The 57,671-nt window shown below is 70.8% G+C and carries 46 protein-coding genes (1 of these 46 running past the window's edge); 23 read left to right on the forward strand and 23 right to left on the reverse strand.

Annotated features, from left to right (window positions below):
- Positions 1-271: 271 nt before the first annotated feature.
- Positions 272-622, reverse strand: coding sequence for a hypothetical protein (locus ACZ6R6_RS36965; protein ID WP_470101413.1), 351 nt, complete (start codon positions 620-622; stop codon positions 272-274).
- Between the two features lie 174 nt (positions 623-796).
- Entirely contained in the window at positions 797-1,825 is a 1,029-nt protein-coding gene (locus ACZ6R6_RS36970; RefSeq protein ID WP_306864559.1) for a GDP-mannose 4,6-dehydratase, read from the reverse strand.
- A 277-nt stretch (positions 1,826-2,102) separates the two neighbouring features.
- Here ACZ6R6_RS36970 and ACZ6R6_RS36975 point away from each other — a divergent pair, with 277 nt between their 5' ends.
- From ACZ6R6_RS36975 to ACZ6R6_RS37005, 7 genes are all read left to right on the forward strand, one after another.
- On the forward strand, positions 2,103-3,347 hold the full coding sequence (locus tag ACZ6R6_RS36975) for a glycosyltransferase family 4 protein (protein WP_306864557.1): 1,245 nt from the start codon (positions 2,103-2,105) through the stop codon (positions 3,345-3,347).
- A gap of 4 nt (positions 3,348-3,351) precedes the next feature.
- Entirely contained in the window at positions 3,352-4,107 is a 756-nt protein-coding gene (locus ACZ6R6_RS36980) for a class I SAM-dependent methyltransferase (RefSeq protein WP_306875536.1), read from the forward strand.
- A gap of 79 nt (positions 4,108-4,186) precedes the next feature.
- Complete coding sequence (locus ACZ6R6_RS36985) at positions 4,187-5,239, forward strand: prenyltransferase (RefSeq protein WP_470101415.1); 1,053 nt, start codon at positions 4,187-4,189, stop codon at positions 5,237-5,239.
- Positions 5,240-5,328: 89 nt separating this feature from the next.
- Positions 5,329-6,630, forward strand: coding sequence for a DUF1702 family protein (locus ACZ6R6_RS36990; RefSeq protein ID WP_470101417.1), 1,302 nt, complete (start codon positions 5,329-5,331; stop codon positions 6,628-6,630).
- A 17-nt stretch (positions 6,631-6,647) separates the two neighbouring features.
- Positions 6,648-8,792: an FG-GAP repeat domain-containing protein gene (locus ACZ6R6_RS36995; protein ID WP_470101419.1), complete on the forward strand. Its 2,145-nt coding sequence runs from the start codon at positions 6,648-6,650 to the stop codon at positions 8,790-8,792.
- A gap of 2 nt (positions 8,793-8,794) precedes the next feature.
- On the forward strand, positions 8,795-9,733 hold the full coding sequence (locus ACZ6R6_RS37000) for an enediyne biosynthesis protein UnbU (protein ID WP_470101421.1): 939 nt from the start codon (positions 8,795-8,797) through the stop codon (positions 9,731-9,733).
- A gap of 29 nt (positions 9,734-9,762) precedes the next feature.
- Positions 9,763-14,193, forward strand: coding sequence for an SDR family NAD(P)-dependent oxidoreductase (locus ACZ6R6_RS37005; protein ID WP_470101423.1), 4,431 nt, complete (start codon positions 9,763-9,765; stop codon positions 14,191-14,193).
- 32 nt (positions 14,194-14,225) lie between these two features.
- Here ACZ6R6_RS37005 and ACZ6R6_RS37010 read toward each other — a convergent pair whose 3' ends face one another.
- Positions 14,226-14,873, reverse strand: coding sequence for a class I SAM-dependent methyltransferase (locus ACZ6R6_RS37010; RefSeq protein ID WP_470101425.1), 648 nt, complete (start codon positions 14,871-14,873; stop codon positions 14,226-14,228).
- A 77-nt stretch (positions 14,874-14,950) separates the two neighbouring features.
- On the opposite strand from ACZ6R6_RS37010, the gene ACZ6R6_RS37015 reads away from it, so the two are divergent.
- From ACZ6R6_RS37015 to ACZ6R6_RS37025, 3 genes are read left to right on the forward strand one after another with little or no spacing between them, the layout of a single operon-like run.
- Positions 14,951-15,415: a pyridoxamine 5'-phosphate oxidase family protein gene (locus tag ACZ6R6_RS37015; protein ID WP_470101427.1), complete on the forward strand. Its 465-nt coding sequence runs from the start codon at positions 14,951-14,953 to the stop codon at positions 15,413-15,415.
- Between the two features lie 9 nt (positions 15,416-15,424).
- A complete protein-coding gene (locus tag ACZ6R6_RS37020; protein ID WP_203876987.1) occupies positions 15,425-15,619 on the forward strand; it encodes a ferredoxin in 195 nt (64 codons plus the stop codon).
- Positions 15,620-15,630: 11 nt separating this feature from the next.
- A complete protein-coding gene (locus ACZ6R6_RS37025; protein ID WP_470101429.1) occupies positions 15,631-16,716 on the forward strand; it encodes a Zn-dependent alcohol dehydrogenase in 1,086 nt (361 codons plus the stop codon).
- 135 nt (positions 16,717-16,851) lie between these two features.
- On the opposite strand, the gene ACZ6R6_RS37030 is transcribed toward ACZ6R6_RS37025, so the two are convergent.
- From ACZ6R6_RS37030 to ACZ6R6_RS37070, 9 genes are all read right to left on the reverse strand, one after another.
- Entirely contained in the window at positions 16,852-17,142 is a 291-nt protein-coding gene (locus ACZ6R6_RS37030) for a hypothetical protein (RefSeq protein ID WP_470101430.1), read from the reverse strand.
- 331 nt (positions 17,143-17,473) lie between these two features.
- On the reverse strand, positions 17,474-18,481 hold the full coding sequence (locus ACZ6R6_RS37035; RefSeq protein ID WP_470101432.1) for a sugar phosphate isomerase/epimerase family protein: 1,008 nt from the start codon (positions 18,479-18,481) through the stop codon (positions 17,474-17,476).
- Positions 18,478-19,665, reverse strand: a complete 1,188-nt coding sequence (locus ACZ6R6_RS37040; RefSeq protein ID WP_470101434.1) for a Gfo/Idh/MocA family protein — start codon at positions 19,663-19,665, stop codon at positions 18,478-18,480. Before ACZ6R6_RS37040 ends, ACZ6R6_RS37035 begins: the two co-directional genes overlap by 4 nt.
- Positions 19,665-20,726, reverse strand: a complete 1,062-nt coding sequence (locus ACZ6R6_RS37045) for a substrate-binding domain-containing protein (RefSeq protein ID WP_470101436.1) — start codon at positions 20,724-20,726, stop codon at positions 19,665-19,667. Before ACZ6R6_RS37045 ends, ACZ6R6_RS37040 begins: the two co-directional genes overlap by 1 nt.
- 119 nt (positions 20,727-20,845) lie before the next feature.
- Entirely contained in the window at positions 20,846-21,907 is a 1,062-nt protein-coding gene (locus ACZ6R6_RS37050) for an ABC transporter permease (RefSeq protein ID WP_470101438.1), read from the reverse strand.
- Entirely contained in the window at positions 21,904-23,418 is a 1,515-nt protein-coding gene (locus ACZ6R6_RS37055; RefSeq protein ID WP_470101439.1) for a sugar ABC transporter ATP-binding protein, read from the reverse strand. The genes ACZ6R6_RS37050 and ACZ6R6_RS37055 overlap by 4 nt, the downstream gene beginning before the upstream one ends.
- 17 nt (positions 23,419-23,435) lie before the next feature.
- A complete protein-coding gene (locus ACZ6R6_RS37060) occupies positions 23,436-24,617 on the reverse strand; it encodes an ROK family protein (protein WP_470101441.1) in 1,182 nt (393 codons plus the stop codon).
- 140 nt (positions 24,618-24,757) lie between these two features.
- Complete coding sequence (locus ACZ6R6_RS37065) at positions 24,758-28,261, reverse strand: ThuA domain-containing protein (protein WP_470101443.1); 3,504 nt, start codon at positions 28,259-28,261, stop codon at positions 24,758-24,760.
- A gap of 301 nt (positions 28,262-28,562) precedes the next feature.
- Positions 28,563-29,459 (reverse strand): SDR family oxidoreductase, encoded by an 897-nt coding sequence (locus ACZ6R6_RS37070; protein WP_306864498.1) that lies wholly within the window; start codon positions 29,457-29,459, stop codon positions 28,563-28,565.
- A 217-nt stretch (positions 29,460-29,676) separates the two neighbouring features.
- Here ACZ6R6_RS37070 and ACZ6R6_RS37075 point away from each other — a divergent pair, with 217 nt between their 5' ends.
- On the forward strand, positions 29,677-30,735 hold the full coding sequence (locus ACZ6R6_RS37075; RefSeq protein ID WP_470101445.1) for an NAD(P)H-dependent amine dehydrogenase family protein: 1,059 nt from the start codon (positions 29,677-29,679) through the stop codon (positions 30,733-30,735).
- Between the two features lie 34 nt (positions 30,736-30,769).
- On the opposite strand, the gene ACZ6R6_RS37080 is transcribed toward ACZ6R6_RS37075, so the two are convergent.
- From ACZ6R6_RS37080 to ACZ6R6_RS37105, 6 genes are all read right to left on the reverse strand, one after another.
- Positions 30,770-31,276, reverse strand: coding sequence for a flavin reductase family protein (locus ACZ6R6_RS37080; protein WP_470101447.1), 507 nt, complete (start codon positions 31,274-31,276; stop codon positions 30,770-30,772).
- 180 nt (positions 31,277-31,456) lie between these two features.
- Complete coding sequence (locus ACZ6R6_RS37085; protein WP_470101449.1) at positions 31,457-31,978, reverse strand: NADPH-dependent FMN reductase; 522 nt, start codon at positions 31,976-31,978, stop codon at positions 31,457-31,459.
- Positions 31,975-33,318 (reverse strand): LLM class flavin-dependent oxidoreductase, encoded by a 1,344-nt coding sequence (locus ACZ6R6_RS37090; protein ID WP_470101451.1) that lies wholly within the window; start codon positions 33,316-33,318, stop codon positions 31,975-31,977. The genes ACZ6R6_RS37085 and ACZ6R6_RS37090 overlap by 4 nt, the downstream gene beginning before the upstream one ends.
- A complete protein-coding gene (locus ACZ6R6_RS37095; protein ID WP_470101453.1) occupies positions 33,303-34,121 on the reverse strand; it encodes an ABC transporter permease in 819 nt (272 codons plus the stop codon). The genes ACZ6R6_RS37090 and ACZ6R6_RS37095 overlap by 16 nt, the downstream gene beginning before the upstream one ends.
- Positions 34,114-34,908: an ABC transporter ATP-binding protein gene (locus ACZ6R6_RS37100; protein ID WP_470101455.1), complete on the reverse strand. Its 795-nt coding sequence runs from the start codon at positions 34,906-34,908 to the stop codon at positions 34,114-34,116. The genes ACZ6R6_RS37095 and ACZ6R6_RS37100 overlap by 8 nt, the downstream gene beginning before the upstream one ends.
- On the reverse strand, positions 34,905-35,915 hold the full coding sequence (locus tag ACZ6R6_RS37105; protein WP_470101457.1) for an ABC transporter substrate-binding protein: 1,011 nt from the start codon (positions 35,913-35,915) through the stop codon (positions 34,905-34,907). The genes ACZ6R6_RS37100 and ACZ6R6_RS37105 overlap by 4 nt, the downstream gene beginning before the upstream one ends.
- 310 nt (positions 35,916-36,225) lie before the next feature.
- Between ACZ6R6_RS37105 and ACZ6R6_RS37110 the strand changes: the two genes are divergently transcribed.
- From ACZ6R6_RS37110 to ACZ6R6_RS37140, 7 genes are all read left to right on the forward strand, one after another.
- Positions 36,226-37,116 carry a glutathione S-transferase family protein gene (locus tag ACZ6R6_RS37110; protein WP_470101459.1) on the forward strand — a complete coding sequence of 297 codons (891 nt, stop codon included), beginning with the start codon at positions 36,226-36,228 and terminating at the stop codon, positions 37,114-37,116.
- A 90-nt stretch (positions 37,117-37,206) separates the two neighbouring features.
- Positions 37,207-37,674, forward strand: a complete 468-nt coding sequence (locus ACZ6R6_RS37115) for a carbohydrate binding domain-containing protein (RefSeq protein ID WP_470101547.1) — start codon at positions 37,207-37,209, stop codon at positions 37,672-37,674.
- 196 nt (positions 37,675-37,870) lie between these two features.
- Positions 37,871-38,536 (forward strand): B3/B4 domain-containing protein, encoded by a 666-nt coding sequence (locus ACZ6R6_RS37120; RefSeq protein WP_470101461.1) that lies wholly within the window; start codon positions 37,871-37,873, stop codon positions 38,534-38,536.
- 169 nt (positions 38,537-38,705) lie between these two features.
- The gene (locus tag ACZ6R6_RS37125) at positions 38,706-42,377 is read left to right on the forward strand and encodes a multifunctional oxoglutarate decarboxylase/oxoglutarate dehydrogenase thiamine pyrophosphate-binding subunit/dihydrolipoyllysine-residue succinyltransferase subunit (RefSeq protein WP_470101463.1); all 3,672 of its coding nucleotides are present in this window, start codon (positions 38,706-38,708) and stop codon (positions 42,375-42,377) included.
- Positions 42,378-42,488: 111 nt separating this feature from the next.
- Positions 42,489-42,665 carry a DUF6104 family protein gene (locus tag ACZ6R6_RS37130; protein ID WP_306864470.1) on the forward strand — a complete coding sequence of 59 codons (177 nt, stop codon included), beginning with the start codon at positions 42,489-42,491 and terminating at the stop codon, positions 42,663-42,665.
- 70 nt (positions 42,666-42,735) lie between these two features.
- Complete coding sequence (locus tag ACZ6R6_RS37135; RefSeq protein ID WP_470101465.1) at positions 42,736-43,533, forward strand: DUF4097 family beta strand repeat-containing protein; 798 nt, start codon at positions 42,736-42,738, stop codon at positions 43,531-43,533.
- A complete protein-coding gene (locus tag ACZ6R6_RS37140) occupies positions 43,530-44,261 on the forward strand; it encodes a PadR family transcriptional regulator (protein WP_470101467.1) in 732 nt (243 codons plus the stop codon). Before ACZ6R6_RS37135 ends, ACZ6R6_RS37140 begins: the two co-directional genes overlap by 4 nt.
- 80 nt (positions 44,262-44,341) lie before the next feature.
- On the opposite strand, the gene ACZ6R6_RS37145 is transcribed toward ACZ6R6_RS37140, so the two are convergent.
- From ACZ6R6_RS37145 to ACZ6R6_RS37155, 3 genes are all read right to left on the reverse strand, one after another.
- The gene (locus tag ACZ6R6_RS37145) at positions 44,342-45,220 is read right to left on the reverse strand and encodes an oxygenase MpaB family protein (protein WP_470101469.1); all 879 of its coding nucleotides are present in this window, start codon (positions 45,218-45,220) and stop codon (positions 44,342-44,344) included.
- Positions 45,221-45,402: 182 nt separating this feature from the next.
- Positions 45,403-46,365, reverse strand: a complete 963-nt coding sequence (locus ACZ6R6_RS37150) for a zinc-binding dehydrogenase (RefSeq protein WP_470101471.1) — start codon at positions 46,363-46,365, stop codon at positions 45,403-45,405.
- A 141-nt stretch (positions 46,366-46,506) separates the two neighbouring features.
- Entirely contained in the window at positions 46,507-47,967 is a 1,461-nt protein-coding gene (locus ACZ6R6_RS37155; RefSeq protein ID WP_470101473.1) for an acetyl-CoA acetyltransferase, read from the reverse strand.
- 317 nt (positions 47,968-48,284) lie between these two features.
- Between ACZ6R6_RS37155 and ACZ6R6_RS37160 the strand changes: the two genes are divergently transcribed.
- The gene (locus ACZ6R6_RS37160) at positions 48,285-49,400 is read left to right on the forward strand and encodes a trypsin-like serine peptidase (RefSeq protein ID WP_470101475.1); all 1,116 of its coding nucleotides are present in this window, start codon (positions 48,285-48,287) and stop codon (positions 49,398-49,400) included.
- Positions 49,401-49,512: 112 nt separating this feature from the next.
- Here the strand turns inward: ACZ6R6_RS37160 and ACZ6R6_RS37165 are convergent, their stop codons facing one another.
- Entirely contained in the window at positions 49,513-49,833 is a 321-nt protein-coding gene (locus tag ACZ6R6_RS37165; RefSeq protein WP_470101477.1) for an SSI family serine proteinase inhibitor, read from the reverse strand.
- A 724-nt stretch (positions 49,834-50,557) separates the two neighbouring features.
- Between ACZ6R6_RS37165 and ACZ6R6_RS37170 the strand changes: the two genes are divergently transcribed.
- From ACZ6R6_RS37170 to ACZ6R6_RS37185, 4 genes are all read left to right on the forward strand, one after another.
- Positions 50,558-52,114, forward strand: a complete 1,557-nt coding sequence (locus ACZ6R6_RS37170) for a trypsin-like serine peptidase (RefSeq protein ID WP_470101479.1) — start codon at positions 50,558-50,560, stop codon at positions 52,112-52,114.
- Between the two features lie 206 nt (positions 52,115-52,320).
- Positions 52,321-53,502 (forward strand): trypsin-like serine peptidase, encoded by a 1,182-nt coding sequence (locus ACZ6R6_RS37175; RefSeq protein ID WP_470101481.1) that lies wholly within the window; start codon positions 52,321-52,323, stop codon positions 53,500-53,502.
- Positions 53,503-53,638: 136 nt separating this feature from the next.
- Entirely contained in the window at positions 53,639-54,703 is a 1,065-nt protein-coding gene (locus tag ACZ6R6_RS37180; RefSeq protein WP_470101483.1) for a trypsin-like serine peptidase, read from the forward strand.
- 889 nt (positions 54,704-55,592) lie between these two features.
- The gene (locus tag ACZ6R6_RS37185; RefSeq protein WP_470101485.1) at positions 55,593-57,104 is read left to right on the forward strand and encodes a trypsin-like serine peptidase; all 1,512 of its coding nucleotides are present in this window, start codon (positions 55,593-55,595) and stop codon (positions 57,102-57,104) included.
- Positions 57,105-57,250: 146 nt separating this feature from the next.
- Here the strand turns inward: ACZ6R6_RS37185 and ACZ6R6_RS37190 are convergent, their stop codons facing one another.
- Positions 57,251-57,671, reverse strand: partial view of a hypothetical protein gene (locus tag ACZ6R6_RS37190; protein WP_470101487.1) — the 3' end only. Its footprint extends 938 nt past the window's final position; only the last 421 of its 1,359 coding nucleotides appear in the window; the start codon falls outside the window, past its right edge — the gene reads right to left on this strand; it ends in the stop codon at positions 57,251-57,253.

Consider the following 57,671-nt stretch of genomic DNA (forward strand, 5'->3'; position numbering starts at 1 on the left):
ACCCGGTGTCCCCGCGCCACCAGTTCCCTGATCACCTCGATGCCGGGGTTCACATGGCCCGGGGCGGGGATGCTGACCATGGCGATGTGCGCGCGGCGCGTCATGTCACTCCTCTGGTTGCGTCGTCATACGCGACGAAACGTATCGTCTCGTTAGAGACTAACACACAGGGGCCGCACGGCCCGTCGTACGGGCCGCGTGACCCCGGTGACCTCGCGGACCATCCCCGTCCGGCGGCGCGCGATCACGGCGCCGCCGGACGGGACGGCCGCTACTCCACGTAGCTGATCAGGAAGGGGAGCCGCTGGCCGCCGTCCTCCACGGTGCCGATCGCCCCGTTGGGGTGGAGCACGACGTTGTCGTCGCCGTAGTTGTCACCCTTCCAGGAGTAGATCCACGCCGGACCGTTGAGGTATTTGGCGGCGCTGGTACGCCACACGTCGGAGGGGAGGTCGGCCAACTGGTGCCCCTCCCCCCGGGAGGCGGCGTAATCGCGCGCCTCATTACGGGTCTTCTTCATGCCCGCCCCGAACCAGTACAGGTGGTACGTGCCCGAGGCGAGCGCGCCGTCCTCCTCGGCGCCGTCGGCGGAGATGGGGATCTGTGTCAGCTGTTCGGTCATCGCCGTCCTACCTCTCGCTCAGGTGTGGCGCACGGAGCACCACCCCCGTCAGTTACTCACAGCTACATTTCCGTAACAGAAGGTAGTGAAACGGGGAGAGGCAGGCGAGTCCCTGGAAGGAGGGCACCCGGGGCCGGGTCGAGCTCGGAGCGGCCGGAAGTTCAGGACCGGGGCTCAGGGCCAGGAGGAGTCCTGGTCGGGATCTCCGCCGTCGGACAGGAGCTTGACGTCGGACTCGACCATCATCGCGACGAGCTCCTCGAAGGAGACCGACGGCTCCCAGCCGAGCTGGACGCGGGCCTTCTTCGGGTCGGCGCAGAGCAGGTCCACCTCGGCGGGGCGGTGCAGGGACCGGTCACCGACCACGTACCGCTCCCAGTCGAGGCCGGCCGCGGCGAAGGCGGCCTCCACCAGCTCGCGGACGCTGTGGGTGCGGCCGGTGCCGATCACGTAGTCCTCCGGCTCGTCCGCCTGGAGCATCAGGTGCATCGCGCGGACGTAGTCGCCCGCGTAGCCCCAGTCGCGGCGCGCCTCCATGTTGCCCAGGCGCAGCTCGGAGGCGATGCCGAGCTTGATCCTGGCCACGCCGAGGCTCACCTTGCGGGTGACGAACTCCGCGCCCCGGCGCGGGGACTCGTGGTTGAACAGGATCCCCGACACCGCGTACATGCCGTACGACTCGCGGTAGTTCTGGGTCAGGAAGTGGCCGTACGCCTTGGCCACGCCGTACGGCGAGCGGGGGTGGAAGGGGGTGATCTCGGTCTGCGGGGTCTCGCGGACCTGCCCGAACATCTCCGAAGAGGACGCCTGGTAGAAGCGGATCTGCCCCGATCCGGCGGCCGTCCGCGAGGACGAGATGCCCGAGCAGACCCGGATGGCCTCCAGCATGCGCAGCACGCCCATGCCCGTCACCTCGGCGGTGAGCTCGGCCTGCTCCCACGACATCGGGACGAACGAGATGGCCCCCAGGTTGTAGACCTCGTCCGGCTGGACCTTCTCCACAGCGGAGATCAACGAGCCCTGGTCGAGCAGGTCGCCGCGGACGAGCTGGACGTCCTGCAGAAGCTTGCGCACCCGGGAGACCCGCGGGTTGGCCTGCCCGCGGGCCAGACCCCACACCTCGTATCCCTGATTCAGCAGGCACTCGGCCAGATAGGAACCGTCCTGCCCGGTGATACCGGTGATCAGTGCGCGCCTGGCCAACGCGTCCTCCTTGTTCGTCGAGCGGACCTCGTGCCACTGATTGGCGAATGTACCGCCATGACCATGGATGGGCACCATGTCGGTCACACCATGACTAGAACGCGTTTCACCGAATCATACTCGGTCAGCCTAACTCCGCAGTTCGGGCCCTGTGCGAATTGTTCTGGGAACAATTACACATCCGGTCCAAGAGAGCTCCCGAATGGTAGGGTCCGACTACTAAGGTCATCTTTCACGGTACCTGTCCCCTTCCGGACAGGGTGAGGAAGGGGTTGCCGTGCCAGGTGCGGACTCACTGCGGGTCGCACTGCTGTCCTACCGCAGCAAGCCGACCTGCGGCGGCCAGGGCGTCTACCTGCGTCACCTCAGCCGGGAACTGGTCGCCCTCGGGCACCACGTCGAGGTCTTCTCCGGCCAGCCGTACCCGGAGCTCGACGAGGGCGTCATCCTCAACAAGGTCCCCAGCCTGGACCTCTACCGCGACGAGGACCCCTTCCGCACCCCCAAGCTGGGCGAGTACCGCGACTGGATCGACTGCCTGGAGGTCGCGACCATGTGGACCGCCGGGTTCCCCGAGCCGCTGACCTTCACTCTCCGGGCGCGCCGCGAGCTGAGCAAGCGCGTCGGCGACTTCGACGTCGTGCAGGACAACCAGACGCTCGGCTACGGCCTGCTCGGCATCCAGAAGCTGTTCCCCGTGGTCGGCACCATCCACCACCCGATCAGCGTGGACCGCCGGATCGAGCTGAAGGCCGCGCCGCTGCGCAAGAAGCTCTCGCTCAGACGGTGGTACGGCTTCGTGCGGATGCAGGCCAAGGTCGCTCCCCGGCTGAACCCGATCCTGACCGTCAGCGAGTCCTCCCTCGCCGACATCCACCGCGACTTCAACGTGCCCCAGGCCAACATGCGGCTCATCCCGCTCGGCGTGGACACCCGCTACTTCCACCCGCGCCCCGAGATGCCCAAGCGGCCCGGCTCGATCGTCGCGGTGGCCAGCGCCGACTCCCCGATGAAGGGCGTGGCGACGCTGCTGCGCGCGGTGGCGAAGCTCGCCACCGAGCGCGACGTCAACCTGACCGTGGTCAGCAAGCCCACCCCCGGCGGCCCGACCGAGAAGCTGGTCGCCGAACTCTCCCTGCACGACCGGGTCCGGTTCGTGCACGGCATCTCCGACACCGAGCTGGGCGAGCTGATCGCCACCTCCGAGATCTCGGTCGTGCCCTCGCTCTACGAGGGCTTCTCGCTGCCGGCCGTCGAGCACATGGCCTGCGGCACCCCGCTGGTCGCCAGCCGTACCGGCGCGCTGCCCGAGGTGGTCGGCGACGCGGCCGTCCAGGTGGCCCCCGGCGACCCCGAGGAGCTGGCCGCCGTCCTGCGCCGGCTGCACGACTCCCCGGAGGAGCGGGCCGCGGTGGGCAGGAAGGGCTACGAGCGGGTCATGGAGCGCTACACCTGGAACGTCGTCGCCCAGCGGACCGTGGAGGCCTACCACGAGGCCATCCAGGCCCGCCGCGCGAAGTGACCCGATCTCAAACCGAACATCTCAAAAGGCTCAAGAGGAGCGGCGAGTGCTGACTGTCGACTTCGGCCGGTTGCCCGTGGGGCCCGGAACCCGAGTTCTGGACCTGGGCTGCGGCGGCGGACGGCATGCGTTCGAGGTGCTGCGCCGGGGCGCCGACGTCGTGGCCTTCGACATGGACGCCGAGGAGCTGGAGGGCGTGGCGAGCATGTTCGCCGCGATGGACAAGGCCGGCGAGGTGCCCGCGGGCGCGACGGCCGAGACCGTGACCGGCGACGCGCTCAAGATGCCGTTCGAGGACGCCAGCTTCGACCGGGTGATCGCGGCCGAGGTGCTGGAGCACATCCCCGACGACATGGCCGCGATGCGGGAGATCTTCCGGGTGCTCAAGCCGGGCGGCCGGGCGGCCATCACGGTGCCGAGCTTCCTGCCGGAGCGGATCTGCTGGGCGCTGGACGAGGCCTACCACACCGCCCCCGGCGGGCACGTCCGCATCTACACGCTGGCCGAGCTGAGCGCCAAGCTGAAGTCGATCGGCATGGAGATCGGCCCGCACCACCACGCCCACGGCCTGCACGCGCCGTACTGGTGGATCAAGTGCGCGGTCGGCGTCAACAACGACGACCACCCGCTGGCCAAGGCCTACCACGAGATCCTGGTCTGGGACATCATGAAGCGCCCGGCCGCGACCAGGATCGCCGAGGCGCTGCTCAACCCGCTCATCGGCAAGAGCGTGGTGCTCTACGTACGGAAACCCGCATGATCTACTGGGAGCGGATCCGACGCGGCGAGTGCAGCGGGCTGCGGAGGAACGGGGCGGACCGCGGAGCGAATGGGGAGCGGTGAGCGACCGGTTGGAGTGGGAGCAGGTCGTCCAGACCGCTCAGAGCATCGCGGACGTGCAGGAGGCCGACGGCGGCATCCCGTGGCCCGAGGGACACGTGGACGCCTGGAACCACGTCGAATGCCTGATGGCGATGAGCGTGGCGGGGCTCTCCGGACCGGCCCGCAAGGGCTACGACTGGCTGGTCCGCACGCAGCGGGCCGACGGCTCCTGGCCGATGAAACTGGTCGGCGGCAGGGCGGTCGAGCAGGGCGGGGAGTCCAACCACGCCGCCTACGTCGCGGTCGGCGTCTGGCATGAGCTGCTGGTCACCGGAGACGACGGATTCGCCCGCGAGATGTGGCCGGTCGTCCGGGCGGCGCTGGACTTCGTGGTCGAACTGCAGACCACCCGGGGTGAGATCGTCTGGGAGCGGGCGGTCGACGGCAGGCCCGCCCGCTACGCCCTGCTGACCGGCTGCTCCTCCGTCTACCAGGGGCTCCGCAGCGGCGTGCTGCTGGGTGAGCGGCTGGGCGATCCGCAGCCCGACTGGGAGCTCGCGGCCGACCAGCTCGGCCACGTGCTCGCCGCCCATCCCGAGGCGTTCGCCGACAAGAGCCGCTTCTCGATGGACTGGTACTACCCGATCCTCGGCGGCGCGCTCCGCGGCCCGGCCGCCCAGGCGCGGCTGGCCGAGGAGTGGGACACGTTCGTGGAGCCGGGCCTCGGCATCCGCTGCGTCTCCGACCAGCCGTGGGTGACCGGCGCCGAGTCATGCGAGCTGGTGCTCGCCCTGGACGCCCTGGGCGAGCGGGACCGGGCGCTGAGGCTCTTCGCCGACATGCAGCACCTCCGGCACGAGGACGGCTCCTACTGGACCGGCTGGCAGTTCGTGAACGGCAAGCACTTCCCGCACGAGCGCTCCGCCTACACCGCCGCCGCCGTGGTGCTGGCCTCCGACGCGCTGACCGGGCACACCCCCGCCGCGGGCATCTTCCGGGACGCGGGCAGTCACGTGACCGACCGCCCCACGGCGGCCTGCGGCTGCAGCCACGCCCCCTCGCGGACCTGACGGGACCACCCGGGATCTAACGCTTTCTTTGCCTGGAACCCGAAACGCGGTGCTTGAAGGCCCGAATGCGGCTTACTACGTTCGGGCGTGTGAGCAATGCGGAGGGCACCCGGACAACAGCTCAGAGTGACGGAGCCGAGGAGGTCTCCGCGGCGAAGGTCCCCGACGTGGCCCAGGTCCCCGGCGCCGGGGAGGCCCCCGAGGAGGAGTGGTTCTCCGGCGCGGCCCCCGCTCCGGAGGCGCCGTCCGGCGACGTGCCGGAGGCGGCCTCCCCGACCGCCTCGTCCCTGGACACACCGACCGCCCCGCTCCCGGTCACCCCGCCCCCGGTCACCCCGGCCACCTCAACTCTGGTCGCCTCAGCCCCGGGCACTCCGCTCCCGGCCACTCCGGTCACTGCGGCCCAGCCGGCTCCGGACGCCCCCACCCTCATGGACCCGGCGGAGCTGGAGCTGACCAGACCGCGGGGTCTGACGAGCCTGCTCTGGCAGGACCTCGCCCAGGCCGACTCCGGGCCGCGCCGGTTCCGGCTGGGACCGGCCCGCGAGCGGCTGGAGAACGCCGGCCGGTCGTTCCTGACGGGCTACAACGCGGTGCTCGCCGGTGAGGTCGAGCGGATCGACGACATCCACGACGAGCTGCGCGGATACGCCTACGGGGGCGCGGGAGCGGCCTGCGCGACCCTGGACGTGCTGACGGCCACCGGCGGCCGGCGGCTGAGGGGCCTGCTCAACGGGCCCGGCATGCGCCATCCGCACATGATCCACCTGGGCACCGGCTGGGCGTACGCCCGGCTGCGCATGCGGCCGATGTGGGGCATCCGCTCGGTCCACCCGCTGCTGCGCTGGCTGGCCTTCGACGGCTTCGGTTTCCACCAGGGCTTCTTCGCCACCGACCGGACGGTCGGGCGGCAGCGTACGGCCGGCCTGATGGACCGGACGCGGCGGGCGATCTTCGACCAGGGACTGGGCCGGATGCTCTGGTTCCACGAGTGCGCGGGCGTGGACGACGTCGTCCTCCGCATCGCCGAATTCCCTCCGGGCCGCCGCGCCGACCTGTGGAGCGGCGTGGGCATGGCCGCCACGTACACCGGCGGGGCGGCCGCCGCCGAGCTGGAACGGCTGGGCGCGGCGGCGGCCGAGGACGGCTTCCGCGCCCACCTCGTCCAGGGCAGCGCCTCCGCCTGCGCCGCCAGGCTGATCTCCGGGACCGTGCCCGAACACACGGCCGCCGCCGTGCCCGCGCTGTGCGGGGTGGACGTCGACGAGGCCGCCGGCTGGACCGACACCGCGCTCATCGCCCTGGGGCACAACGCGCACAGCGGCGACCACTACCAGGCCTGGCGGGCAGGGATCAGGAAGACCTGGGCGCGGCGCAACCGCGACTCATGACCACAGCTCGGGGAGTCGTGAAAGCGGTGCCGGGGATCCGCAGGTGCGCGGCGGGGGCGCTGGCCCTGGCGGCCTGCGCCGCCGGCTGGCTGCTGACCGGCCCCCCGCGCGCCTCCACGGTGGAGACCGCCGCGGGCTTCTCCTTCGCCGCCAGCCGCCTCGGCCCGGCCGACCGGCCGGGCGACCGGAGCCTCCGGCCGGTCGCGCCGGGCTACCGGAACCTCCGGGCCTGGGTCTCCTCGACGGGGGCGGGGGTCGCGCTGTTCGACGTCGACAACGCGGTCGTCTCCGACGACGTGTGCCTGGTCGACCCGCGTCATGACACGGTGACCGTGGGCCCCGCGCCGGGGACGCCTCGGCACTATCGGCCGTTCACGCTGTCGGCGCCGGGGCGGATGCCGTACGAGGCGCCGACGGGGTGCCTGCCGGCCGACCTCGACCAGGACGGCTGGCAGGACCTGGTCGTCTACTACTGGGGCCGCTCCCCCTCGCTGTTCCTGCGCGTGCCCGGGGCCCCGCCGTCCGGGACGGCCTTCCGCCACCGTGACCTGACCCCGCGGCCGGAGGTCTGGAACACCAGCGCCGCCACGGCCGGTGACTTCGACGGCGACGGCCGCCTCGACCTGGTCTTCGGCAACTACTTCCCGGACGGCGCCAGGGTGCTGGACGGCACCGGCGACCACGGCGACATCGTGCTGCCCGGCTCGCTGTCCGACGCCGGAAACGGGGGTGCCGACCGGCTCTACCGGGCGACGGGACCCGCCCGGTTCGCCGAGGCCGAGGGGGTGTTCGGCGAGACCGGGGGCAGGGGGTGGACGCTCGCGCTGGGCGCCCAGGACCTGGACGGCGACGGGCTGCCCGAGCTGTACGTGGCCAACGACTTCGGCCCGGACGAGCTGCTGGTCAACGAGTCCGCGCCCGGCAGGATCAGCTTCCGGGAGGCGCGCGGCACCCGGCACCTGACCACGCCCAAGTCCCGCGTGGTCGGCCAGGACTCCTTCAAGGGCATGGGGGTCGGCTTCACCGATCTCAACGCCGACGGCACACCGGACATCCTGGTCAGCAACCTCACCGAGGACTACGCGCTGCACGAGAGCAACTTCGCCTTCGTCTCCCGGCCGGGCGGGCTCCACGGGGGCCACGCGCCCTACGACGACCGCGGCGAGGAGCTGGGGCTGAGCCGTACCGGCTGGTCCTGGGACGTCAAGGCCGCCGACTTCGACAACGACGGCACCGACGAGATCATGCACGCGACCGGGGCGGTCCGGGGGGAGGTCAGCCGGTGGGCACAGCTGCAGGAGGCGGCGATGTCCAACGACCTGTTCCTGTCGGAGCCGGCGCTGTGGCCACGCCTCGGGGTCGGGGACGACCTGTCGGGCCGCGACACCAACAGCTTCTTCGCCCGGGGCGCCGACGGCCGCTACGTGGACGTGGCCCGGCGGGCCGGGGTCGGCGGGGACACGGTCAGCCGGTCCTTCGCCGTCGGTGACGTCGACGACGACGGGCGGCTGGACTTCGCGGTCGCCAACCAGTGGGCCGCCTCGGCGCTCTACCGCAACGACGGCGCCACCGCGCCGTTCGTGGGCCTGCGCCCGCGCCTTCCCGCCGGCCCCTGCGCCACGGCCCCCGCCCAGGCCCGCCCCCTCCCGGCGCCTCTCACCTCAGCCGGCCCCGCCACGGCGCTCTCCGCGCTCATCAGCCCCCTCCCGCCCCACTCCGCCCCCGGGCTCACCGGCCTCCTCTCACCCCACCCCGTCTCGGCTCTCTCCGCCCTCATCAGCCCCCTCCCGACCGGCCCGCCGCTGGAGCGGCCGCGGCTGACGCTCCCCGCGCTCGTCGGCCCGGCCGCGTCAGGCACCGTCCGGTCCCGCTCCGCCGCGCCCGGCCGGGTCCGGACGCGTCCGGCCATCGGAGCCACCGCCACGGTGCGCCTGCCCGGCGGGAGGACGCTGAGCCGGCAGCTCTACCCGGCCAACGGGCACAACGGCGTCTCCGCGCCGGAGCTGCTGTTCGGCCTGGGCGGCGGCGCGCCGGACGGCCCGTACCCGGTCGAGCTGTCCTGGCGCGACGCCTGCGGCGTCCTCCGCGCCGCGTCGGTGTCCGTACGGCCCGGCTGGCACCGGCTCCTGCTGGCCGACGGCCACGCCCGGGAGATGGGCTGATCATGACCACCGCCCGGGAACGCGACAGAGCACTGCGGTATTTCGCCGGGTCCATCACCTTGGTGACGGTGCTGGGGCACACCGTGCTCGGCTTCGAGCAGGCCTATCTCGCGCCGATCGTGGGTGCGATCACCGGGGTGACCGCCGAGTTCGCACTGGAGACCGTGGAGGCGTGGGCGTGGCGGCGCCGGGCGCGGTACCGCGGGGCGGGGCCCGGCCGGGTGGCCGGCTTCCTGCTGCCCTCCTACATCACCGGGCTGACGTGCGCGATGCTGCTGTCCGGCAGCGCGCACCCGGCGCCGGTCGCGCTGGCCGTCCTCATCGGCGTCGGCAGCACCTACGTCCTGCGGGTCAGGGTGCCCGGCACGGCGGCGGGCACGCCCGGCAGGCACTACCTGAACCCGTCGTGCTCCGGCGCCGCCGCCGTGCTGCTGCTGATGCCGTGGGTCGGCGCCGCGCCGCCGTACCAGTTCACCGAATGGGTGTCGGGGCCGTTCGACGCACTCGTGCCGCTGGCCCTGCTGGCGCTGGGCGCGGCGAACGCCGGGCTGGCCGGGAGGCTGCCGCTGGCCCTGGGCTGGGCGGCCGGGTCCGTCCTGCAGGGGCTCGTCCGGGGCGCGGCGGCCGGCGTCCCACCGCTCGGCGCCCTGCTGCCGATGACCGGCGCGGCGTTCGTCCTCTACACCACCTACCTGGTCACCGACCTGGACACGACTCCGGCGAGACCCCGCAACCAGGTCTGGTTCGGCCTGGCCACGGCGGCGGTCTACGGCCTGCTGGTCCAGCTCCACGTCGTGTTCGGGCTGCTGTCCGCCCTTGTGATCGTCGGCGCCGGCCGGGGGGCGGGCCTGGCCCTGCTCGCCCGCGTCCGCCCGCTCACCGTCCCCGTCCCCGCCGGCGCGCGGGACCTGCCCGAGGTCCCGGCGGGCGTCCAGCCATGATCCATGTGAACACCGGAGAGGTGTGCCGAATGTCCGTCGCGATCGTGGGGTTGGCCTGCACCTATCCGGACGCGCCCGATCCGCTGGCGCTGTGGGAGACGGTGCTGTGGCAGCGGCGGGCCTTCCGCCGCCTGCCCGTCGAGCGGCTGGACCTGACCGACTACCACTCCCCCGACCGGTCGGCCCCCGACCGCACCCACAGCACCCGCGCCGCCCTGATCGAGGGCTGGGAGTTCGACCGGGCCGCCTTCGGCGTCCCCGACGCGGTCCACCGGGTCACCGACCCGGCCCACTGGCTGGCCCTGGACACCGCCTCCCGCGCCCTGGCGGACGCGGGAGTCCCCGGCGGGGAGGGGCTCGACCGGGACCGGGTCACGGTGGTCGTCGGCAACACCCTGACCGGCGAGGTCTCCCGGGCCGCCGCCCTCCGGCTGCGCTGGCCGTACGTGCGGCGCGTGCTGGCCTCGGCCCTGGCCGAGCTCCCCCAGGAGACGGCCGCCCGGTTGCTGGCCCAGGCGGAGACCGGGTATCTGCGGCCCTTCCCCGAGATCTCCGACGAGAGCCTGGCCGGGAGCCTGCCCAGCACGATCGCCGCGCGCATCTGCAACCACTTCGGCCTGCGCGGCGGCGGATACGCGGTGGACGGCGCCTGCGCCTCGTCCCTGCTCGCGGTGGTCACCGCGTGCCGTTCGCTGCTGGACGGGAGCGCGGACTTCGCCCTGGCCGGCGGCGTGGACCTCAGCCTCGACCCGTTCGAGCTGGTCGGCCTGGCCAAGGCGGGCGCGCTGGCCGGTGAGCGGATGCGGGTCTACGACGTCCGGTCGGACGGTTTCTGGCCGGGCGAGGGCTGCGGCATCGTCGCCCTGGCGCGTACGGCCGACGCCCGTGCCGCCGGGTTCCGGATCTACGCGGAGATCGCCGGCTGGGGCGTGTCCTGCGACGGCGGGGACGACCTCTCCCGCTCGGAGGCCGACGGCCGGCTCCTGGCGCTGCGCCGCGCCTACGCGCGGGCGGGGGTCTCCCCCGCCGCGGTCGCCCTGTTCGAGGGCAGCGGCACCGGCACGGCCGCCGCCGACACCGCCGAGCTCACCGCGCTCACCCGCCTCCTGTCCGACGCCGCGCGGCGGGCGGTCCCCGGTCCTGCCCCCGTACGGCAGGCGGCGACCGGGACCGGTCCCGCGCCGGAGGCCGCGCCCGACGCCGTGCGGCGGGCGGCGATCGGGTCCGTCGGCGCCAACATCGGGCACACCAAGGCGGCGGCCGGGGTCGCGGGGCTGATCAAGGCCACCCTGAGCATCGCCTCCGGCGTGCTCCCCCCGACCACCGGCTGCCGGTCCCCGCACCCCCTCCTGACCGCCCCCGGCGCACCTCTGCGCGCCCTGGCCGCCCCCGAGCCGTGGCCCGCCGGACCCCGCCACGCGGGAGTGAGCGCCATGGGCTCCGGCGGCGTCAACGCCCACCTCGTCCTCACCGCCCCCGGCCCGGCCGGCGCGGACCCCCTCCCCGCCGGAGCGGGGGGCGTCCGGCCCCGGCGGGCGATCGACGGGCCCTCGGGGGAGGAGCCGGTGGTGTTCGCCTTCTCGGGCGAGGACGCCGGGGCCGTGCGGCCGGTGCTGGAGCGTGTCGCGGACCAGGCGGCGCGGTGGTCGGAGGCGGAGCTGTGCGACCTCGCCCACGCGCTGGGCACCGCCCCCGCCGGGCCGTCGCGGATCGCGATCGTGGCGGGGTCGGCCGAACAGCTCGCCGAGCGGGCCGGCACCGCCCTGGAGTGGCTGGACGCCTCGGAGTCCGGCCTGCCGGCCGCCCTGCCGGGGATCTATCCCGGGCCGGACCCGGAAGCCGGCACCGCCCCCTCCCTCCCCGCCGGGTCCCGCCCCGCCGCCGGGGTCCCCTCGGCCGAGACCGCCGCCGCTCTCTGGGCGGCCATGACGCTCCCGGACCTCACCGCCCTCTACGGTGACCTCCCGGCCCGCCCCGTCGACATCTGGCGCGACCGCGTCTTCGTCGCCGGCCCGTGCGCGTCCGCCCGGCACGGCGGCGCCGGTCAGGAGACCCGTGCGGAGGCGCCCCGGGAGCGGGCCGGCGCCGGGCCGGTGGCCGGGGTGGCGCGCTGGGTGAGGTGTTTCGCCGAGGATCCGGAGGCCGGCGGCCGGGCCGCCCCCGTGGCGACCGGGGCCGGTCCCGCGGTGGCCGGGCCCGCTGTCACGACCGGAAAGGGACGTCCCGGCACCCGGCCGCGGACGGAGGCCCGGAAGAGTCCGGGCAGGCGGGTCGTGATCGGCGACCCGCTCCGGCCCGGGGCGGTCGAGACGCTGGTCACGGCGGTCCATGAGGCGATCGCGGGCCGCGAGGGGCTGGCCGTGGTCTGCGAGGGCGATGCCCTGTCCGGGTTCCTGGCGTCGCTGCGGCTGGAGCATCCCGGCCTCGACCTGGGCACCGGGCACTCAGGCGGCAGGATGCCGCTCGCCCTCGACGGGCAGGGGCCGCTCCCGGTGGGCCCCGCGGACGTGGTGCTGGTCAGCGGGGATGACGAGGGGATCGGGTCCGCCTGTGCCATGGCGCTGGCCGAGGCGAGCGGGTGCGCGCTGGCCCTGCTCGGGCGGGAGCTGCCGGGCCCCGGAGCGGTGACGGCCGGGGGTCCGGAGAAGCTCGCCGCCAGCGGGATCCGGCACGGCCACGCGGCGGCGGACCTCGGTGACGCCGAGGAGGTGGAGCGCGCCGTACGGGAACTGGAGAGCACGCTGGGACCGGTCACCATGGTGATCCACTCGACGGGCCGCGGCCGGCCGGGCCGGTTCGCCGACCTCACGGCCGAGGACTTCACGCGGCACGTCGCCGCCGAGCTGACGGGCCTGGACAACCTGCTCGCCGCGGCCGCGCCCCGGCACGTCGTGACGTTCGGATCGGTGGCCGGCCGGTACGGCATGGCGGGCGAGAGCCGCCGGGCGCTGGCCTGCGGGCTGGTGCGGGACCGGGTCGGGAGGATCGGCGGGCTGCACGTCGACTGGCCGGCGTGGGCCGGCGGCGGCTCCGGACCGGGGCCGGCCGGGTCCCCGGACGGCGCGGACGCGACGGTTCTCACGCCACGGGAGGGGACGGAGCTGTTCCTCACGCTGCTCAGGAGCGGGGACCTGCCGTCCGGCGTGGCCGTCCACGGCAGGCTGGACGGGCCCGCGGCCCCCTGCCCGGGAGGGGGCCGCTTCCTCGACGAGGTGCGTGTGCACGTCCCCGGGGTGGAGCTGGTCGCCGACAGCCGCCTGTCGCTCAAGAGCGACGCCTACCTGGACGACCACCGGATCGACGGGCTGGCGGTGCTGCCCGCGGTGGTGGCGCTGGAGGCGATGGCGCAGGCCGCGGGGGTGCTGGCGGGACGGCCGCTGGACGAGGCCGGGCAGATGACGTTCGACCGGCCGGTGGTCGTGCCCGACGAGGGCGGCACCACGATCCGGGTGTGCGCGCTCCGGCACGGGCAGAGCGTCGAGGTGGTGGTCCGCAGCGAGGAGACGGGATTCCACGTCGACCACTTCAGGGCCGTGTTCCCGGTGGACCCGGCCGACGAGACGCTCGCCGTGCCGCAGCTGAACCGGGACGGCACCGAGCCGCTGGACGCCGGGGAGCTGTACGGCGCGCTGTGCTTCCACACCGGCCGGTTCCAGCGGGTCAGGGAGCTCACCCTCGTCGAGGCGCGGGGGTGCCGGGGCGAGCTGCAGGGCGACGGCCCGGACGGCTGGTTCGAGGGCAGGCCGGTGCTGGGCAGCCCAGGTCTGAGCGACGCCACGATCCACGCGCTGCAGGCGTGCGTGCCGCACCGGCGGCTGCTGCCGGTCGGCGGCGAGCGGCTGGTGGTCCGCCCGTCCCAGGGGGACGTCCGGTTGCACGCCACCGAGCGCCACCACGACGGGGGCGAGTACGTCTGGGACGTCACCGCCACCGACGTGCGCGGGCGGCTGGTGGCGGCGTGGACCGGGCTGCGGCTGAAGGACGTCGGCCCGATCCCCCGGCGTGACCCGTGGCCGCCGAACCTGCTGGCCGTCTACCTGCAACGGGCCGCGATCGCCCTCGGCCTCGACCCGGCGCTCCACGTGACCATGGACGGCGGGGCCTCCCGCAGCCGGCTGGACGATCTCGTGCTCGGCGTGGACGCCCCGGCCCACTGCGCCTGGGAGCGGGTGGGCGGGGCGAGGGGGACCCTGGGACCGGCGTTCGCCCCGCTGATCGACGAGCTACGGCCGTACTGCGACGAGCCCGAGGAGACCGTGACCGCCCGGATCCGGACGGCCGTCCAGTGCCTGTCCCGGGCGGACCGCCCGCCGTCGGCGCCGCTCACCGTCGTGGGAGGTCATGAGGACGGCTGGCTGCTGCTGCGGGCCGGCTCCGACCTGATCGCCTCGGCGGTGGTCCGGGTCAGGGGCGTGCAGGAGCCGGTCGCGGTCTCCATCGTGACCGGGGAGCGGCGATGAGGTCAGCCGACGCCGGGGCCGACCCGCTCAGGTCAGCCGATGCCGGGGCCGACCCGCTCCAGCACCCGCAGCGACCCCTCCTGCCTGACCTCCTTGAACGCGCCGGAGGCCAGAACCCGCTGGTAGACGCGGTAGGGCGCCTGACCGCCCGTCGCGGGGTCGGGGTAGATGTCGTGGAAGACCAGCGCGCCGCCCTGGACGACGTGCGGGGCCCATCCCTCGTAGTCCTTGGTCACCGGCTCCTCGGAGTGGCCGCCGTCGATGAAGAGCATCCCCAGCGGGGTCCTCCACAGCCCGGCGACCCGCTCCGACCGGCCGACGATCGCGACGACCTCCTCCTCCAGACCGGCGGCGGCGATCGTGGCGCGGAAGGTGGGCAGCGAGTCCATCTTGCCGAAGCGGGGGTCCACCAGCGTGGGATCGTGGTGCGCCCAGCCCGGCTGGATCTCCTCCGAGCCCCGGTGATGGTCGACGGTGAAGACGACGGAACCGGTCTGCCTGGCCGCCGCGCCGAGGTAGACGGCGGACTTGCCGCAGTAGGTGCCGATCTCGCAGATCGGCCCGCGCGGGCCGTACTCGACAGCGGTCTCGAACAGGGCGAGACCCTCGGCGTGAGGCATGAAACCCTTGGCACGCTGGGCCGCGTACAGCAGGTCGGCAGGCATGGTCGCGTCGCTCATCGGAGCAGACTACCTAGACCGAACAACATTCCGAACGACCCTTGCCCGACCTTATGGAACGTGTTCTACTTTGCACCGTGAACCAGCGCGCTCGCATCGTGATGACCGAGGACGAGATCACCGCCTTCATCGGTGAATCGCGGAAGCTCCAGCTCGGCACGGTCAACCCTGACGGGACACCGCACCTGGTGACCATGTTCTACGGGCTGTCCGGGGGCCGGATCTCGTTCTGGACCTACGGGAAGGCCCAGAAGGCGCTCAACATCCAGCGGGACGCCCGGGTGAGCTGCCTGATCGAGGCCGGCGACGAATACGCCGACCTGCGCGGTGTCCTGGTGTACGGGGTCGCCCGGCGGATCGACGATTCCGAGGGCATCCTTGAGGTCGGCATGAACGTCACCCGGCGGATGGCGGGAATGCCTGACGCCGAGGAGCTCCTCACGGAGTATGTCGCCCACACCGGCCGCAAGAGGGTCGCCTTCGTGGTGGAGCCCACTCGAGTGATCTCATGGGATCACCGTAAGCTCACCATCCCGGCCTAGGAGGCTCACATGAAAGTGAAGGTCGACTATCTGGTCTGCGAGGCCAACGCGGTCTGCACAGGACTCGCCCCGGAGGTCTTCGAGCTCGACGACGACGACCAGCTGCACCTGCTGCTGCCTGAGCCGCCGCCGGAGATGATGGACCGTGTCCGGCACGCCGTGCGGTCCTGCCCCAAAGCCGCCCTCTCCCTTGAGGAGAACTAGGAGGACCCCCAATGCGTGGTGCGCTTCTGCATGCCGTCGGCGACGACAAGCTCGACATCCGCGACGACTTCACCCTCACCCCGACGGGCCCGACGGACGTCCGCGTCAAGATCAAGGCGACCGGCGTCTGCCACTCCGACCTGTCGGTGATCAGCGGGGTGCTGCCCATGCCGCTCCCCGTCCTCCCCGGTCACGAGGGGGCGGGCGAGGTCGTCGAGGTCGGCGACCACGTGACCACGGTCCAGCCCGGCGACCACGTCATCATCAACTGGGCCCCCGCCTGCGGCACCTGCGCCAACTGCCTGGTGAACCAGCCGTTCCTGTGCATGACCTACATAATGGACAGCTTCGTCAACGCCCGTTTCCGCTACGGCGGCGACACTCCGGCGTTCGGCATGTCCGGGTGCGGCACCTGGTCCGAGGAGATCATCGTGCCCTGGCAGGGCGCGATCAAGATCGACCCCGAGGTGCCCTACGAGGCGGCGGCGCTGATCGGCTGCGGCGTCACCACCGGCGTCGGGGCGGCGCTCAACACCGCCCGGGTGAAGGCGGGCTCGACCGTGGCCGTGGTCGGCTGCGGCGGCATCGGCCTGTCGGTGATCCAGGGGGCCCGGATCTCCGGCGCGACCACGATCCTGGCGATCGACCCGCTGGAGTCCAAGCACGCGCTGGCCAAGAAGGTCGGAGCCACCCACGCCATCACCCCCGACCAGCTCATGGACGCGCTCGGGTCGCTGACCGGCGGCCGGGGATTCGACTACGGCTTCGAGGCCGTCGGCAAGTCCGCCGCCATCATGACCGCCTGGCAGGCCACCCGCCGCGGCGGCGACGTGATCGTGGTGGGCGCGGGCGCGATGGACGACACCGTCCCGCTGAGCGCCTTCAGCCTGCTGTTCGAGGGCAAGAACATCTTCAGCTCGATGTACGGCGGGTCGGACGTCCGCCGTGACTTCCCGTTCTTCGCCGAGCTCTACAAGGCGGGCAAGCTCGACCTGGAGAGCATGATCAGCGCCCGCATCAAGCTCGCCGACCTCAACGACGCCGTGGCCGCGCTGCGGGCCGGCGAGGTGCTGCGCCAGGTCGTCGTCATGGACTAGGTCATGTGACAGGCCGAAGGCGCCGGCGGCAGCGGCTGTGCCTCCTGCCCGCCGGACCGGCGCCTCGGTGACAGAGCGCCTGGCCGGCTCGGGCCCGAGCCGGCCAGGCGGACGGACGGGACGGCCCGCCTCCGGCTACTGGTCGTCTCTTCTGTGGCGGTCCCGCCATTCGTCATGGAGGTCCTCCAGCCCGTCCCGGCGCTCCCGCCAGCTCCGGTGGCACCTGACGCCCTTCCCGGACCTGCAGCAGATGAGTGGCCCCTTGCGCCGGCAGGGCCTGGTGGTGGAGATGTCAGCCTGGGAAGGGGCGGCCGCCACCGCCCTGGCGGGGCCCGAGGTCGAGGCCGCCGCAGAGATCCCGGTCGGCCAGAGCGCGACCGTGGCGATGATTGCCGCGCCGAACACCGACGACCGTCTGCCCTTCATGGGCCTCTCCTCCCGGTGGGACTCACGGCTCTCGTCCTGGAGTCACCCGAAACATAAACCGAACAGACTTCTGTTTTACCGGCATTTCCCCCATACATCCATAATTCCCCTGACGGATTGACCCGCTTCGGCGGCATCCGCCCGACGCGGGGCCACCGTCGGCGGAGCCCAGCGGGACGGGCGCGGCGACGCGGGTCCGGAGGAACCACGTCGCCACGCCGCCGGGACGCCACGGGCAGCTCCCACGCCCGTTCCGGTACGGCCCGCGCCGCCGTCGCGATCGGCGGGCGCGGACCGTGTCCCCTCCCTCATCCCGAGGGGGGAGCGGCGTTCACTCGGAGGAGAAGGCGGCGTCGAAGGCGGCCGCCGGCGGGGTGATGGCGTTGAGCCTGCGGATCACCTTCAGCGCCTCGGGGGCGCCGTCCAGGCGGTCCATCCCGGCGTCCTCCCACTCGATCGAGATCGGCCCGGTGTAGCCGATGCTGTTCAGCGCCCGGAAGCAGTCTTCCCACGGCACGTCCCCACGGCCGGTGGAGACGAAGTCCCAGCCGCGGCGCGGGTCGGCCCAGGGCAGGTGGGAGGCCAGCCGGCCACGGCGGCCGTCGCCGGTGCGGACCTTGGCGTCCTTGCAGTCGACGTGGTAGATCCGGTCGGCGAAGTCCAGGATGAAGCCGACCGGGTCGAGCTCCTGCCAGACCATGTGGGAGGGGTCCCAGTTCAGGCCGAAGGCCGGCCGGTGGCCGATGGCCGCCAGGGTGCGGACGGTGGTGTGGTAGTCGTAGGCGATCTCGCTGGGGTGCACCTCGTGCGCGAAGCGGACGCCGACCTCGTCGAAGACGTCCAGGATCGGGTTCCAGCGGTCGGCGAAGTCGGCGTAGCCGTCGTCGATCATGGAGGGCGGGACCGGGGGGAACATCGCGACGGTGTGCCAGACGGCCGAGCCGGTGAAGCCGACGACGGTGTCCACGCCGAGTTTCGCGGCGGCGCGGGCGGTGTCCTTGATCTCTTCGGCGGCGCGGCGGCGCACGCCCTCGGGCTCGCCGTCGCCCCAGACGCGGGCCGGCAGGATGGCGCGGTGGCGGCCGTCGATGGGGTGGTCGCAGACCGCCTGGCCGACCAGGTGGTTGGAGATGGTCCAGACCTTGAGGCCGTGGCGGGCCAGCATCTCCCGTTTGCGCTCGACGTAGGCGTCGTCGGCCAGGGCCTTGTCGACCTCGAAGTGGTCGCCCCAGCAGGCGATCTCCAGACCGTCGTAGCCCCATCCGGAGGCCAGCTTGCACACCTCCTCGAACGGCAGGTCGGCCCACTGTCCGGTGAACAGGGTGATGGGTCGGGTCACGGTCCCTCCACAGCGGTGAAGCGGCTCTCATCGGCCGCGCTGGCCTCGACCGCGGCCAGCACCCGCTGCACCCGCAGCCCGTCGGCGAACGCCGGGGCCGGGGCCGCGCCGGCCGCCACGGCCTCGACGAAGTCCTTGATCTCGTGGGTGAAGGTGTGCTCGTAGCCCAGGCCGTGGCCGGGTGGCCACCAGGCTCCGGCGTAGGGGTGCTCGGCCTCGGTGACGAGGATACGGCGGAAGCCGGCCTCGGCCGCGGGCAAGGTGTGGTCGTGGAACCACAGCTCGTTCATCGCCTCGAAGTCGAAGGCCAGGCTGCCGGCCGAGCCGTTGACCTCGATGCGCAGCGCGTTCTTGCGGCCGGTGGCGAAGCGGGTGGCCTCGAACGAGCCGACCGCCCCACCGGCGAAGCGGGCCAGGAACAGCGCGGCGTCGTCGACGTCGACCGTTCCGCTCCGCGCCGAGGCGCCGCCCGCGCTGAGGCCGGCGGACCCCTCGGCCAGGGGGCGCTGCCGGACGAAGGTCTCGGTCAGCGCCGACACGCCGGTGATCTGGTCGCCGGTGATGAACTGGGCGGTGTCGATGATGTGCGCGCCGATGTCACCCAGCGCCCCCGAGCCCGCCTTGTCCCGCTGCAGCCGCCACACCAGGGGGAAGGTGGGGTCGGCGATCCAGTCCTGCAGATACTGGGCGCGCACGTGGTGCAGGCGGCCGAGGCGGCCTTCGGCGACCCAGCGGCGGGCCAGGGCGACGGCCGGGACCCGCCGGTAGTTGAAGGCCACCATCGCGTGCACGCCGCGCTCGGCCGCGGCGCGGGCGGCCTCGGCCATCGCCTCGGCCTCGGCCACGCTGTTGGCCAGCGGCTTCTCACAGATGACGTGCTTGCCCGCCGCCAGCGCGGCGATCGCGATCTCGGCGTGCGAGTCGCCCGGCGTGCAGATGTCGACCACCTGCACGTCGTCGCGGGCGATCAGGTCGCGCCAGTCGGTCTCGACCGCCGCCCAGCCCAGCTGGCGGGCCGCGGCGGCGGTGGCCTCCTTCGAACGGCCGCCCAGTGCCGCCATCACCGGCCTGGCCGGCAGGTCGAAGAAGGCGTCGACGCTGCGCCAGGCCTGGGAGTGCACCCGCCCCATGAACGCGTAGCCGACCATGCCGATCCCCAGCATCGGCCTGTCGTCAACGGCCATCAGGACTCGAATCCGAGCGGGAGGTATGCCTCGACGTTGTCCTTGGTGACGGTCTCCGAGGCCAGCGTGATCGACTGCGGCACCTGCTTCTCCAGCAGGTCGCTCATCCCCTTGCCCTGCGCGATCAGGCGGGCCAGCTTGATCGCCGAGGAGGCCATGGTGGGACTGTAGGTGACGGTGGCCTTCAACACCCCGGTGCCCGCCTGGATCTCGCGCATCGCGTTGGCCGACCCGGCCCCGCCGACCATGAAGAACTCCGCACGCCCGGCCTCCTTGACCGCGGCCAGCACACCGATGCCCTGGTCGTCGTCGTGGTTCCAGATCGCGTCGATCTTCTTGTGCGCCTGCAGCAGGTTGCTGGTCACCTTGGTGCCCGACTCCACCGTGAACTGCGCGTCCTGCTTGGCCGTCACCCCGAAGCCGTAGGTCTTCAGCGCGTCGGCGAAGCCCTTGCTGCGGTCCTGGGTCAGCGGCAGCGTCGCGATGCCCTGGATCTCCAGGATCACCGGGTCGGCCACCCCCTTGTCCTTGAGCGTCTTGCCGATGTAGTGCCCGGCCGCCACCCCCATGCCGTAGTTGTCCCCGCCGATCCAGGTGCGATACGACAGCTTGTCGGGGAAGACCCGGTCCAGGTTGATCACCGGGATGCCCGCGTCGGCGGCCTGCCGGGCGATCTGGTTGAGCTGCCGGCCGTCGTTGGGCAGGATCACCAGCGCGGAGACCTTGGCCGCGATCAGCGACTCCACCGCCGAGATCTGCGCGTTGATGTCGTTGGTCGGCTCGACCGGTTTGAACTCCACATCGGCGTACTGCGCGGCCGCGGCCTCGGCGTTCTTGGCGATCGCGGCGATCCAGCCGTGGTCGGCGGCCGGCGCCGAGAAGCCGATGACGACCTTCTCGCCGGGGGCGTCGTTGCCGCCGGTGGCCGCCGGCGCCGGCGCCGCCGCCGCTGTGCTCGGCGCCGCGGCCGGGGTGTTGCTGGTGCAGGCACTGGCCAGGGCGCCGGCGCCGATCACGGCTCCGCCGACCAGGAAACCCCGGCGGGCGAGTCTGTCTGTCATGACCATGCTCCTTTGCGGAGGGAGAAGACGTGTTTCAGGAGAGGAAGGAAGGATGCGCCCGGCACCGGCCGGAACCCGCCTGCCGTGGACCCCTGACCGGCCCGTGGCAGGCGGGTCGTTCAGGTCGGCGACCTCAGCCCGCGCCGCTGCAGCAGCACGGCGACCACGATGATCAGCCCCTTGGCGATCAGCTGGTCGCTGGTGTTGAGCCCGTTGAGGATGAACAGGTTCGTGATCACCGTGAAGATCAGCAGGCCCAGGATCGACCCGATGATCGACCCCCGGCCGCCGGTCAGCAGCGTGCCGCCGATGATGACCGCGGCGATCGCGTCCAGCTCGTACAGGTCTCCGTGCGTGGAGGAGCCCGTCGTGGTCCGCGCCATGATCAGAACCGCCGCGATGCCGCAGCACAGCCCCGACAGCGCGTACAGCCACATCGTGTGCCGGCGCACGTCGATGCCCGCCAGCCGCGCCGCCTCGGCGTTGCCGCCCACCGCGTAGGTCCGGCGGCCGAAGGTCGTGCGGTTCAGCAGCACCCAGCCCAGCACGACCACCAGCGCGAAGACGTACACCAGGAGCGGCAGGCCCAGCAGCCGGGTGGTCGACAGCTCCACGATCAGCTCGTTGCCCTGGGCCACCAGCTGCGTCTTGCGGTCCGACATCCGCTGCGCCAGCCCCCGGGCGGCCACCAGCATCGCCAGCGTCGCGATGAACGGCACCAGCCGCCCGTAGGCGATCAGCAGACCGTTGACCAGCCCGGCGCCGGTGCCGACCAGCACCGCGCACACGATCATCACGAAGGGGCCGTAGGACTGGGTGGCCAGCGTGGTGGCCCACACCGACGCCAGCGCCATCACCGCGCCGACCGACAGATCGATTCCGCCACCGATGATCACGAACGTCGCGCCGACGGTGATCACCCCGATCGTCGCGGCCAGCGCCAGGATGCTCACCAGGTTGGAGGTGGTGGCGAAGGTGTCGGGCACCGTCACCAGGCCGACCACCGCCAGCAGCACCAGCGCCGCCACCAGGCCCAGATGCGGCACCTGGCCCAGCCGGGCCAGCGGTCCGGGAGCCGCGGCGGACCTGGACCCGGCCGTCCCGCCGCGCCCCGCCCCGGGCGCGGCGGCTTTCACGTCGTCCACCGGGCTCGCGGGAGCCTGGCCTTGCGGGTCGGTCACAGCGCACTCCCTTCCATGATCATGTCGATCACTCGATGTTCGTCCAGTTCGCGGGCGTCGGCCTGATGGATGACCGCGCCCTCACGGATCACCAGGACCCGGTCGGCCAGGCCCAGCACCTCGGGCACCTCGCTGGAGACCAGCAGCACCCCGATGCCCTTGTCGGCCAGGTCGCGGATGACGGCGTACAGCTCCGCCCGCGCGCCCACGTCCACCCCCCGGGTCGGCTCGTCCAGCAGCAGCAGCTTGCGGCCGTTGAGCAGCCAGCGCGCCAGCACCGCCTTCTGCTGGTTACCGCCCGACAACGTCTTGATCGGCCGCTCCGGGTCGGCGGGCCGGATGCCCAGCGTCTCGACCAGAGCGTGCGCGTCCTGCGCCTCGCGGCGCCGGTCGAGCCAGCCGAACCGGGAGTATCCGCCGAGGCTGGCCAGGGAGATGTTGCGGGTCACGCTCTGGTCCAGCAGCAGCGCCTGGGCCTTGCGCTCCTCCGGGGCCAGGCCCATGCCCAGCCGCACCGTCCCGGCCGTGCCGCCGCGCCGTACCGGCCGGCCCTCCAGGACCACCTGCCCCGAGAACCGGCGCGCGCCGTAGATCGCCTCGATGATCTCCGAGCGGCCCGAGCCGACCAGCCCGGCCAGCCCCACGATCTCCCCCGCCCGCACCGAGAAGGAGACGTCGGCGAAGACCCCCGCCACGCCGAGCCCCTCCACCCGCAGCACCTCCGGCCGGCCCGCATGGCTGCCGGGCGCCGGGCGCGGCGGGAAGACATGCTCGACGCTACGGCCGGTCATCAACGCCACCACCTGCGAGGTCGGCGTCTGCTGCGCCGGCAGGCCCACCGCCACCGTGCGCCCGTCCTTGAGCACGGTCACCCGGTCACCGATCTCCCGGATCTCCTCCAGCCGGTGCGAGATGTAGATCACCGCGACGCCCTGGGCGGTCAGCTCCCGGATGATCCGGAACAGGTTGCCCACCTCGTCGTGGGCCAGGGCCGCCGACGGCTCGTCCATGATGATCAGCCGAGTGTCGTGCGAGAGCGCCCGCGCCATGCTGACCACCTGCTTGGCCGCCGGGGACAGCCGGCCCACCTCCGCGCCGGGCCGGATCTCCGCGTGCCCCAGCCGCTCCAGCAGGCGCCGCGCGGCCCGGTTGGCCCCGCCCCGGCTGACGAAGCCCAGCCGGGCCGGCTCGTGACCGAGGAAGATGTTCTGCGCCACGCTCAGCCCGTCGACCAGGTCGAGCTCCTGGTAGATCGTCGAGATTCCGGACCGGATCGCCGCGATCGGGCTGCTCAGCCGTGCCCGCTCACCGCCCAGGGTGATGGTGCCCTCGTCGGGCTGGTGCGCCCCCGAGAGGATCTTGATGAGGGTGGACTTGCCCGCGCCGTTCTGGCCGAGCAGGCAGTGCACCTCCCCCGCGCGGACGTCGAGGTCGACGCCGTCCAGGGCGCGCACGCCGGGAAACTGCTTGACGATCCCCCTCATCACGAGCAGGGGGCTGTCTTCGGACATGGGGCCTCGCTGATTGTTCAAGGGGCCGAGAAAACGTGGTCGCTGCCGAGCCGGGCCGCGCCGATCACGCCGGCGCTGTCGCCGAGCTCCGACAGCACGATGGGTAGGTTGCCCGTCGCCAGTGGCAGCGACCGGCGGTAGACGACGCTTCTGATCTCCGCCAGCAGCACGTGGCCCAGCCGGGCCACGCCGCCCGCGACGATCACGAGGCCGGGGTTGAAGAAGCTGACCAGCCCGGCCAGCACCAGGCCGACCCGGCGACCGCCGTCCCTGATGAGCCGCACCGCCTCGGCGTCGCCCAGCTCGGCCGCCGCGGCGACGTCCTCGCCGGTCAGCGTGCCCGTCCGGCGGAGCCGTTCGCCGAGGTACGGCGAGCGGTCGGCGACGGCCATGGCCTCCCTGGCCAGGGCGGCACCGCCGAAGTAGGCCTCGAGGCAGCCGACGTTCCCGCAGGCGCAGGTGGGGCCGGCGTCGTCGACGCGGATGTGTCCGATGTCGCCGGCGCTGCCGGAGACCCCTCGGTAGATCTTGCCGTCCACCACGATCCCGCAGCCGATGCCGGTGCCGATCTTGACGAACAGGAAGTCGTCCACCTGCTTGGCCAGCCCCGCGTGAAGCTCGCCGAGGGCCATGATGTTGACGTCGTTGTCGACCACCACGGGACAGCCGAGCTCCTGCCCGAGCGTCTCCCTGACGGGGTAGCGGTCCCAGCCGGGCATGATCGGCGGTGCGACCGGCACTCCCTCGCGGAAGCTGACCGGCCCGGGGATGCCGATCCCCACCCCGTGGAGCTGGGTGAACAGTCCCTGACCGCGCAACTTGGCGAGCATCTCCGCGGCCCGGTCCAGCACGGTCACGGGTCCGTCGCGCACGTCGCACGGCTCGCTCGCGCGGCCGAGGATCCCCAGCTCGCCGTCGGTGACGGCCACGTCGACCGAGGTGGCGCCGATGTCGACACCGGCGAAGCGCATGTTCGCGGCCAGCCGTACCAGGCCCGACCTGCGCCCGCCGCGCGAGGCCGCCAGGCCCGCCTGCTCGGCCAGCCGCAGCTCGATCAGCCGGTCGAGTTCGAGGTTGAGCTTGGAGCGTGACAGCTCGACCACGTCGCCGAGCTCGGCGCGCGAGCGCGCTCTCTCACGGAGCAGCCGGAGCAGCACAGCCTGGTGCGGGCTCTCCGGACGAGCGGTAATGCGCTTCACAACACCTCCGCATTCGGAGTTGGTGTGCAGAAGCTAACCCTCTTCTGTTTACGTTGTGAAGACCTTTTAGCTAAATGCCCGCCGACTTTTGCAGATTCGCACAAAAGTCGGCGGGCTGGTCCGGTCGGCCCGGGGGCGGATCAGCTCACCCGCGTGAGCTTCCACTGCTGGTTGGTGCCGGTCCCGCAGGCCCCCTGGGTGAGCTGGGTGCCGTCGGCCGTGGCGGCGCCGGGGACCTCCAGGCAGTGGCCGCTGCCCACGGAGGTGATCTTCCAGTTGCCGTTCGCCGCCGGCGCGAACTTCCACTGCTGGTTGGCGGCGGTGTGACAGGTCCACTGGATGATCAGTGCGCCCGCGGCGGTGGACCCGGCGTTGACGTCCAGGCACTTACCGCTCCTGACCGAGGAGAGGGCGAAGTTGCCGTTCCCCCGGTCGACGGCCTTCCACTGCTGGTTGGTGCCGCCGTTACCGCCCCACTGCACCACCTTGGCGCCGTCGGCCGTGGACTGGCCCTCGACGTCGGCCACCTTGGAGCTGTGCGCGGCGGTCAGGGTGTAGACGGCCTCCGCCACGGGGCCGCCCGGAGCGCCGACGCCCGCCCCGTTCAGGGTGAAGGAGTCGAGGTCGAACTGGTTGGCCGTCGGGTGCTTGAACACCAGGAACAGCGGGTGGCTGCCGGCCAGGGCCGCCACGGGCGTGGCGGTCAGCGACTGGTAGGTGTCCCAGCCGCCGGTGTTCGGCACGGCGGTGGTGGACAGCAGCTGGCCGGTCGGCGAGTCGGCGCGCAGCTCGATGGTGCCGCCCCCGTAGGGGGAGGAGACCCGGTAGGCCACCGAGGTGATCCCCTGCACGCTCATCGGCGAGAAGGAGATCCAGTCGTTGTTGGAGATGTCGCCCACGCGCTTGCCGTTCTGCGCGCCGGCCTGCTCGACCACCCGGACGCCGGAGGAGCCGGTGAAGTACTCCGCCTGCTTCTGCCGCGGCTGCAGGATCAGGTTGGCGCTCGCGGCCAGCCCGCCCTTGTCGGTGTAGGTCGCGGTGAGGACGTAGTAGGTGTTGGCGTCGGCGTCGTGCCCGGAGGCGGTGGTCGAGACGGTGCCCGAACAGCCGGTGAACTGGCCCGTGTCGTGGCTGTGGGTGTCATGGCCGAGGGCCGTGACCACGACGACCTTGGAGCAGTCGATCGTGCCGTCCTCCGGGTCGGTGACCGTCACCGTGTAGCCGACCGAGTCCCCGAAGGAGATGACCCCGCCGTTGGGCGGCGAGCCGAACGTCACGACCGGCGCCGTGTTGCCGACGGTGATGGGCACCGTCGCCGAACCGCTCTTGCCGGAGGAGTCGGTGATCGTCAGCTTGGCGGTGAAGGTGCCGTCGGCGGTGTAGGTGAAGGAGGGGTCGGCCGCGGTGGAGTCGGTCGTGCCGTCGCCGGTGAAGTCCCACGCGTAGGTGAACGGGTCGCCGTCCGGGTCCGCCGACCCGGACGAGGAGAACTGCACCTGGAGGGGGGCCTTGCCGGAGGTGGGCGTCCCGCTCGCCTTGGCCACCGGGGACCGGGAGCCGCTGACGTAGTCGATCCGGTAGACGCCGTCGTCGGGGTTGGACCCGCCGTAGCCGGCGCCCCACTCGATCAGGTACATCGAGCCGTCCGGGCCGAACTTCATGTGCATCGGCGACCTGAACCCGAGGTTGGACAGGAACCGGTTGACCTTCAGGACGTTCCCGCCGCCGTCCAGCCGCATCTCGGCGAGGTAGTTGCGGCTCCACTCGTAGAAGAACGGGGTCTTGTCGAAGTAGGCGGGGAACTTGGTCGTCGAGGGGTTGGCCTCGTCGTAGTGGTAGAACGGACCGCCCATCGGGGCCGCGCCGCCGCTGTCGCCCATCTCGGGCCACTCGGGCGTGAGGTGGTAGGTGTACCAGACCGTGGCGGCCTTGGCCGCGGGCAGGCTGGTCAGGCCGGTGTTGTTGGGCGAGTTGTTGACCGGGGCCGCGCAGTTGAACTTCGCCCCCGAGGTCGAGGTGGCGAAGTCGTAGTCGTTGTAGGGGGTGTTGTCGCCGACGCAGTACGGCCAGCCGTAGAAGCCGGGCGACTTGATCAGGTTCCACTCGACGGTGCCCTCGGGCCCCCGGTTGGCGTTGGCCGCTCCGGCGTCGGGTCCGTAGTCGGCCATCGAGATCCAGCCGGTCTCGGGGTCCACCGCGAACCGGAACGGGTTACGGAAGCCCATCGCGTAGATCTCCGGCCGGGTCTGCGCGGTGCCCGCCGGGAACATGTTGCCCGAGGGGATCGTGTAGGTGCCGTTGCTCTCCGGGTGGATCCGCAGGATCTTGCCGCGCAGGTCGTTGGTGTTGGCCGAGCTGCGCTGGGCGTCGAAGTTCTGCCGCCCGGCGCGCTCGTCGATCGGCGCGTAGCCGTCGGAGGCGAAGGGGTTGATGTCGTCGCCGACCCCGATGTAGAGGTTCCCGCCGGGCCCGAAGGCGAGCTGCCCACCGGTGTGGCCGGGCTCGTCGGTCCTGGTCGCGGGGATGGCCAGCAGCTTCTTCTCGCTGCTCAGGTCGAGGGTGTGGTCGTTGAGGGTGAACCGGGAGACCTGGTTGACCGCCGCCGAGCCGGCCGGGGAGTAGTTCAGGTAGACCCAGTGGTTGGTCGCGAAGCCCGGGTCGAGGACCATGCCGATGAGGCCGTCCTCACCGCCGGTGTAGACGTTCAGCGTGCCGGTGACCACGATCTCGCCGTCCTCGTGGATGGCCACGAGCTTGCCGGTGCGGGTGATGTAGTACACGTGCCCGTCGGCCGCGATGTCGAGCTGCATCGGCTGGTCGGGGGCGCTGTCCAGGGTCACCTTCTGGAAGCGGTTCCACACGGTGCCGCCGCAGTCGCCCTGGACGTTCCCCGCGGCCCACCTGATGCCGCCGAGCACGTGCTGGCGGAACTGCGGCTCGCTGTAGGAGGCGATCTGGTGGCCCATCCCCGTCGCCCAGACGCGTCCGCCCTCCGCCGAGCGGCACCAGGAGATCGGGTGGTCGGCGCCCATCTTGCTGGGCCCGGCGTCGTAGGTGGTCTCGTCGGCGGTCACCAGGACGTGGACGTCGCCGCGCAGGTTCTTGTCGAAGTTGTACCACTCCTCGGTGCGCGTCCAGCGCTCGGGCAGCCCGGCGGTGGAGGGGTGCACCCGGTCGGCGACCTTGGCGGTGCCCTGCAGGATGCTGGAGTGCGCGGTCATGTGCGCGCCGCCCAGGATCAGCTGGTCCCACCAGGGGAACTGGGCCTCGACGTTCATGTCGGTGGTGTTGTGGATCGCCACGATCCCGCCGCCGCCGTTGACGTACTTCTGCACGGCCTGACGCTGGGCGTCGTTGTCCCAGACCATGCCGGAGTTCTGCAGCATGATCACCACGTCGTAGGTGGCGAGGGCCGCGTCGTTGAAGACGGCCGAGTCGGCGGACTGGACGACCTCGAAGTTGCCGGCCGAGGCGAGCTGCTGGACCATCGCGGTCCCGGCCGGGATCGAGTCGTGGACGTAGCCGGCGGTCTCGGTGAACAGCAGCGCGCGGAAGGCGGGCGCCGGTACGGCCCGCGCGTGCGCCGTACCGGCGGATAACAGGAGCAGGATCGGGACCAGCAGGGCGATGAACGGGCGACGCATGGAATCTCCTGGGGGTGAGAAGGGCATGCGGAGCGGGCCGGACGGCCCCCGACGGGCGGCCCGGTGTGGCACTGGATCTCTAGGAGCGAAGAGCAGGATTTGCCGATTTACGGCTTATTTCTGCCACATTTCTGGATGGTAAGGACCAGTTATGGCGGTGGTCAAGCAAAAGTTTGGTTGTTTCCATCAGAAGCAGAGTACGAGCGAGCGAAAGTGGCGGGAGGCGACCGGTCCGGCATGATCCCCGGAAACCACAAAGGGCGCCCTCACCTGTGAGGACGCCCTTTCTGCGGTCAGACGGTCAGAGCATGGCCTTCATGGAGGCGGTCGCCTGCTGGCCGAGAGTGGTGGGGGTCAGGTAGGGCTGCTCGGCCATGATGGCCGCCCAGTTGTCCCGGATGTCCTCGACGGTGTGGTCGTCCTGCCGCCAGCCGGGCCCCTCGGCCACGAAGACGCGGGCGATCCGGCCGCCGCCGACGCTGAAGACCTCGCCGCTGGTCTCGCAGGACTCGTGCGCCAGGAACGTCACCAGCGTGCTGACCCGCTCCGCGGTGAACTTGGCCTCGAACTCGGCCGGCAGCAGCGTCTCGGTCATCCGGGTCCAGGCGATCGGCGCGATCGCGTTGGCCTTGATCCCGGCCCGGGCGCCCTCGATGCCGAGCGTCTTGGTCAGGCCGACCAGACCCATCTTCGCCGTGGAGTAGTTGGCCTGGCCGAAGTTGCCGAACAGCCCGGCGGGCGAGGAGGTGTTGACGATCCGGCCGTAGCCCTGCTCCTTGAGGTGGGGGAAGGCCGCGTGGCTCACCAGGAAGGAGCCGCGCACGTGCACCGCGAGGACCTGGTCGAACTCCTCCACGGTCATCTTGCCGAAGGACTTGTCGCGCAGGATGCCGGCGTTGTTGACGACGATGTCCAGCCGCCCGAAGGCGTCGATCGCGCTCCGCACGATCGCCCTGGCACCCTCCGGCGTCGCGACGTTGTCGGTGCTGGCGACCGCCTCGCCGCCGTTCTTGTTGATCAGCTCGACCACCTCGGCCGCCGGGCCTGCGGAGGCGCCCGTGCCGTCCAGCGCCCCGCCGAGGTCGTTGACGACCACCTTGGCGCCGCGCTCGGCCAGCGACAGCGCGTGCGAGCGGCCGAGACCGTGCCCGGCGCCGGTGATGACCGCGACCTTGCCGTCAAACCGCAGCTCTGACATCCGCACACTCCCACGAGAACATAGTTCTGTTTTCTTGAACAATAGCCTGCCCGCCCTCGGAGGACCATGCGGGAGCGGCAACAGGTTGTTGAATCGTCGCGGATAGTGATCGAGCGTGTGAATTTCTGCTAAAGTTTCTGCCCCGAACAGGGCGAGGGTCAACGACGACACTCCTCCCAGCATGGCCCCGCCCAGAGACCCGGGCTGGAGGCAACGCATGCCCTCATCTCCGCCCCTCCGCGTGATCCAATGGGCCACGGGCGCCGTTGGACGATACTCACTGCGCGCTCTGATCGTCCGCCCCGAGTTCGAGCTCGTCGGGGTGCTCGTCTACGACCCGGACAAGGTCGGCCACGACGCCGGAACGCTCGTCGGACTGCCCGAGACCGGCGTCACCTGCACCGACGACGTCGACAAGATCCTCGCCACGGAGGCCGACTGCGTGCTGCACATGCCGCTGCCCGCCTCCTACTTCGGCCGCGACCACGCGGCCGACGTGGAGACGATCTGCGCCCTGCTCGCCTCGGGCAAGAACGTCGTCACCACGACCGGATTCGTCTATCCCCGGTGCTACGGGCCCGGCCTGGTGGAACGCCTGGAGGACGCCTGCCGCGCCGGAAACGCCTCGCTGCACGGCACCGGCGTCAACCCCGGCTTCATGAGCGACCTGCTCCCCCTCGCCCTGACCGGGCTGTCCAACCGGATCGACCACATCTACGTCCGCGAGTCCTCCGACTTCCGGGGGCACCCCTCACGCCAGATCGTGGTCGACCTGTTCGGCTTCACCCGCTCGGCCAAGGACTACGCCACCGCCGTCCGCCCGTTCCGCGCCTTCCAGCGCTCGCTGTTCGCCGAGAGTGTGCAGTTCGTGGCCGGGAACCTCGACGTGACCCTCGACGAGGTCGAGGAGAGCGACGAGTTCGAGCTCGCCTCCGAGGAGTTCGAGATCGCCGCGGGCCTGGTCAGGGTCGGCACCGTGTGCGCCTCCCGCTGGACGTTCACCGGCCTCGTCCGCGGCCGCCCCTTCATGACCGTGGAGTGCGTCTACAAGGCCGACGCCGCCAGGGTCCGCCGCTGGTCCGAGCCCGGCTTCACCATCCACATCGAGGGCGTCCCCCAGATGACGCTCGCGGTGGAGGAGATGTCCCACGGTCTCGCCGGCGCCGCCGCCCACGCCGTCAACACCGTGGCCGCCCTCTGCGCCGCCCCGCCCGGCATCCGCACCCTCCTCGACCTCCCCCTCGCCACCGGCCGCGGCACCGTCCGCCTCGCCTGAGGCGCGGCCGCGGGCCGGGATGCGGGGCGGCGGGTCAGGGATGCGGGATGAATCGGCCGAAGCGGCCCTGGTGGTAGAGGAGAGGGCGGCCGCCGGGGTCGAGGTTGGTCTCGGTGACGAGGCCGACGACGAGGATGTGGTCGCCTATGTCGACGGTGGAGTGAGGGGCGCAGATCAGCTGGGCGGACACTCCGCTCAGCAGGGGGACGCCCAGCGGGCCGGGCCGCCAGGAGGTGGGGGCGGCGAAGCGGTCGACGCCCTTTCGGGCGAACCGGGTGGCCAGCTCGGCCTGGTCGCTGGCCAGGACGTTCACCGCGAAGTGGTCGGCCTGCCGGAGCCAGGGCCAGGTGGTCGAGGATTGGTCGACGTAGAAGGAGACCAGCGGGGGCGCGAGGCTCACCGAGGAGAACGAGGTGGCGGTCAGGCCGACCGGGATCCCCTCGGACTGGGCGGTGACCACGACCACCCCGGCCGCGTGCACGGCCAGCGCCTGCCGGAACCGCTCGCCGTCGATCGCCCGGCCGGGCAGGGTCTCGGTCATGACTCCTCGCCCCGGTCCTCGGTGGAGCTCGGGAACTCTCGGGGCCTCGTGATCCCGTCGAACGTCACCAAGGTGCCACGCCTCCCGGCCGCCTCGCTCCACTCGATCACTTTTCCTCCTCCGCGGTATGAAACACGCTTATGGTCGGCAACCCATTCATAGCTCCGTCTCTTCCAAATATCACGCCGGAGCTCCTTCCCTGAGCGCCGCGGCGACCTGAGGGGCGACCCGGCCGGCCCAGCGGCCGACGACGGCGTCGAGGTCGTTGATCTCCGACTCCAGCAGCGCCAGGCCCGGGGTGGGGACCGTGGCGCCCAGCTCCACCAGGAGCGGCCGGAAGTGGACCTCCACCGCCAGGGCGTGCCGCGCGTCCCCCATCACCAGCAGCGGCAGCGCCACGCTGGAGGCCAGCGCGCCGCCCGGCAGCCGGTCCAGGAAGGTCTTGAGCAGGCCGGTGTAGGTGCCCTTGTAGGTCGGGGACGCCACCACCAGCACGCTCGCCTGGGCGACGATCTCCAGCGCGGCCTCCACCGCGGACGACGCCTCCGGGGCGAACAGCAGGGGCGCGAGACCGGACAGGTCGACGATCTCGGAGGGCCCCTCGCGGCCCGTGCTCCGGGCGAGGGTCCGGGTGGCCTGGACGGCCACCTCGTATGTGCGGGACCCGGCTCGCGGGTTGCCCACCACGGTCACGATGCTCATGAAGCCACCGGTGCCTTCCGCTCGAAACGGGATGCTGGACGCGCCAGGCCGTAGTTCTGGCGCAGTGTGCGGCCTCCGTACTCGGTGCGGAACAGGCCACGGGCCTGCAGCTCGGGCACGACGTGGTCGACGAAGTCCGCCAGGCCGCTCGGCAGGACCGGCGGCATGATGTTGAAGCCGTCGGCCGCGCCGCTGGTGAACCATTCCTGAATCTGGTCGGCGATCCGCTCCGGGGTGCCGGTGACCACGCGGTGCCCCCGGCCGCCGGCCAGGCGGCCGATCAGCTCCCGCAGGGTCAGCCGCTCACGCCGGGCGAGATCGGTGACGAGCTTGAACCGGCTCTGCTGGCCGTCGGCCGGTTGGGCGACCTCCGGCAGGGGGCTGTCCAGCGGGTGGTCCGACAGGTCCACGCCGAGGATGCCCGACAGCTGCTGCACGCCGTACGCGGGGATGATCAGCTCTTCGAGCTCCCTCTCCAGTTGGAGCGCCTCGCGCTCGGTGGAGCCGATGATCGGTGAGATGCCGGGGAGGACCAGCAGCTCGTCGTCGCGCCTGCCGTACCGGCCGAGCCGGGACTTGAGGTCGGAGTAGAACTCCTGGCCCTCCTGGAGGGTCTGCTGCGCGGTGAACACGGCCTCGGCGTAGCGGGCGGCGAACTCCTTGCCGTCCTCGGAGGAGCCGGCCTGGACCAGCAGGGGGTGGCCCTGTGGGGGACGGGAGGTGTTCAGCGGGCCCCGGACCCGGAAGTGGCGGCCGACGTGGTCGAGGGCGTGGATCCTGGCGGTGTCGGCGTAGTCCCCGCTGCGGCGGTCGCCCAGGATCGCCCCGTCCTCCCAGCTGTCCCAGAGCTCGGTGACGACCTGCAGGAACTCGGCGGCGCGGTCGTAGCGGTCCTTGTGGGCGGGGCGTTCGACGCCGAAGTTGCGCGCCTCCGCCTCGCTCGCGGAGGTGACGATGTTCCAGCCGGCCCGGCCGCCGCTGATGTGGTCCAGCGACGCGAACTTGCGGGCGACGTGGAACGGCTCGTTGTAGGTGGTGGAGACGGTCGCGATCAGGCCGATGTGCTCGGTCACCGTGGCCAGCGCCGCCAGCAGGGTGAGGGGCTCCAGCCCGCCGAGCGCGTTGTGCCTGACGTCGCCCCACAGGGCCAGGCCGTCGGCGAGGAAGACCGAGTCGAGCTTGCCCCGCTCGGCGATCTCCGCCAGCCGCTGGTAGTGCCGGACGTCGGTGATCCCGGCGGGCTCGGCGCGCGGGTGCCGCCAGGCGGCCTCGTGGTGCCCGACGCCCATCAGGAAGGCGTTCAGGTGCAGTTGCCGGGCGGCCATCAGGAGGTCCTCCATGTCGAGAAGCGGCGCTCCAGACGGACCAGGAGCTGGTTGAAGAGCAGTCCGAGCACGGAGATCGTGAGGATTCCGGCGTACATGTCGGGCACCCGGAAGTTGAACTGGGCGTAGTTGATCAAATAGCCGAGGCCGGCCTTGGCGCCGACCATCTCGGCGGCGACCAGCACGAGGATCGAGTAGGCCCCGGCGAGCCGGATGCCGGTGAAGATCAGGGGCACCGCGGCCGGGAGGATCACCTTCTGGAACAGCCGGACCGGGCGGAGCCCCATCGACCGGGCCGACTTGATCAGCAGGGGGTCCACGCTCTTCACCCCGGCGATCGTGTTGAGCAGGATCGGCCAGGCGCAGGCGTACAGGATGATCGAGATCTTGGAGGTCTCGCCGAGCCCGAGGATCAGCACGAACACCGGGAGCAGGGCGAGCGCCGCGGTGTTGCGGAACAGTTCGAGCACCGGGTTGAGCAGGTCGGCCAGCGGCCGGTACCAGCCGATCAGCAGGCCGAGGGGGATGGCCGCGACGATCGCCAGGGCGAACCCGGCCAGGGACCTGACCAGGCTGGCCTGGGCGTGGTCGAGCAGCTCACCGGAGAGGAGCAGCTCCCACCAGGCCACCAGGACCTGTGACAGCGGCGTCAGGAAGGTGGGATCCACCACCTCCAGCCGGGGCAGGACCTCCCAGAGCGCGGCGAGCGCGCCCAGGGCGGCGGCCCGCCGGCCCGCCGCCACCGCCAGGCGCCCCGGGCCGCGCAGCAGGCGCGCGCCCACCCCGGCGGCGGAGGCGCCGGTCGAGACGCTAGCCAACGGAGACCGCCTCCTCCGCCCTGGCCGCCGCGACCTCGTCACGCAGGAGCGTCCACACCTCGTGACGGTACTCGCCGAAGCGCGTGCCGGCCCGCAGGTCCCCCTCGCGGGAGTCGAGCTCGACCTCGACGACCCGCTTGATCCGGCCCGGCCGGGACGTCATGACCGCGACCCGCCGGCCGAGATACACGGCCTCGTCGATGCCGTGGGTGATGAACACGATCGTCTTGCCGGTCTTCTCCCAGATCCGCAGCAGCTCCTCCTGGAGGGACTCGCGGGTCTGGGCGTCCAGCGCGGCGAACGGCTCGTCCATCAGCAGCACCTCCGGGTCGAAGGCCAGACTCCGGGCGATGGCCACGCGCTGGCGCATGCCGCCGGAGAGCTCGTGCGGGTAGCGCTCCTCGAACCCGCGCAGTCCCACCAGCTCCAGATAGGCCCTGGCCCGCTCCGCGCGCTCTTTCCTCGGTACGGCTTTCGCCTCCAGCCCGAACTCGACGTTGGACAGCGCCGTGCGCCAGGGGAACAGCGCGTACTGCTGGAAGACGATCCCCCGGTCCAGACCGGGACCGTCGACGGGGACCCCGTCGAGCAGGATCCGGCCGCCGGTCGGCTCGGTCAGCCCGGCGAGCAGGTCGAGGAGGGTGGACTTGCCGCAGCCGCTCGGCCCGACCAGGGTGAGGAACTCCCCGGCCCGCACGTCGAGGTTGACGTCGTCGAGGGCGGTGAACGGGCGGCCGTCGCCGCGGACGCGGAACTCCTTGCCGATCCCCTGAATCTGGATCTTCATCGGGTGCCTCCGAAGGGGTTGTAGGCATTGGTGAAGAGGTCCTCGGCCCTGACCTGGCCCTTGTCGATCTCGCCCTCGCGCTCCAGCCAGTCGATCCAGGTCTGGAACTCCCGCGCGTCGATGACTCCGCCCTTGTTGGCCACTCCGCTGCTCTTCCAGAACTCGATGGCGGTGGTGTCCTCGTTCCGCCCGCGTTTGGCGATGATCTCCTTCGCCTTGGCGACGACCTCCTCGCGGGAGTGGGTCTGCGTCCACTCGACGGCCTTGGCGTACGCCTCGACGAACTTCTTCGTGGTCTCCGGGTTCCGCTCGATGAACCTCTCGGTGAGGACGACGCTGCCCGCGGTGAAGGGGCCGAACAGGTCGATGTCCTTGAAGAGCGGATGGATCCCGCCGCGCTGCAGTGCCTTGTCGCGGAGGATGCCGCTCAGCGCGGCCACGTCGATCTGGCCCTGGCGGAGCGCCTGCTCGGTGTTGACCGGCGGCACGACGACCAGTTCGACCTGCTTGATCTCGTCGGGGGTCAGCCCGCCGCGCTTGAGGTATTCCTTGAGCACCGCCTCCAGGTGGGCGCCCAGGGTGTTGACGCCGATCTTCTTGCCGATCAGGTCACGCGGGCCCTTGACCGGTGAGCCGTCCGGCACGAAGTAGCCGATGTAGCTGTCCTTGTCGCTGCCGTAGTAGCCGATCACGGCCTTGATCGGGGCCTTGGCCGCGGCCAGCTTGACGATGGCGCCGTTGAACGCGCCGCCGAAGTCTGTCTGACCGGTCGCCGCGGCCTGGATGTCCTGCGGGCCGGAGATCGTGTTGCCGATCCACTTGAGTTTGACGGGGCCGAGGTAGCCGAGCGCCTCGGCGAACTCGGGGAAGGTGACGGCGCCGACGCTGCCCTGGTAGCGCAGCTCCAGCGTCTCGGGCCCGCCGGATCCGGCGGAGGCCCGCGCGCCGCAGGCGGTGAGGAGCCCCACCAGCAGCACGGAGAGAGGGACATGTCTGGTCTTGATCACGAGAGGCGTCCTGAGTGATGGGGAGGGACTGCGGGGGTCGATTCGTGATCACGGACACTGGGCGCTGGACACTCGACAGAAGTCGACATGTGCACACCGGGTCAGATAGATGCCCATATGGGAGAAGCTACGCACGGCCTGGCACTAAGTCAATATTTCCTACTTGTTTTGCATGAAATACTCCGGAGAGGGCGGGCGTCGGGGGCGCCGTCAGGGATTACCCGGGAAACCGCGGGCCTGGCCCGCCCGTCATCCCGATCTCACCCCTGGACAGAATCATGTTCTCCTCGGGGTGGCGTACGGTCGAGCCATGGACCTGGGACGCGAAATCTCCGAGACCGGACGCTTCGTCCGGCAACCGAACCGGTTCACCGCGCGGATCGAACCGGACGGCCAGCATCCGCCGGAGCCGGGCCGCTACCAGCTCTACGCCTCCTACGCCTGCCCCTGGGCGCACCGCTCGCTCATCGTGCGCGAGCTGCTCGGCCTCCAGGACGTCGTCGGCGTGACGATCGTGGACCCGATCAGGGACGAGAAGGGCTGGCGGATCCCCGGCGGCGACCCGGTCACCGGCGTGGAGTATCTCTCCGAGCTCTATCTCAGCTCCGACCCCGGCTACCAGGGCCGCTACACCGTGCCCTGCGTATGGGACGTCACCGCCAAGCGCCTGGTCACCAACGACTACCCGCAGATCACCCTCACCCTGGAGACCGCCTTCGCGCCCTGGCACGCCGAGGGCGCGCCCGCCCTCTATCCGGCCGCGCTGCGCGGGGAGATCGACGCGCTGAACGAGGTGATCTTCAACGGGCTCAACGACGGCGTCTACCGGACCGGGTTCGCCACCTCCCAGGAGGCCTACGACGAGGCGGTCGTCAGGGTCTTCGGCACGCTGGACCTGCTGGAGGAGCGGCTGACCGGCCGGCCCTACCTGCACGGCGACGCGCTCACCGAGAGCGACGTCCGGCTCTACCCCACGCTCGCCAGGTTCGACGCGGTCTACCACTCCCACTTCAAGTGCTCGATCAGGCGGCTGGCCGACTACCCGGCCCTGTGGGCCTACGCCCGCCGCCTGTACGCGATCCCGGCCTTCCGCGACACCACCGACTTCGACCAGATCAAGCGCCACTACTTCGTGACGCAGACGAACATCAACCCGAGCCGGATCGTGCCGCGCGGCCCGGAGCTCGACTGGACGGCGTGACAGCCGCCCTCCGGACGGCCGGAGCGGCCGGCGGACGGCACGGCGGCACCGGGCCCCTCTCCCGCCGTCGCCGACGACGGCCCGGAACAGATCGTCAACGGCACCTTCGACACCGGCACGGCTCCCTGGTGGAGCACCGCCAACACCACACTGGAGACCGACGGCGGCCGGCTCTGCGCCGAGGTCCCCGGCGGCACGGCCAACCCGTGGGACGTCATCGTCGGCCAGAACGACATCCCGCGGGTCAAGGACGAGACGTACCGATACTCCTTCTTCGGCGCCGCGACCCCCGGCCGCGCCGCCAAGGCCCTCATCCAGCTCCCGGCCGCCCCCCACACCCAGTATCTGTCGGCGAACCCCGAGCTGAGCGTCTCCGGCGACACCTACGCCTACACCTTCACCTCCCCCGGTGGACCTGCCCGACGCCCAGGTGGCCTTCCAGCTCGGGGGCAGCGCCACACCCTGGCGGTTCTGCGTGGACGACGTCTCACTCAGGGGCGGCGCCGAGCCCGACGTCCACAGGCCCGACACCGGGCCGCGCGTCCGGGTGAACGCTGAAGTTCTACTACCCCCAGCGCAGCGGCGTCGAGGTCCTCGACGGCCTCCGCCCCGGGTACGGCAGGCCCGCCGGCCACGTGGGCGCCCCGAGGCCCTCCCGCCGGCCCACGCTCCGCCGGTCCGTCCGCGCCGGCCGGGCCGCCGGGGCCCGTCCGCCTCAACTGGGGCGATGTCCACACGGCCTAAACTGAGACATGTGATTGACGACATTTGGGTGGACCCCGCGGTCAGGGCGCTCCGGCCGGACTTCGCGGTCCTGGTGGTGGGCGCGTACGGCCTGCGCAACGGACCGACGGACGACAGGTCCCGGGCCTGGCTGGCCGGCGCGGCCGGCGAGGCGGTGGGCGTCGAGGATCCGAAGGTCGAGGCGTGGCGGGAGGCCTACCGGGCGTTCGGGGCCAAGCCGCAGCGGACCAGGCCGTCGGTCGACGCGCTGGTCAGGCGGATGCCGCTGCCGGAGATCAACCTGGTGGTCGACGCCTACAACACGGTCAGCGTCAGGCACGGGCTGCCGATCGGCGGGGAGGACCTGGCCCGCTACGAGGGGGCGGCCCGGCTGGTCCGCGCCGCCGGGGACGAGCCGTTCGAGGTCGTCGAGAAGGGCGAGCCCGCCGTCGACCATCCGGAGATCGGCGAGGTGGTCTGGCGCGACGACAGGGGCGTCACCTGCCGGCGGTGGAACTGGCGGCAGTGCGTGCGCACCCGGATCACCGAGGAGACCACGGACGCGCTGTTCCTGCTGGAGCGGCTGGCGCCCATGTCGCTGGAGGAGCTGGGCGCGGCGGGCGACGAGCTGACGGACCTCCTCAAGGTCATCACCCCCGGCGTCCGGGTCGAGTCGCGGCTCGTCGAGCAGGGGTGACCAGGACCACACCTCCCGGACAGGCCCCCGGAGGTGACTGTTTTGCACTCTACTGAGAGGATCAGGCGGCGAGCTGCGCTCAGACTGGCGCAGGTCCGGGTCCAGGCGAGTAGCCTTGGACAGGTTCTCTATCATCAACGCCGATCTGCGGAAGAGGGCGATTTCCGCCGTGTCGTCTGAGTCGTCGCGGACAAACCCGCTGGCAGCCTTTGGTCAAAACGAATGGCTTGTCGACGAGCTGTACCAGAAGTACCTCCAGGATCCCGAGTCTGTGGACCGTGCCTGGTGGAATTTCTTCGCTGATTACACCCCTGACTCCGGGTCGGGGCGAGCCGCACCCCCGGGGGCGGCCACAGCCGCGCCCTCCACTCCAACCCCCGCTGCGGCTCCGGTGACCCCGGCCGCCACACCGGTCACCCCAGCGCCGGAGGCCAAGGCCACCCCGGCGGACAAGCCCAAGCAGGAGACGCAGTTGCCCGCCGGTGCCGAGGAAGTCCGACTCCGTGGCGCGGCCGCCAGGACCGCGGCCAACATGGAGGCCAGCCTCGAGGTCCCGACGGCGACCAGCGTCCGCGCAGTCCCGGCGAAGCTTCTCATCGACAACCGCATCGTGATCAACAACCACCTGTCGCGCGGTCGCGGCGGCAAGGTGTCGTTCACGCACCTGATCGGTTACGCGGTCATCAAGGCCCTGGCCGTCCTGCCGGAGATGAACCACTCCTACACCGAGGTCGACGGCAAGCCGGTGCTGGTCAAGCCCGAGCACGTCAACCTGGGCCTGGCCATCGACGTCGCCAAGAGCGACGGCACCCGCCAGCTCCTGGTGCCGTCGATCAAGGCGACGGAGACCATGGACTTCCGCCAGTTCTGGGTGGCGTACGAAGACGTCGTGCGCAAGGCCAGGGCGGGCAAGCTCGGCGTCGACGACTTCTCCGGCACCACGATCTCGCTGACCAACCCGGGCACGATCGGCACCGTCCACTCGGTGCCGCGCCTGATGCCGGGGCAGGGCACCATCATCGGTGTCGGCGCGATGGAATACCCCGCGGAATACCAGGGCGCCTCCCCCGAGACGCTCTCCCGCCTCGCGGTGAGCAAGGTCATGACGCTCACCAGCACCTACGACCACCGGATCATCCAGGGCGCCCAGTCGGGCGACTTCCTGCGCCAGGTCCACCGGCTGCTGCTGGGCGAGAACGGCTTCTACGACGAGATCTTCGAGGCCCTCCGGATCCCCTACGAGCCGGTCCGCTGGGTCCAGGACATCTCGACCACGCACGACGACGACGTGGCCAAGTCGGCCAGGGTCATCGAGCTGATCCACGCCTTCCGGGTCCGCGGCCATCTGATGGCCGACACCGACCCGCTGGAGTACAAGCAGCGCAAGCACCCCGACCTCGACATCAAGTCGCACGGGCTGACCCTGTGGGACCTGGAGCGCGAGTTCGCCACCGGCGGCTTCGGCGGCCGTCCCCTGATGAAGCTGCGCGAGATCCTCGGCGTGCTGCGCGACTCCTACTGCCGCACCATCGGCGTCGAGTACATGCACATGCAGAACCCCGAGGAGCGGGCCTGGATCCAGGCGCGGGTGGAGCGTCCGCACGCCAAGCCCGACCGCACCGAGCAGCTGCGCGTCCTGGAGCGGCTCAACACCGCCGAGGCGTTCGAGACGTTCCTGCAGACCAAGTTCGTCGGCCAGAAGCGCTTCTCGCTGGAGGGCGGCGAGTCGCTGATCCCGCTGCTCGACTCGGTGCTGTCGGCCGCCGCGGAGGAGGACCTCGACGAGGCCGTCATCGGCATGGCCCACCGCGGCCGCCTGAACGTGCTGGCCAACATCGTGGGCAAGTCCTACGGCCAGATCTTCGGCGAGTTCGAGGGCAACATCGACCCGCGGACGGCGCACGGCTCCGGTGACGTGAAATACCACCTGGGCGCCACCGGCGACTTCGTCTCGCCCGACGGCAGCAAGCTCAAGACCTCGGTCGTGGCCAACCCCTCCCACCTGGAGACGGTCGACCCGGTCCTGGAGGGCGTGGTCCGCGCCAAGCAGGACCTGCTGGAGCGCGGCGAGGAGGGCTTCACGGTCCTGCCCGTGCTCGTCCACGGCGACGCGGCCTTCGCCGGCCAGGGCGTGGTGGCCGAGACGCTGAACCTGTCGCAGCTGCGGGGCTACCGCACCGGCGGCACGGTGCACATCGTGGTCAACAACCAGGTCGGCTTCACCACCAGCCCGGCGAGCTCCCGCTCCAGCGTCTACGCCACCGACGTGGCCCGGATGATCCAGGCCCCGATCCTCCACGTCAACGGCGACGACCCCGAGGCCGTGGTCCGGGTCGGCAAGCTGGCCTTCGAATACCGCCAGGCGTTCCGCAAGGACGTCGTCATCGACCTGATCTGCTACCGGCGCCGCGGCCACAACGAGTCGGACAACCCGAGCTTCACCCAGCCGCTGATGTACGACCTGATCGATGCCAAGCGCTCCACCCGCAAGCTCTACACCGAGGCGCTGATCGGCCGGGGCGACATCACGGTGGAGGAGGCCGAGGGCGCGCTCCGCGACTACCAGGCCAAGCTGGAGAACGCCTTCGCCGAGACCCGCGAGGCGGCCAAGGTGACGACCGGCGAGTTCGCCCGCCCGGTCGACGTCGACTCCACCATCCCCTGGTCGCACGACGAGACCCCGACGGGGATCTCCGAGGAGACCGTCAAGCGGATCGTCGACACCCAGCTCAACCTGCCGGAGGGCTTCACCGCCCACCCGCGCCTGCTGCCGGTCATCCAACGCCGCGGCCAGATGGTCGCCGAGGACCGCATCGACTGGGGCATGGGCGAGACCCTCGCCTTCGGGTCGCTGCTGATCGACGGTCACCCGGTCCGCCTGGTCGGCCAGGACTCCCGGCGCGGCACCTTCGTCCAGCGGCACGCCGTGCTGGTCGACCGCCTCACCGGCGAGGAGCACACCCCGCTCAAGACGTTCAACCAGGGCACCACGAAGTTCTACGTCTACGACTCGCTGCTCAGCGAGTACGCCGCGCTCGGCTTCGAGTACGGCTACAGCGTGGAGCGCCCCGAGGCCCTGGTCGCCTGGGAGGCCCAGTTCGGTGACTTCGTCAACGGCGCCCAGTCCGTGATCGACGAATACATCACCGCGGGCGAGCAGAAGTGGGGTCAGCGCTCCGGCGTCACCCTGCTGCTGCCACACGGCTACGAGGGTCAGGGCCCGGACCACTCCTCGGCCCGCATCGAGCGCTTCCTGCAGATGTGCGCCTACGACAACATGACCGTGGCCCAGCCCACGCTTCCGGCGAACTACTTCCACCTGCTGCGCTGGCAGACGAAGTCCAACCGGCACCGCCCGCTGGTGGTGTTCACGCCCAAGTCGCTGCTCCGGCACAAGGCGGCGGTCTCGCCGGTCGCCGAGTTCACCTCGGGCTCGTTCCGGCCGGTGCTCGGCGACACCACGGTGAGCCCGTCGGAGGTCCGCAAGGTCGTGCTCTGCTCCGGCAAGATCTACTACGACCTGGCGGCGGCGCGCAACGCGCAGGGCCGCAGGGACGTGGCGATCGTCCGTCTGGAGCGCCTCTACCCGTTCCCGGCCAACCCGCTCGCGGCCGAGCTGGGACGCTACGCCGACGGTGTCGAGCTGGTGTGGGCGCAGGACGAGCCGGTCAACATGGGCCCGTGGCCGTTCCTGACGCTGAAGCTGGCGGAGAACCCCGACGCGTTCGGCGGGCGTCCGATCAAGCGGGTCTCCCGCAAGGCGAACTCCTCCCCCGCGACGGGCTCGCACTCGGCGCACGAGGCGGAGCTGCAGCAGATCCTGGGAGAGATCTTCAACTAGGACCCGTCCCGCGGCAGGCAGGAGATCTGCGGGACAGGGCCTGGGCGTCACCTCCGGAAGTCCCCCACAGGAACCTCTGTGGGGGACTTCCCCGTTACTACGAGGAGAACGATGTACTTCACCGATCGGGGCATCGAGGAGCTCGTCGAGCGCCGCGGCGAGGAAGAGGTCAACATCGTCTGGCTGGCCGAGCGGCTGCGCGAGTTCGTCGACCTGAACCCCGAGTTCGAGACCCCGGTGGAACGGCTGGCCACCTGGCTGGCCCGGCTGGACGACGAGGACGAGTAAGAGAACGCGATATATCTTGACCTCCTCGCACAACGCGACATATCGTGTCTTGTACAAGGAGGTCACGAACATGCGGCAGTGGACCATCGAGAAACCCGAGCAGCTCACCTTCGACTCCGTGAGCAGGCTCAACGTCCGGATCGTGGCGGGCCGGCTGGCGGTGCTGGCCAGTGACGGCCCGGCCACCCTCGAGGTCGCCGACATCGGCGACCCTCCCCTGATCGTCACCCACGAGGACGACGGCACGCTCACCGTCGCCTACAAGGACCTGACCTGGGAGGGCCTGCTCGGCTGGCTCCGTCCCGGGCGCCGGGAGACCACGCTGACGCTGACCGTTCCGAAGGAGTGCCCGGTCAACGTGGGAGTGGTCTCCGCCTCGGCCGTCGTCGCCGGCTTCGAGAGCCGCACCTCGGTCAAGAGCGTCTCCGGTGAGATCGTGCTCGACGGGGTGAGCGGCGAGATCCACGCCGACACCGTCTCCGGCGACGTGGAGAGCCGCAGCCTGGTCGGCGACCTGTCCTTCAAGAGCGTCTCGGGCGAGCTGACCGTGGCCCAGGGCACGCCCCGCCGCCTGCGCGCCACCACCGTCTCCGGCCGGATCACCGCCGACCTGGAGCTCCCCCCGACCGGCCACGTGACGCTGAACAGCGTCTCGGGCGACATAATGCTCCGGCTGCCGCACGCGGTCGAGACCGACGTCACGCTCCGCTCCACCACCGGCCGGCTCGCCGCCGCCTTCCCCGGACTCGACCACTCCAGCCAGCCCGGCGCGAAGACGCTGACCGGCCGGCTCGGCGGCGGCATGGCGTCCCTGTCGGCGACCACCGTCTCGGCGGACGTCACTCTGTTGAAGGGAGAGCAGGTATGAGCCCGGTCTTCGGCCATGGGCGGCTCCGTCTTTACCTCCTGAAGTTGCTCCAGGAGAGCCCGCGCCACGGCTACGAGGTGATCCGGCTGCTGCAGGACCGGTTCCTGGGCGTCTACTCGCCCTCGCCCGGCACGATCTACCCGCGCCTGGCCCGGCTGGAGGAGGAGGGCCTGGTCACCCACGAGGTCGTGGACGGCAAGAAGGTCTTCACCCTCACCGACCAGGGCCGCGACGAGCTGAACGCCCGGCTCGACGAGCTCGCCGACCTTGAGCAGGAGATCTCCGACTCCGTCCGCGACATCGCCCGCGAGGTCAAGGAGGACGTGCGCGACACCGTCAAGTCGCTGCGCGAGGAGCTCACCCAGATGGCGCGCGACGTGCGCCAGGGCGCCAAGCAGGAGCAGCGGCAGGCCAAGCATGAGCAGCGCGAGGCCTGGCGGGAGCAGAAGGCCGAGTGGCAGCGGCAGAAGCGCGAATGGCAGCGCCAGAAGCAGGAATGGCAGCGCCAGACCAAGGAGTGGCAGCACGACTGGAAGCGCATCTGGGCCGAGGGCTTCACCGGGCAGGGGTCACCCGGCGGCGACGCCCGGCTCGGGCAGATGCTGGCCGAGTTCGTCGAGGAGATCCGTGAGGACGCCAGGCGGGCGCAGGTGACGGAGGAGACCCTGGCCAGCGCGCAGGACGCGCTCTACGACGCCGCCCGTCGCATCCGCGACGCGCTCCGGTGATCCTGCTGTACGGCCCGCGCCCGCCCCTCCTGCTGTCGGGGTTCCCGCCCCGGATGCCCGGGCCGGCCGTACCCCGGCAGTCAGGCGACGCGCATGACGCGGACGAGACGCTCCCGGGCCCGTGCGGCCTGCCTGGCCCGGTAGGCGATCGGCATGTATCTGGCCCGTTCGGGCAGGCGCGGCACGGTCGCCGCGACCGCCCGGCCGAGCCGGCGCAGCCGCATCTCGTCGCGTGCGGTCCACGCCAGTCCCAGCTTCTGGCGTACGGCGGGCGGCAGGGTGCCGACCGTGACGAAGTGGTTGACCCGGCCTGAGGTGAGTCCGAGCGGGCCCCACAGCCCGCGCAGCGCCGCGGGCATGATCGGCGGCGGGCCCACGGTCAGCGCGGTGCGCAGCACGTCGTGGGCCGTCGGGTGGTTCTCCAGGGTGGTGTCGACCATGTCGTGGAAGTAGCGCCAGTAGTCGTCGACGGTGGCGGGAAACATCCGCTCGGGGACCCGCAGGATCCGGCCGAGATGGATGACCTCCTCATACAGCCGCCGTTCCTCCTGCGGGGTGTACGGCCGGCCGAAGTACTCCGCCATGGTGACGGCCCGCTCGAAGGCGGTCAGGTGCACCCAGGCGTACGGCTCGGCGCTCAGCGCGTGATACTTCCGGCCCTGGGCGTCGATCCCCTGGATGTCCTTGTGCATCTCCCGCAGGCGCCTGCCCTCGTCGATCGCCTCCGCCCCGCCGTACACCCAGGTCTGCAGTGAGGTCAGCGAGCGGGTGAGCCGCCCCCAGGGGTCGGCCCGGTAGACCGATTGGTCGCCGATCGCGGCGCCGACGGCCGGGTGCATGACCTGTATGACGAGGGCGCCGCCCAGCAGGAGCATCAGCCGGTGGTCCCCCATGCCCTCCCACAGCAGGCTCCCGGGGCCGAAGGGTTCGGGGTCGGGGTGTGCGGTCGCGTCGGTCATGCCGGGCCTCCGGGAAATACGTCGCCTATCCGTGTCTATCACCCGGAAAGTCAAAAAGTAACCCGTTACTTACAGGTCATGACCTGAGACACCCTGCTCCGGGCCGGCCCGCCGCCACCCGGCGGGCCGGCGGCGGGCCGACGGCGGATTGGGGGCCGCCCGGGGTGGCTCAGGGGGCGGGCTCAGCCTGCCGCGGTGAAGACGATCTTCCCGAACACGTCCCCCTCGTGCATGGCCGCGAACCCCTCACGGGCTCCGGTCAGCGGGAGCGTCCGGTCGATCGCCGGCCGCAGGCCCGTCTGCTCCAGGAAGCGGGCCAGCCGGGCGAGCTGGTCGCGGGTGCCCATCGTCGAGCCGACCACCGACAGCTGCAGGAAGAAGACCCGGTTCAGGTCGGCCGGGGGGACGGCGCCGCTGGTCGCTCCGGAGACCACGATCCGGCCACCGGGGCGCAGCGCCTTCAGCGAGTGGTCCCAGGTGGCCTGGCCGACGGTCTCCATCACCGCGTCGACCCGCTCGGGCAGCCGGGCTCCGCTCTCGAAGACCCGGTCGGCGCCCAGGTCGAGTGCCCGGGCCCGCTTCTCCTCCGAGCGGCTGGTGGCCCAGACCCGGTAGCCGCCGGCCCGGCCCAGCGCGATCAGCGCGGTGGCCACCCCGCCTCCGGCCCCCTGGACCAGCACGGTCGAGCCCGGCTCCAGCCCCGCCTTGTCGAACAGCATCCGGTAGGCGGTCAGCCACGCGGTGGGCAGACAGGCCGCCTCCTCGAAGCTGAGCGCGGCGGGCTTGGGCACCAGATTGCGCCGGGGGACGGCGACCCGCTCGGCGAAGGTGCCGTCGTACACCTCCGACAGCAGGGACCGCTTGGGATCGAGCGTCTCGTCGGCACCGCTGCCGATCACCGAGTGCACGATGACCTCGTTGCCGTCCTCGTCGACTCCGGCGGCGTCGCCGCCCAGCACGATGGGCAGCCGCTCCTGGCGGATGCCCACGCCCTTGAGCGTCCACAGGTCGTGGTGGTTGAGCGCGGCGGCCCGCACCGTGACGGTGGTCCAGCCGTCGGGGACCTTGGGTTCGGGGTGCTCGCCGAGCGTGAGCCCGGCGAGCGGGTTGTCGGGATCGGTCTGTGTGGCGGTTACGGCAAACATGGCCGCACCCTACGCCCCCGGCTCGACCACGGCGCCGGCGAACTCCCCTCCGGCGCGCCGCACCCCTCCGTCCGGCGGGCCCCGGCCCCCGCCCCGGACCCGTCACGGCCGGGGACCACCGCCGGCAGCGGGTCGCGGCCTTCACCAGGTCGCGACGTTCACCGGACCGTCGGCGGCCAGGCGGACCTTCCTGCCGACGAGCTCCCGGGACTCGGCCTCGGCGATCAGGTCGGGGTGGCGGAGCTGGGCGTGCGCGCGGCCCCCGCCGGGCAGGTCGGCGATGAGGACGCCCCGGTCGGCCGCACCGTCCCTGCCGTGCGCGACGGTGTATCCGGCGACGGTCGCGGGCCCCTCGTACCCCGTCACGATCGGCACCGGCTCGGCGGTGTGGACCGGCTCGCCGTCGCCGAGCGAGCCGCCCGGCTCGGTCGACCAGATCGCGTAGGTGTGCTTGGTCAGATGCATGCCGACCCCGGTGACCAGGCCGTGCCCCGGCGCGGCGCGCAGGCGTCCGGCCATCGCCGCGGTGGAGTGCAGGACGTAGTCGCTGCCCGGCCCGCCGGCGTACGGCAGGCCGCCGGTGACCGTCAGCCCCCGCGGGTCGAGCGGGTCGAGCCCCGTCGCGGCGCAGGCCGAGCGGAGCGCGATCGCGAAACAGCTGTAGAGGTCCAGCGCGCCGACGTCGTCGAGGCCGACGCCCGCCCGCGCGAAGGCCCGCCGGGCCGCGGCCTCCATCGCCGGGGAGGAGCCGGGCTCCGGCCGGGCCGCGACCTCCCAGGTGTCCTCGGCGTAGGCCCACCCCCGCAGGTGGACACGTCTGTCCCGGGGGACGCCGAGCCGGTCGGCGAGCCCGGTGCTGACCATGATCACAGCAGCGGCCTGGTCCACCTCCATGACCGCGACGGTCCGCTTGGTGTACGGCCAGCCGACGATCCGGTTGTCCCGTGACACGGCGACCAGCTCCTGCGGCGTCCAGACCTCCTGGTGCCAGGCGTGCGGATTGGCCGCGGCGACCTCCGTCATCGGGGCCATCATCCGGCCCCGGCCCGACCGTTCCTCCTCCAGGGACTCCCGGCACGCCGCCCGCCGGGCGGTCTCCATGATCGCGTAGGTGTGGACCGGCAGGAACAGCTCATGGGCCAGCTCGTCCGGGTGCGGGGGACGCTCCCAGCCGTAGGGCGGTTTGGGGACGGCCGGGTGGCTCCACCTGACACGCTCCCCCGCCAGGCGCAGGGCCCTGCGCGTGGCCAGCGCCTCCGCCCCGGCGACCAGCGCGGCGTCCATCTCTCCCGCGGCGATCCGGCCGGCCGCCTCGCCCAGGAGCAGCTGCGGAGCCGTACCGCTCACCGTGGAGTAGGCCCGGTGCCGGGGGGCGGCGCCCAGGCGCTCGGCGAGCCTGGCCACCGGGTCGTCGTACTGCCAGGACTCGGTGTAGACGACCTGGATCGAGTCGAGGCCCTCCAGCACGCCGGACGCCCCGGCGTCGGCGGCGGCCTCGCGGGCGGCCAGCTCCCACAGATCCAGCGGTTCCGGCCCCGGCTGCTCGCGGACCGTGTGCTGGGCGACGCCGATGAGGCAGGGAGTCCGAGGATCTACGCTCATGCGGACATCCAACCAGAACATCATTCGGGTTAATAGTCCGGAGTTGTTTGAGTTACCCGGGAAACCGACGGTAAGGACTGCTACCAGTGATACCCAGGGTGCCGCCTCGCCGGCCGAAAACCCGGACCCACCTGGGAGGATACCCATTGGTTAAATTATAACTAATGGCTATTTAAATAACGGCTCCGCATCAAGGGGAACCATTTCCGGCCTTTTCTCGTCAATTCCCATCCGGCTTCTTGATCCATTCAGTAACGTTCCGAACGTTTTCCTGGCAAGGGATGTCCCGTCCCTGGCCGAGAACGAGAGGAGCTCCATTGAACCCCCGAGCACGGCGCCTCACGATCCCCCTCACCGGCCTTCTCCTGATCGCCGGAGTGATCGGCGCCACCACCGGCGCCGACGCCGGTACGGCCCCCAGCGACGTGGTCAGTTCGGCCGCCTCGGAGACGCCCACGGAGGCCACCGCCTTCTGGTCTCCGGAGCGGATGCGCAAGGCCACCGACGCGACCGGCGACCTCGACATCAGTGTCAAGGGCGGCAGGGCCTCCAGCGCGGCCGGCCCCGACGGGCGGCCCGGATCGGTCCCGCCGATCGGCCAGGAGGGCACCAGGTCGGCCAAGAGCAAGCAGGTCAACCTGCCCAACACCGTCGGCCGGATCTTCTTCACCCTGCCTGGCGCCAACCCGCTGGACCCGGGCAGCTGGAAGTACTGCTCCGGCAGCTCCGTCCAGGGCAGGTACCGCAACCTGGTCGCCACCTCGGCGCACTGCGTCTACGACGTGAAGACCAACCGGTTCTACGACAACTGGATCTTCATCCCGTCCTACTGGGACGGCGACCAGGCGTGGAACGGCAAGAACCCCTACGGCATCTACGCGGCCAAGTGGTTCAACGCGCACGACGACTTCGTGGTGAAGGAGGACTACGACTTCGACTACGCCTTCGTCAACGTCCACTCCGGGTTCAAGGTGAACTGGGAGAAGGACTCCGCCGGCACGTGGAAGCCGGTCATCAAGAACGTCGGCAGGCTCGGCGACAACGTCGGCGGCCAGGGCTTCGCCTGGAACCAGAAGGTCAAGGGCAAGGTCTTCTCCTTCGGCTACCCGACCGGCCTCCACCCCGACGGGGACAGGCCCTTCACCGGCCGCACCATGAAGTGGTGCTACGGCACGACCGCCGCCATGCCCGCCGCGCCGAAGTACAACCTCCAGGAGCACGTCGGCTTCAAGTGCGCCTTCACCGCGGGCGCCAGCGGCGGCCCCTGGCTGCTGAAGTACAAGAACTCCACCCGGACCGGCTACCTCAACGGCGTCAACAGCGTCGCGTGGGACACCGACAAGAACGACCGGTACGACAAGATCTCCTCGCCGTACTTCAACGGGGACACCTACCAGGTCTACAAGGTCGCGGCCAACCGCTGGACCAGCTGACCGCACCGCACCGGACGGCCGTACGGCCATTCGGCCGCCCGGCGCGACGAGGGGCCCGGTCTCCCCGACCGGGCCCCTCCGCGTTCCGGCGGCCGCCGAGGCCGCCGGGGCTCTACAAGAAGATCGGGCCAGTGGTGCCGCGCAGCGAGCAGGGGTTGACGAAGGTCTGCTCGTACCAGATGGACCGGCCCTCCCAGACACCGGTCGCGGTCACCGTGATCGGGTCGTACGTCGTCGCGCACACCAGGTTCGGCGGGGGCCTGAGCCTGCCGGGGTCGCCTCCCACCCGGGCCAACGTCTCACATGCCGCCACCGGGGAGGGGTGCGTGCCGGACGGCGGGTCGCACACGAGCAGGATGTGGCGGGTGGCGCCTGTGCCGTTCTCCCCCCGCGTGACGCTCAGCGCGAACGCCTTCGTGCTGCCGGGCGGCAAGACCTGCGTCGGCAGGCCCGGGCCGGGCCAGTACGGGCCGGGCCAGTACGGGCCGGGCCACTGCGGAGCAGGCCAGTGTGGGATCGGCCGTGGTGGGATCGGTCGCGGCGGGATCGGCCGTGGCGGGATGGGCCAGTTCGGACCAGGCCAGCCAGGACCGGGCCAGCCAGGACCGGGCCAGCCAGGACCGGGCCAGCCGGGACCGGGCCAGCCGGGACCGGGCCAGTTCGGAGCAGGTCTGCCAGGACCGGGCCTGTCAGGAGGGCCACCCGGACCGGGTCCCCCGGGACCGGGCCAGTTCTGACCGGGCCCGCTCGGTGGCGGTGGCGGCGGCGGTGGCGCGGCGGCGGCCGTGGTGGAGAACACGAAGAGCCCGGCGGTGGCCAGGTACAAGAGACGTCGCATGAAATCCCCCGATTTCACATGCTGTGCAGTGCCCGCTCAGCGTCCCTCACCCATCCCGTCCCGACAACGACCGACTCTCCCGTTTTCGCAGGTCATGGCCTTGCAGTGGACACACCATCACATTCAGTCAAGCAAGGGTAGATCAGACGCGGATCTTGAAAATTCGGTTCCACGATTTTGGTAACGAACTCATATCGGTCCGGGCTTCTGCCCGATTTGTCGTCCTTTAACCGTTCTTTGCCTAGTACGGTCTCGTCTTGTCTCTTTACGCATGCGTGGGCTGTCGTCCCGAGTGGCCCATGACAAAGAAGGAGCTAGATTGAACTCCCGAGCCAAGCGCCTGGTCCTCCCCCTCGGTGGTGCCCTCGTGGCCACCACCATGATCGGCGTTCCCCTCGCAGGCGCCGCCCAGGCGGCGCCCAAGCCCGACATCAAGTCGTCGGCGCTCACCTCGTCCGGTAACGCGAAGGCCATCGCGGGCTACTGGACCTCCTCCAAGCTCAAGTCGGCCAAGAGCTACGTCGCCGACTCCACCGTCTCGGCCAAGCTGACGAAGACCGGCGCCGCCAAGGCCGCCGCCGACGGCAAGCCGGGCACCATCGCCCCCACCGGTGAGGGCGGCAAGTCCGCGGGCAGGTCGAAGAACCTGAACCTGCCCATCACCGTCGGCAAGGTCTTCTTCGTCGACGACAAGGGCCAGGAGCGCTGGTGCTCCGGCTCCTCGATCCAGTCGAAGTACCGCAACCTGGTCGCCACCGCGGCCCACTGCGTCTACGACACCGACACGAACAAGCCGTACGACAACTTCGTGTTCATCCCCGGCTACTACCAGGGCAAGGCGCCCTGGGGCATCTACGTCGGCGCCAAGGTCAACACCCACGACGACTTCACCGTCTTCGAGGACTACGACTACGACTACGCCTTCGTCAACGTCTACGACGGCATCAAGCAGCAGCCCGAGAGGGAAGTCGACTACAAGACCTACAAGGCGCACGTCGACAAGGGCGGCGTGGGTCGCGAGGACGCCAAGACCGTCGACTACGAGACCTACGACAGGTGGACCCAGAAGGGTGGCCTCGGCAAGGTCGAGAACGTCTCCACCGAGGACGAGGTGGGCCCGCAGTACAAGGGCGCCCTTGCCGTCGCCTCCGAGGTCGAGAAGTGGGACTGGGAGAAGGTCACCGGTGAGGTCTACGGCCTGAAGGACGACAAGGTCACCCTCGACGGCAAGCAGCTGGACCAGGATGCATGGCCCAAGAGCGGTTCCAAGCTGGAGAGCCGCGTCGAGGCTGTCACCAAGTCCGAGTACGACGCCTACAAGGGTCTGGGTTACCGGAAGATCGACGCCCAGGGCAACTACACCATCACCCACTACTACGTGGTGAAGTACATCAAGAAGACCGCGTCCGTGAAGTACGTGATCTTCCGTCACTACATCACGACCGTGGCCTCCGCCGGCCGCCTCGGCGACAACGTCGGCGGCCAGGGCTTCACCTGGAACCAGAAGCTGGGCAAGAAGGTCTTCACCTTCGGCTACCCGACCTCCGCCCACCCCGACGGCAACAAGCCCTACTCCGGGCACACCATGAAGTGGTGCTACGGCACGACCGGCGCCGCGCCCGTCGTCTCGGCCTTCAAGGCCGAGGAGCAGCAGGCGATCAAGTGCGCCTTCACCCCGGGCGCCAGCGGCGGCCCGTTCCTGCTGCAGTACAAGAGCAGCAAGCGGACCGGTTACCTCAACGGCGTCGTGAGCCTGACGGTCGACAGCGACAAGAACAACCGCTACGACCGGGTCACCACCCCGTACTTCAACGGTGAGACCTACGGCATCTACAAGCACGCCGCCAACCTCTGGACCGGCAAGCTCCCGAGCTGAGCGCCGACGTCATAAGGGTGGGAGGGCCGCTGCCGCAGGGCTCTCCCACCCTTTGACGGGGTGCTTATGCCTATCAGGTAAGACTTAACTGGATAACGGTGTAAAGCGGATCAAGCAACTGAGCTGCCCAAAACTTAGTTGATCTGGAAAAATCACCTCTTACAGCCCTCCATTCCACCCCTGATCCCCCGAAGGAAACGGCCTTCATGTTCCCCCGCGCACGGCGGTTCGCGACCACACTCGGCGCCCTCGTCGCCAGTGGTGTGCTCGTGATGTCCGCGTCCGCCGGGGCCGCGAACGCCGACGGCGCCTTCTACACGCCCAGCAGCATCACCTCCATCACGCTGACCAAGAACAGCGCGGACATGAAGCGGATCGCGGAGTACTGGAGCCCGGCCAGGCTCAAGGAGGCGCAGGACAACACCCCCGCCGCGCCCGAGATCAGGCCCAGCGGCGGCACCACCTCCTCGGCGCCCGCCTCCCCCACGCCCACCGGCACCGCCACCACCACGGCCACCGCCACCACGGCCGCCGCCGCGGCGGCGAGCAGCAAGGCGACGGCCACCACGGCCTACAGCAGCCTCACGACGGCCACCACCGTCAGGCCCACGCTGCCGAAGGACACTCCCCCGGTCATCGGAAACTCCCCGATGTCCGTCGGCAAGGTGTTCTTCCGGATCGGGGACAAGGACTACTGGTGCTCCGCCTCGGCGGTGGCCTCCAAGAGCCGCAGCCTGGTCGCCACGGCCGGGCACTGCGCCTACGACGCCAAGCAGGCCAAGAACGCCGACTACTGGATCTTCATCCCGGGCTACGACAGGGGCGCCACCCCTTACGGGATCTACGTCGGTCACTCCCTCAACCTGCACGAGAGCTTCGTCGGCGAGGGCGACTACGACTACGACTACGCCTTCGTCAACGTGCACGACGGGTTCAAGTGGAAGCCGGGCAAGACCGCGAACACCTATGAGATGGAGTCCGTGGGCAGCCTGGAGGACAACGTCGGCGGCCAGGGCCTGGTGGTCAAGCGCGGCATCAACCAGTCCACTCTCGCCTTCGGCTACCCCGCCGCCCCCCAGGCCGACGGCAGCAGGCCCTACGACGGCCAGAAGCTGCGCTGGTGCAGCGGGCGCACCAGCCGGAGGACGGCCCCCGCCCGCCTGGTCGAGCTGGGCGTCGCGCTCAAGTGCGGGTTCACCGGCGGGGCGAGCGGCGGCCCCTGGCTGGTCAACTACGATCCCGAGACCGGCCTCGGATACCTCAACGGCGTCAACAGCTTCGCCTGGGACACCGACACCGACCGCAAGTACGACCTGATCTCCTCGCCCTACTTCATCGCGTCGACCTACGTCGTCTACCGGTGGGCGGACAGCCAGCGGGCCAGATGACCTTATAGGCGTCTTAAATACGCCTTAAGGGAGCCTTAGGTGGCACTCCCCCCTCCAGGGCCCTACATAGGTTTGTTGCTTGTCGTCCCGCAGTTTCCAGATTTCTGGAGACGTTGCAGCGCAAGGAGCACCTCTTTTGAAGCACTCTCTTCTCCCCCTCGGTGGCGCCGCACTCGCCACCGGTCTGCTGGCCGCCGGCCTGGCCGGCACCGCCCAGGCCGCGCCGGACTGGGCCACCGACAGGATGGCCGGCACCGAGGCGTCGGCGCTGTCCGTCGCCAGGTTCTGGGCCGCCTCCAACTACGTGGCCCTGAGGAAGGCGACCGCCTACTCGCCCGACGCCGCGACCCCCAGGCTGACCGCCGGCGGCGGCTACTCCCCCGACGGGCGGCCCGGCACCATCGCCCCCATCGGCTCGGAGAAGCCCGCCCCGTCGCTCGTCAAGAACGTCAACCTGCCCAGGACCATCGGCAAGGTGTTCTTCGTCGCCAACGGCGAGTTCCGGTGGTGCTCGGCCACTTCGATCCAGTCGAAGTACCGCAACCTGGTCGCCACGGCCGCCCACTGCGTCTATGACACCGCCAACAACGGCCACACCATGGACAAGTGGGTCTTCGTCCCGGGTTACTACCAGGGCAAGGTCCCGTGGGGCATGTACATCGGCAAGCAGGCCTGGACGCACTACGACTTCGACGTCTATGAGGACTACGACAAGGACTACGCCTTCGTCACGGTCTACAACGGCATCGGCTTCGACCGCGGCGTCAAGGACGTCGGCCGGCTCGGCGACAACGTCGGCGGCCAGGGCTTCACCTGGAACCAGCCGACCGGCAAGCCGGTCTACGCCTTCGGCTACCCCGCCGCCCCGCACCCCGACGGCAACAAGCCCTACAGCGGCGTGACGCCCAAGTACGTGTACGGCAAGCCGTCCGGCAAGATCTACGTCTCCGCCGCCGAGAAGGTCGAGGAGCACGTCGGTCTCAAGGGCGCCTTCACCCCCGGCGCCGACGGCGGCCCGTGGCTGTCGCAGTACAGCAGCGGCCAGCGCCTGGGCTACGTCAGCGGCGTCACGAGCCTGTTCGGCGACCAGGACAAGAACAACCGCTACGACCTGCTCACCTCGCCCTACTTCGACGGTGAGACGGCCGACATCTACAAGAAGGCCGCCAACGTGTGGTCCGGCTCGATCCTCCGCAAGTAAGCCGTCCGGCCCCGGCAAGGGGCCCAGGCACCTCAGCTCCACCCGCGGGACCCGGCGCATGCGCCGGGTCCCGCACCCGTTTCCGGGTCCTGGCGGCTCTCGCCGGGGCCCGTGGGGGCCGGCGAACGCGATCGGGGGACCTCCCGCGGCCCGCCAAGCCCCTCCGGGGTTCCCGGAAGGCCGGATCCGGGGGTTCCCGGAAGGCCGGAGAGCCCGGGCCGGAGGCTTCCCTCGGGGTCCGGAGGCCCGATCCGGGCGCTCGCAGAGGGGCCGGAGGGCGTGATCCGAGGATTCTCCGGGGCGCAGGGGCTCGATCCGGGACTCGCGGAGGGCTCGGGAATCCCGATTTGGGGCCTCACGGAGACCCGGAGAGCCGGATCCGGGACTTGCGGAGGGCTCGGGAACCCCGATTTGGGCCTCACGGAGACCTGGAGAGCCGGATCCGGGACTCGCGGAGGGCTCGGGAACCCCGATTTGGGGCCTCACGGAGACTTGGAGGCCCTGTTTTCCGGCCTTCCGGGGGTCCCGGAACCCCGGATCCGCCGGCGGATCGTGCGCGTTAGACGTGACTTCCGGCAAATCGGTGCCATTAATCTGATGTGATCTGCGTCACACCGCTCTCGTGACCGAACGTATCGGAATACTCACGCCACATCGGTCACATTCACAACAGGCTCCCGCCTATCTGCGGAAACGCAGCGCATCAGCCCCAAGCACAACAACCATTCCACAGCCATTCAAACATCACAGAATGATCTCGGCCCGGCGCATGGGGTCCTTACCCCTCAAAGCGGCTTCCGATCCTCAAGATCAGCCCTGTATGTTCTGGCTATCCCTTTACTGACGCATGGGACGCAAGAAGCGTTCCACATCAGACCAAGGAGTTACCTTGAAGCGCATCCTCCTCCCCGCCGGCGGCGCCATCCTCGCCACCGGCCTGCTGGCCGCCGGTCTCGCTGGTACGGCTAACGCCAACCCGCAGTGGGCCTACGACACGATGGCCAAGGACGCTCCGACCGCCATCGAGACCGCCAAGTTCTGGCTGGCTGCCAACAACCACACGAACAACCTCGCCAAGGCCACGCCTTACACCGTGGAGACCAAGGCGACGCCGAAGCTGAACGCGGGCGGCGGCTACACCCCCGACGGCAAGCCCGGCACCATCGCCCCCATCGGCGAGGAGAAGAAGTCCGCCTCGGTCGTCAAGAACGTCAACCTGCCCCGCACCATCGGCAAGGTGTTCTTCGTCGACTCCGAGGGTGAGCTGAAGTTCTGCTCCGCCACCTCGATCCAGTCGAAGTACCGCAACCTGGTCTCCACCGCCGGGCACTGCGTCTACGACGACAAGAAGAACGCCAGCGTCATGGACAAGTGGATCTTCGTCCCCGCTTACTACCAGGGCAAGGCTCCTTACGGCGTCTTCGTCGGTAAGCAGGCGTACACCCACTACGACCTGAGCGTCTTCAACGACCGTGACAAGGACTACGCCTTCGTCACCGTCTACAACGGTGTGCAGGTCGGCGGCGGCACCGCCAAGGAAGTCACCGAGAAGGACTACGACGCCTTCAACGGCGCCAAGTTCGTCAAGCACGAGTCCATCAGCGAGGCCGAGTACAACAAGTGCAAGGACCTCAACGGCAAGGAGACCTCTGCTTGCTGGGCGAAGGCCGAGACCATCAAGGACCCGGTCGGCCCGAACTACCCCGGCGCTGTGAAGGTGCAGGAGGAAGTCTCCAAGGAGGTCTACGACAAGGCCCCCACCAGCGGTGACGTCAACGGCGCTCAGGACGGCTCCACCGTCGAGCAGGTCACGAAGGCTCAGTACGACGCCTACACCGGCCTGGGCTACCGGAAGATCGACGCCTCTGGCAACTACACCATCACCCACTACTTCGTGAAGTACTGGGTGAAGGAGAACAGCGTCAAGGGCTTCTACAAGACGCACTTCTACGTCGTCGACGGCTTCATCAAGGACACCGGCCGTCTGGGCGAGGCCGTTGGTGGCCAGGGCTTCACCTGGAACCAGAAGACCGGCCAGACCGTTTACATCTTCGGTTACCCGACGGCTGAGCACCCCGACGGCAACAAGGCCTACACCGGCACGACGCCGAAGTGGTGCTACGGCAAGACCTCCGGCAAGGTGTACGTCTCCGCGGCCGAGAAGGTCGAGGAGCACGTTGGCCTCAAGTGCGCGATGACCGAGGGTGCCGACGGCGCTCCGTGGCTCGTCAAGTACAGCAGCGCCAAGCGTCTCGGCTACGTCAACGGTGTCACCAGCCTCTTCGGTGACCAGGACAAGAACGGCCGCTGGGACCTCAGCACCTCGCCGTACTTCGACGGTGAGACCGCGATGATCTACAACAAGGCCGCCAACGTGTGGTCCGGCTCGATCGTCAAGTAGTCCTGACGATCACCTGAGTCCGGGGGTCCAAACCTCGAACTCACCCTGCTCCATCCGAGGGGCCCGGCTTCTGCCGGGCCCCTCGGCCTTTTCCCCCATGTCCCACCTGGGAGCCTGCGGACCCCGGAGCCTGCGGTGACGCGGCCTCAGGCGAGGCTGAACTCCCTGGTCCGCTCGTTCAGCTCCCGCACGGCGGGCTCGCCGGCGAAGGGGGCCAGCCGCCGCCGCAGGTCGGCGGCGTATGACTGGGTGCGGGCCGACTGCAGCCCCCCGGCCAGCTCCAGCGCCTGACCGGCGGCCACGCAGGCCTGCTCCACCTCGCCGCACCCGAGCAGCCCCGCCGACAGCAGCGACAGGTTGAACATGCGCCCGCGGACGTAGCGCCCGTCCATGTCCAGCGACCGCGTCGCGTGCCGTACCGCCCCCGGCCCGTCGCCCAGGTCGCGGAAGCAGTGGGCGAACTTGGCCGACAGGTAGGCCTCGTCGAAGTAGGCGATCCAGTCGGGCTCGTCACCGGCCTCGCGCTGGTCGAAGGCCAGCTCGGCGCCGTGCAGGGAGTTGGCGCAC

The organism is Streptosporangium sp. NPDC048886, assembly GCF_055586905.1.

Excerpts from the sequence above, each read along its gene's own strand:
- ACZ6R6_RS36965 (WP_470101413.1), bottom strand. The coding sequence starts at position 622 with ATGACCGAACAGCTGACACAGATCCCCATCTCCGCCGACGGCGCCGAG.
- ACZ6R6_RS37000 (WP_470101421.1), top strand. The coding sequence starts at position 8,795 with ATGACCACCGCCCGGGAACGCGACAGAGCACTGCGGTATTTCGCCGGG.
- ACZ6R6_RS37005 (WP_470101423.1), top strand. The coding sequence starts at position 9,763 with ATGTCCGTCGCGATCGTGGGGTTGGCCTGCACCTATCCGGACGCGCCC.
- ACZ6R6_RS37010 (WP_470101425.1), bottom strand. The coding sequence starts at position 14,873 with ATGAGCGACGCGACCATGCCTGCCGACCTGCTGTACGCGGCCCAGCGT.
- ACZ6R6_RS37020 (WP_203876987.1), top strand. The coding sequence starts at position 15,425 with ATGAAAGTGAAGGTCGACTATCTGGTCTGCGAGGCCAACGCGGTCTGC.
- ACZ6R6_RS37025 (WP_470101429.1), top strand. The coding sequence starts at position 15,631 with ATGCGTGGTGCGCTTCTGCATGCCGTCGGCGACGACAAGCTCGACATC.
- ACZ6R6_RS37030 (WP_470101430.1), bottom strand. The coding sequence starts at position 17,142 with ATGAAGGGCAGACGGTCGTCGGTGTTCGGCGCGGCAATCATCGCCACG.
- ACZ6R6_RS37040 (WP_470101434.1), bottom strand. The coding sequence starts at position 19,665 with ATGGCCGTTGACGACAGGCCGATGCTGGGGATCGGCATGGTCGGCTAC.
- ACZ6R6_RS37045 (WP_470101436.1), bottom strand. The coding sequence starts at position 20,726 with ATGACAGACAGACTCGCCCGCCGGGGTTTCCTGGTCGGCGGAGCCGTG.
- ACZ6R6_RS37055 (WP_470101439.1), bottom strand. The coding sequence starts at position 23,418 with ATGTCCGAAGACAGCCCCCTGCTCGTGATGAGGGGGATCGTCAAGCAG.
- ACZ6R6_RS37065 (WP_470101443.1), bottom strand. The coding sequence starts at position 28,261 with ATGCGTCGCCCGTTCATCGCCCTGCTGGTCCCGATCCTGCTCCTGTTA.
- ACZ6R6_RS37070 (WP_306864498.1), bottom strand. The coding sequence starts at position 29,459 with ATGTCAGAGCTGCGGTTTGACGGCAAGGTCGCGGTCATCACCGGCGCC.
- ACZ6R6_RS37075 (WP_470101445.1), top strand. The coding sequence starts at position 29,677 with ATGCCCTCATCTCCGCCCCTCCGCGTGATCCAATGGGCCACGGGCGCC.
- ACZ6R6_RS37080 (WP_470101447.1), bottom strand. The coding sequence starts at position 31,276 with ATGACCGAGACCCTGCCCGGCCGGGCGATCGACGGCGAGCGGTTCCGG.
- ACZ6R6_RS37085 (WP_470101449.1), bottom strand. The coding sequence starts at position 31,978 with ATGAGCATCGTGACCGTGGTGGGCAACCCGCGAGCCGGGTCCCGCACA.
- ACZ6R6_RS37090 (WP_470101451.1), bottom strand. The coding sequence starts at position 33,318 with ATGGAGGACCTCCTGATGGCCGCCCGGCAACTGCACCTGAACGCCTTC.
- ACZ6R6_RS37100 (WP_470101455.1), bottom strand. The coding sequence starts at position 34,908 with ATGAAGATCCAGATTCAGGGGATCGGCAAGGAGTTCCGCGTCCGCGGC.
- ACZ6R6_RS37110 (WP_470101459.1), top strand. The coding sequence starts at position 36,226 with ATGGACCTGGGACGCGAAATCTCCGAGACCGGACGCTTCGTCCGGCAA.
- ACZ6R6_RS37130 (WP_306864470.1), top strand. The coding sequence starts at position 42,489 with ATGTACTTCACCGATCGGGGCATCGAGGAGCTCGTCGAGCGCCGCGGC.
- ACZ6R6_RS37135 (WP_470101465.1), top strand. The coding sequence starts at position 42,736 with ATGCGGCAGTGGACCATCGAGAAACCCGAGCAGCTCACCTTCGACTCC.
- ACZ6R6_RS37140 (WP_470101467.1), top strand. The coding sequence starts at position 43,530 with ATGAGCCCGGTCTTCGGCCATGGGCGGCTCCGTCTTTACCTCCTGAAG.
- ACZ6R6_RS37145 (WP_470101469.1), bottom strand. The coding sequence starts at position 45,220 with ATGACCGACGCGACCGCACACCCCGACCCCGAACCCTTCGGCCCCGGG.
- ACZ6R6_RS37150 (WP_470101471.1), bottom strand. The coding sequence starts at position 46,365 with ATGTTTGCCGTAACCGCCACACAGACCGATCCCGACAACCCGCTCGCC.
- ACZ6R6_RS37155 (WP_470101473.1), bottom strand. The coding sequence starts at position 47,967 with ATGAGCGTAGATCCTCGGACTCCCTGCCTCATCGGCGTCGCCCAGCAC.
- ACZ6R6_RS37175 (WP_470101481.1), top strand. The coding sequence starts at position 52,321 with ATGTTCCCCCGCGCACGGCGGTTCGCGACCACACTCGGCGCCCTCGTC.